Raw genomic sequence first — 56911 nt, 5'->3', positions numbered from 1 at the left:
CCCCGGGGCTGCCGACTTCTACGTGCCGCTCGACGCGCTGCGCGAGGCCCGGCTCGACAAGGGCATCGCCGGCAAGGTCCTCACCGAGGGCGGGCTGCTCGTCGTCACCTGGCAGCACGGCGACCGGCTGATCGACTCCGGCTTCCGCTCGGACCGCGCGGCCGAGCACAACGAGTGGGTCGACGTCATTAACTCCATGATCAACAAGAAGACGGAAACGGAAGGCGCACGATGACGACCTCCACGAAGGGGAACGCCTCGCAGAGGAAAGAGGTGCTTCCCGCGGTACTCGTCCTGGAGGACGGCCGGATCTTCCGGGGCCGTTCCTACGGGGCCGTGGGGGAGACCTTCGGCGAAGCGGTGTTCTCCACCGGCATGACCGGCTACCAGGAGACCCTCACCGACCCGTCGTACGACCGCCAGATCGTCGTCGCGACCGCGCCGCAGATCGGCAACACCGGCTGGAACGACGAGGACGACGAATCGTCCCGCATCTGGGTCTCCGGCTACGTCGTGCGCGACCCCGCGCGCGTGCCGTCCAACTGGCGCGCCAAGCGGTCCCTGGACGACGAGCTGGTCGCGCAGTCCGTCGTCGGCATCTCCGGCGTCGACACCCGCGCCCTCACCCGCCACCTGCGCGAGCGCGGCTCCATGCGGGCCGGCGTCTTCTCCGGCACGGCGATCGCCCCCGACGACGAACTGCTCGCCCGGGTGCAGGCCCAGCCGCAGATGAAGGGCGCCTCCCTCTACGAGGAGGTCGCCACCAAGGAGACGTACGTCGTCCCCGCCGTCGGCGAGAAGCGGTTCACCGTCGCCGCGATCGACCTCGGCATCAAGGGCATGACCCCGCGCCGGATGGCCGAACGCGGCATCGAGGTGCACGTGCTCCCGGCCACGGCCACCGCCGAGGACGTCTACGCCCTCGAGCCCGACGGGGTGTTCTTCTCCAACGGCCCCGGCGACCCCGCCACCGCCGACGGTCCCGTCGCCCTGATGACCGCCGTCCTGGAGCGCAGGACGCCCCTGTTCGGCATCTGCTTCGGCAACCAGATCCTCGGCCGCGCCCTCGGGTTCGGCACGTACAAGCTGAAGTACGGCCACCGCGGCATCAACCAGCCCGTCCAGGACCGTACGACCGGCAAGGTCGAGGTCACCGCGCACAACCACGGGTTCGCCGTGGACGCGCCGCTCGACCGGGTCAGCGAGACGAAGTTCGGCCGCGCCGAGGTCTCCCACGTCTGCCTGAACGACGACGTGGTGGAGGGCCTCCAGCTCCTCGACCAGCCCGCCTTCAGCGTCCAGTACCACCCCGAAGCGGCAGCGGGCCCGCACGACGCCGCCTACCTCTTCGACCGCTTTGTATCCCTGATGGAGGGCCAGCGTGCCTAAGCGCACCGATATCCAGTCCGTCCTGGTCATCGGCTCCGGCCCGATCGTCATCGGCCAGGCCGCCGAGTTCGACTACTCCGGCACCCAGGCGTGCCGCATCCTGCGCGCCGAGGGCATCCGCGTCATCCTGGTCAACTCCAACCCGGCGACGATCATGACCGACCCGGAGATCGCCGACGCCACCTACGTCGAGCCGATCACCCCCGAGTTCGTCGAGAAGATCATCGCCAAGGAGCGCCCCGACGCCCTGCTGCCCACCCTGGGCGGCCAGACGGCCCTCAACACGGCCATCTCGCTGCACGAGGCGGGCACGCTGGAGAAGTACGGCGTCGAGCTCATCGGCGCCAACGTCGAGGCCATCAACAAGGGCGAGGACCGCGATCTCTTCAAGGGCGTCGTCGAGGAGGTCCGCAAGAAGATCGGCCACGGCGAGTCCGCCCGCTCGGTCATCTGCCACTCCATGGACGACGTCCTCGCGGGCGTCGACACCCTCGGCGGCTACCCCGTCGTCGTCCGCCCCTCCTTCACCATGGGCGGCGCCGGCTCCGGCTTCGCGCACGACGAGGAGGAGCTGCGCCGCATCGCCGGACAGGGCCTCACGCTCTCCCCGACCACCGAGGTGCTCCTGGAGGAGTCCATCCTCGGCTGGAAGGAGTACGAGCTGGAGCTGATGCGCGACAAGAACGACAACGTCGTGGTCGTCTGCTCCATCGAGAACTTCGACCCCATGGGCGTGCACACCGGCGACTCGATCACCGTCGCGCCCGCCATGACGCTGACCGACCGTGAGTACCAGCGCCTGCGCGACGTCGGCATCGCGATCATCCGCGAGGTCGGCGTCGACACCGGCGGCTGCAACATCCAGTTCGCGATCGACCCCGCGGACGGCCGGGTCATCGTCATCGAGATGAACCCGCGCGTCTCGCGGTCCTCGGCGCTCGCCTCCAAGGCGACCGGTTTCCCGATCGCCAAGATCGCCGCCAAGCTCGCCGTCGGCTACACCCTCGACGAGATCCCGAACGACATCACGCGCGAGACGCCGGCCTCCTTCGAGCCGACCCTCGACTACGTCGTCGTCAAGGCCCCGCGGTTCGCCTTCGAGAAGTTCCCGCAGGCCGACTCCACCCTCACCACCACCATGAAGTCGGTCGGCGAGGCCATGGCCATCGGCCGCAACTTCACGGAGGCCTTCCAGAAGGCGCTGCGCTCCCTGGAGAAGAAGGGCAGCCAGTTCACCTTCGTCGGCGAGCCCGGCGACAAGTTGGCCCTCCTGGAGGAGGCGGTCAGGCCGACGGACGGCCGGATCAACGCCGTCATGCAGGCCATCCGCGCGGGCGCCACCCCGGAGGAGGTCTTCGAGCACACGAAGATCGACCCCTGGTTCGTCGACCAGCTCTTCCTGATCAAGGAGATCGCCGACGAGCTGGCCGCCGCCGAGCGCCTGGACGCCGACCTGCTCGCCGAGGCCAAGCGGCACGGCTTCTCCGACCAGCAGATCGCCGAGATCCGCGGCCTGCGCGAGGACGTCGTCCGCGAGGTCCGGCACGCGCTGGGCGTCCGCCCCGTCTACAAGACGGTCGACACCTGCGCCGCCGAGTTCGCCGCGAAGACGCCGTACTTCTACTCCTCCTACGACGAGGAGACCGAGGTCGCGCCCCGCGAGAAGCCGGCCGTCATCATCCTCGGCTCCGGCCCCAACCGCATCGGCCAGGGCATCGAGTTCGACTACTCCTGCGTCCACGCCTCCTTCGCGCTCAGCGAGGCCGGCTACGAGACCGTGATGGTCAACTGCAACCCGGAGACCGTCTCCACCGACTACGACACCTCCGACCGCCTGTACTTCGAGCCGCTCACGCTCGAGGACGTGCTGGAGATCGTCCACGCCGAGTCCCTCGCGGGCCCGATCGCCGGTGTCGTCGTCCAGCTCGGCGGCCAGACCCCGCTGGGCCTCGCACAGGCGCTCAAGGACAACGGCGTGCCGATCGTGGGCACCTCGCCCGAGGCGATCCACGCCGCCGAGGACCGCGGCGCCTTCGGCCAGGTCCTCGCCGAGGCCGGCCTGCCGGCCCCCAAGCACGGCACCGCGACCACCTTCGCCGGCGCCAAGGCCATCGCCGACGAGATCGGCTACCCGGTCCTGGTGCGCCCCTCGTACGTCCTCGGCGGACGCGGCATGGAGATCGTCTACGACGAGACCCGCCTGGAGTCCTACATCGCCGAGTCGACCGAGATCAGCCCCTCGCGGCCGGTCCTCGTCGACCGCTTCCTCGACGACGCCATCGAGATCGATGTCGACGCGCTCTACGACGGCGAGGAGCTCTACCTCGGCGGCGTCATGGAGCACATCGAGGAGGCCGGCATCCACTCCGGCGACTCGGCGTGCGCCCTGCCCCCGATCACGCTCGGCGGCCACGACATCAAGCGGCTGCGCGCCTCCACGGAGGCCATCGCCAAGGGCGTCGGCGTCCGCGGCCTGATCAACATCCAGTTCGCGATGGCCGGCGACATCCTCTACGTCCTGGAGGCCAACCCGCGCGCGTCCCGCACCGTCCCCTTCACCTCGAAGGCGACCGCGGTACCGCTGGCCAAGGCCGCCGCCCGGATCTCGCTCGGCGCGACCGTCGCCGAACTGCGCGCTGAAGGGCTGCTCCCGGCCAACGGCGACGGCGGCGAGCTGCCGCTGGACGCCCCGATCTCCGTCAAGGAGGCCGTCATGCCGTGGTCGCGCTTCCGCGACATCCACGGCCGCGGCGTCGACACGGTCCTCGGCCCGGAGATGCGCTCCACCGGCGAGGTCATGGGCATCGACTCCGTCTTCGGCACGGCCTACGCCAAGTCGCAGGCCGGCGCCTACGGCCCGCTGCCCACCAAGGGCCGCGCGTTCATCTCCGTCGCCAACCGCGACAAGCGCTCGATGATCTTCCCGGCGCGCGAACTCGTCGCCCACGGCTTCGAGCTGCTCGCCACCTCCGGCACCGCCGAGGTCCTCAAGCGCAACGGCATCAACGCCACCGTCGTGCGCAAGCAGTCCGAGGGCACCGGTCCCAACGGCGAGAAGACCATCGTCCAGTACATCCATGACGGCGAGGTCGACCTCATCGTCAACACCCCGTACGGCACGGGTGGCCGCCTCGACGGCTACGAGATCCGTACGGCGGCCGTCGCCCGGTCGGTGCCGTGCCTGACGACGGTCCAGGCGCTCGCCGCGGCCGTCCAGGGCATCGACGCACTCAACCACGGCGACGTGGGCGTCCGCTCGCTCCAGGAACACGCGGAACACCTGACCGCGGCCCGCGACTAGCAGCCCTGAGGGGGACACCGGAAACGGTGTCCCCCTCTTCGTGAGGACACCATGTACAAGATCTTCTTCCAGCTCGTCTTCCGGCGCATGGACCCGGAGCGGGCGCACCACCTCGCCTTCCGCTGGATCCGGCTCGCCGCCCGCGTCCCCGTGCTGCGCACTTTCGTCGCCGCCGCGCTCGCACCGCGCCACGAGGAGCTGCGCACCGAGGCCTTCGGGCTGCGCATGCACGGCCCCTTCGGGCTCGCCGCGGGCTTCGACAAGAACGCGGTCGCGATCGACGGCATGTCGATGCTGGGCTTCGACCACGTCGAGATCGGCACGGTCACCGGGGAGGCCCAGCCCGGCAATCCCAGGCAGCGGCTGTTCCGGCTGGTGAAGGACCGTGCGCTGATCAACCGCATGGGCTTCAACAACGAGGGCTCGCTCGCCGTCGCGGCGCGTCTGGCGTCCCGTGAGGCGGTCTTCCGGACCGTCGTGGGCGTCAACATCGGCAAGACCAAGGTCGTCCCCGAGGACGAGGCCGCCGCCGACTACGTGAAGTCGACCGAGCGGCTCGCCCCGTACGCCGACTACCTCGTCGTGAACGTGTCGTCGCCCAACACGCCCGGTCTGCGCAACCTCCAGGCGACCGAGGCGCTGCGCCCGCTGCTCGCCGCCGTCCGCGAGGCCGCCGACGCCACGGTGACGACCCGCCGGGTGCCGCTCCTCGTGAAGATCGCGCCGGACCTGGCGGACGACGACGTCGACGCGGTCGCCGACCTCGCCGTCGAGCTCGGTCTGGACGGGATCATCGCCACGAACACCACCATCGCGCGCGAGGGCCTCGGCCTGCGCTCCGAGCCCTCGCTGGTGAAGGAGACGGGCGGGTTGTCCGGGGCGCCGCTCAAGGCGCGCTCCCTGGAGGTCCTCAGGCGCCTCTACGCGCGCGTGGGCGACCGCATCACGCTCGTGGGCGTCGGCGGCATCGAGAACGCCGAGGACGCCTGGCAGCGCATCCTCGCCGGTGCCACGCTCGTCCAGGGCTACAGCGCGTTCATCTACGAGGGGCCCTTCTGGGGCCGGGCCATCCACAAGGGGCTCGCCGCACGCCTGCGCACGAGCCCGTACGCCACGCTCGCCGACGCGGTCGGCGCCGACGTGAGGGAGACGGCATGACCGAGGCATTCGGCGCCCGCCTGCGCCACTCCATGGACGAGCGGGGCCCGCTGTGCGTGGGCATCGACCCGCACGCCTCCCTGCTCGCCGAGTGGGGCCTGAACGACGACGTGGCCGGTCTGGAGCGGTTCAGCCGCACGGTCGTCGAGGCGCTGGCGGAGCGGGTCGCGGTCCTCAAGCCGCAGGCCGCGTTCTTCGAGCGCTTCGGCTCGCGCGGGGTCGCGGTCCTGGAGCGGTCCGTCGAGGAGGCCCGCGCGGCCGGCGCCCTGGTCGTCATGGACGCCAAGCGCGGTGACATCGGCTCGACCATGGCCGCGTACGCCGAGGCGTTCCTGCGCAAGGACTCCCCGCTGTTCTCGGACGCGCTGACCGTCTCGCCGTACCTCGGCTACGGCTCGCTGGCTCCCGCGATCGCGCTCGCGCGCGAGAACGGCGCCGGGCTGTTCGTGCTCGCGCTGACCTCCAACCCCGAGGGCGGCGAGGTGCAGCACGCGGTGCGCGCCGACGGACGCACCGTCGGGGCGACGATGCTCGCACACCTCGCCGCCGAGAACACGGGGGAGGAGCCCCTCGGCTCCTTCGGGGCGGTCGTCGGCGCCACGCTCGGTGATCTGTCCTCCTACGACCTGGACGTCAACGGACCGCTCCTCGCGCCCGGCATCGGCGCCCAGGGGGCCACCGCGGCCGACCTTCCGTCGGTGTTCGGCTCCGCGACGCGCAATGTCGTCCCCAACGTCAGCCGAGGTGTTCTGCGTCACGGTCCCGACGTGAACGCGCTGCGCGCGTCGGCCGAGCGGTTCGCGGAGGAGATCCGGACCGCCGTGGCGCTCGTATGACAGTCGTCTGACGGTCGTCCGAGGCGTTCGAGAGGTCCCGGGGAGACCTCCGATGAGTGCTTCCCGGACTGCTTGAGTCTGAATACATCCTCAAATCCGGGGCGGTATGTCTGAAATGTCTGGCCTGACGGAGGCTGACCAGGACTTTTCCGCTGTTCTCGCTGACTCTGGCGGACTTGGCCGCTAGTCTCCGAGCAGAGTCAAAGGGCAAGCGTGTTGCTCGTGGCTCCCCAGGTGTGGGGCGACTAGGTTCCTCACCGGTCCGTATCCGACAGTTCGACATCCGAGGTGACGTAGGCGTGGCTCTTCCGCCCCTTACCCCCGAACAGCGCGCAGCCGCGCTCGAAAAGGCCGCCGCGGCTCGCCGGGAGCGGGCCGAGGTCAAGAATCGACTGAAGCACTCCGGCGCCTCCCTTCACGAGGTCATCAAGCAGGGCCAGGAGAACGACGTCATCGGCAAGATGAAGGTCTCCGCCCTCCTGGAGTCCCTGCCGGGCGTGGGCAAGGTCCGCGCCAAGCAGATCATGGAGCGTCTGGGCATCTCCGAGAGCCGCCGCGTGCGCGGTCTCGGCTCGAACCAGATCGCTTCCCTGGAGCGTGAGTTCGGCAGCACCGGCTCCTGAGTCCGGCCCGCGCCGGACCGGGAGTCCCGGGCACTCCGGGATTGCTGGAATAATCGCTGCATGGCTGCAACATTCCGGGGGACGACCCCCGAGCCCCCGGACGTACGTCCGCGGCTGACCGTGCTCTCCGGCCCCTCAGGGGTCGGCAAGAGCACGGTCGTCGCCCATATGCGCAAGGAACACCCCGAGGTCTGGCTCTCGGTGTCGGCGACGACCCGCAAGCCCCGGCCCGGCGAGAAGCACGGGGTCCACTACTTCTTCGTCAGCGACGAGGAGATGGACAAGCTGATCGCCAACGGTGAGCTGCTGGAGTGGGCCGAGTTCGCGGGCAACCGCTACGGCACACCGCGCGACGCCGTGCTGAACCGCCTGGAGTCGGGTGAGCCCGTGCTCCTGGAGATCGACCTCCAGGGTGCCCGGCAGGTCCGCGAGTCCATGCCGGAGGCCCAGCTGGTCTTCCTGGCTCCGCCCTCCTGGGAGGAGCTCGTGCGCAGACTCACCGGACGCGGCACCGAACCGCCCGAGGTGATCGAGCGCCGGCTGGACGCGGCGAAGATCGAGCTGGCGGCCGAGCCCGAGTTCGACGAGACCCTGGTCAACACCTCCGTCGAGGACGTAGCGCGTGAGCTGCTAGCCTTGACGAACGTTGTGTGATCGTTTCTTAGATCTCATCCCAACTTTCGGAAGGCAGAGCGTGTCCTCTTCCATCACCGCTCCCGAGGGCATCATCAACCCTCCGATCGACGAGCTCCTCGAGGCCACCGACTCGAAGTACAGCCTCGTGATCTACGCGGCCAAGCGCGCCCGTCAGATCAACGCGTACTACTCGCAGCTCGGCGAGGGCCTCCTCGAGTACGTCGGTCCGCTCGTCGACACCCACGTGCACGAGAAGCCGCTCTCGATCTCGCTCCGTGAGATCAACGCGGGTCTGCTGACGTCCGAGGCCATCGAGGGCCCCGCGCAGTAGCACGCATCTCTCGCGGTTGACTTGTCCACAGGCCCGGCAGCACGACTGCCGGGCCTGTGGTCTGCTCAGGGGGTGCGGGGCCCGCTCCCCGCGCCGTGATGCAGCATGGAGCCGTTCGTTTCGATGTGGGGAGGTCCGGTGGGCAAGCCGAAGGTCGTGCTGGGGGTCAGCGGCGGGATCGCCGCGTACAAGGCGTGCGAGCTGCTGCGCAGACTGACCGAGTCCGGACACGACGTGCGCGTGGTCCCCACCGGCTCCGCCCTGCACTTCGTCGGAGCGGCCACCTGGTCGGCGCTCTCCGGCCACCCCGTCTCCACCGAGGTCTGGGACGACGTCCACGAGGTGCCGCACGTCCGCATCGGCCAGCACGCCGACCTGGTCGTGGTCGCCCCCGCCACCGCCGACATGCTGGCCAAGGCGGCCCACGGCCTCGCCGACGACCTCCTGACGAACACCCTCCTCACCGCCCGCTGCCCCGTCGTCTTCGCCCCCGCCATGCACACCGAGATGTGGGAGCACCCGGCCACCCAGGAGAACGTGGCGACCCTGCGCCGCCGGGGCGCCGTCGTCATCGAACCCGCCGTGGGCCGTCTCACCGGCGTCGACACCGGCAAGGGCCGGCTGCCCGACCCGACGGAGATCTTCGAGGTCTGCCGGCGCGTCCTGGCCCGCGGGGCGGGACAGGCGGACCTCGCCGGACGCCATGTCGTCGTCAGCGCCGGCGGCACCCGCGAGCCCCTCGACCCGGTCCGGTTCCTCGGCAACCGCTCCTCCGGCAAACAGGGGTACGCCCTCGCCCGCACCGCCGCCGCGCGGGGCGCCCGGGTCACCCTGGTCGCCGCGAACACGGGGCTGCCGGACCCGGCGGGCGTGGATGTCGTGGCCGTCGGCACCGCCGTGCAGATGCGCGAGGCGGTGCTGAAGGCCGCGGCCGACGCCGACGCGGTCGTGATGGCGGCGGCTGTCGCCGACTTCCGCCCCGAGACCTACGCCGCCGGGAAGATCAAGAAGAAGGACGGCCAGGAGCCCGAGCCCATCGTCCTGGTGCGAAATCCGGACATTCTCGCCGAGATCTCGGCCGAGCGCGCCCGGCCCGCCCAGGTGGTCGTCGGCTTCGCCGCGGAGACGGACGACGTCCTGGCCAACGGGCGCACCAAGCTCGCCCGCAAAGGGTGCGACCTCCTCGTCGTCAACGAGGTGGGAGAGCGTAAGACCTTCGGGGCGGAGGAGAACGAGGCCGTGGTGCTCGGCGCCGACGGCAGCGAGACGGCCGTCCCGCACGGGCCCAAGGAAGCACTGGCCGAAATCGTGTGGGACCTGGTGGTCCGGCGCCTGAGCTGAATGTTTCATTCGCTTCACGGCACCCCCACACCTCTGTAATTCGGGTGTGGCGGCCCTGGTCAAGCGGACCCGGGATTGGGCAGAATGCCCGTGCCGCAGGTCACAGCGCTTCCGCGTGGCGAGACAGGTGGGCCCGTGGCCGAGCGCGACCGATAAACTGTTCTCGGACGATGCCGGGCGCAGCCCCCGTCCCGTCCGCCCATGATCAGCCAGCAGCCGCTGCAACCCCAGGGAGCGTTGTGTCCCGTCGTTTGTTCACCTCGGAGTCCGTGACCGAGGGTCACCCCGACAAGATCGCTGACCAGATCAGTGACACCATTCTCGACGCGCTTCTGCGCGAGGACCCGACCTCCCGGGTCGCGGTCGAGACCCTGATCACGACCGGTCTGGTGCACGTGGCCGGTGAGGTCACCACCAAGGCGTACGCGCCGATCCCGCAGCTCGTGCGGGAGAAGATCCTCCAGATCGGCTACGACTCCTCCAAGAAGGGCTTCGACGGCGCCTCCTGCGGCGTCTCGGTGTCCATCGGCTCCCAGTCCCCCGACATCGCGCAGGGCGTCGACACCGCCTACGAGAAGCGGGTCGAGGGTGCCTCCCGGAGGGAAGAGGAGGACGAGCTGGACAAGCAGGGCGCGGGCGACCAGGGCCTGATGTTCGGCTACGCGACGGACGAGACGCCGACGCTGATGCCGCTCCCGATCTTCCTCGCGCACCGCCTGTCGAGCCGCCTCTCCGAGGTCCGCAAGAACGGCACCATCCCCTACCTGCGCCCCGACGGCAAGACGCAGGTCACCATCGAGTACGACGGCGACAAGGCCGTCCGTCTCGACACCGTGGTCGTCTCCTCGCAGCACGCGAGCGACATCGACCTGGAGTCGCTCCTCGCGCCCGACATCCGCGAGTTCGTGGTCGAGCCGGAGCTGAAGGCGCTGCTCGACGACGGCATCAAGCTCGACACCGAGAACTACCGCCTCCTGGTGAACCCCACCGGCCGTTTCGAGATCGGCGGCCCGATGGGCGACGCCGGCCTCACCGGCCGCAAGATCATCATCGACACCTACGGCGGCATGGCCCGGCACGGCGGCGGCGCCTTCTCCGGCAAGGACCCGTCGAAGGTGGACCGTTCGGCCGCGTACGCGATGCGCTGGGTCGCCAAGAACGTCGTCGCCGCTGGCCTCGCCTCCCGCTGCGAGGTCCAGGTCGCGTACGCGATCGGCAAGGCCGAGCCCGTCGGCCTCTTCGTCGAGACCTTCGGCACCCACAAGGTCGAGACCGAGAAGATCGAGAAGGCCATCGACGACGTCTTCGACCTGCGTCCGGCCGCGATCATCCGCGACCTCGACCTGCTGCGCCCGATCTACGCCCAGACGGCGGCCTACGGCCACTTCGGCCGTGAGCTCCCCGACTTCACCTGGGAGAGGACGGACCGCGTGGACGCGCTCCGCAAGGCGGCGGGTCTGTAAGGAACGCACAGTGGTACCGCCGCGAGCGGTACGGCTGAGGCCATAGGCGGTACGGCACTTCACCGGGGCCCGGTGTCCATGGGACGCCGGGCCCCGGTGCGTCCGGGGGCCGGTCGTTGTCGGTCGCGTTTGGTAAGAATGCAGGGTGAGCAGCGAGAACGGGCCGGGGGACCAAGGCGGGGGAGAGGGTGCCCCGCCCGAGCAGCTCGCCCTGATCCGGGAGAGTGTGCGCAAGGCCAAGGTGCCGAGGGCGAAGCCCCGGACCTGGCGGGGAGCCGCGCTGGCGGAGGAACTCCCGGTCGCGCGGGTGCTGGTGGACAAGGGCGTGCTGCACCTCGACCGGTACTTCGACTACGCGGTGCCCGCCGAACTGGACGCCGACGCGCAGCCGGGGGTGCGCGTGCGGGTGCGGTTCGGGGCCGGGCGGCACCGGGTGCGGGACGGACGCCGTGAGGGCGGAGGACTGATCGACGGCTTCCTCGTCGAGAGGCTCGCCGAGAGCGACTACTCCGGGCCGCTCGCCGCGCTCGCCCAGGTCGTCTCGCCCGAGCCCGTACTGAGCGCCGAACTGCTGGCGCTCGCACGCGGTGTCGCCGACCGGTACGCCGGGAGCCTCGCCGATGTGCTCCAGCTCGCCGTGCCGCCGCGCAGCGCCCGCGCCGAACAACGGCCCTCACCGCAACCGCTGCCGCCGCCCGCCGCGCCCGAGGCCGGCTCCTGGGCGCGCTACGAGCAGGGCATGGCGTTCGTGGAGGCGCTCGCGGCGGGCGGCGCGCCACGTGCCGTGTGGAACGCCCTGCCCGGACCCGAGTGGGCCGACGAGGTGGCGCGGGCCGTCGTGGCCACCCTCGCCTCCGGACGCGGGGCCCTGGTCGTCGTGCCCGACGGGCGGGTGGTCGCCCGGGTCGACGCCGCGCTGACCTCGCTCATGGGGGAGGGACGGCACGCCGTGCTCACCGCCGACGCCGGGCCGGAGAAGCGGTACCGGCAGTGGCTGGCCGTGCGGCGCGGCGCCGTACGGGCCGTGGTGGGCACCCGGGCCGCCATGTTCGCCCCGGTGCGGGACCTCGGGCTGGTCGTCCTCTGGGACGACGGCGACGACAGCCACAGCGAGCCGCACGCCCCGCAACCCCACGCGCGCGAGGTGCTGTTGCTGCGGGCCGCGCAGGACAGATGCGGGTTCCTGCTCGGGAGCTGGAGCTGCACGGTGGAGGCCGCGCAGCTCGTCGAGAGCGGCTGGGCGCGGCCCCTCGTCGCCGCCCGCGAACAGGTGCGGGGTGCCGCGCCGCTGGTACGGACCGTGGGGGACGGGGATCTCGCGCGCGACGAGGCGGCGCGGGCGGCCCGGCTGCCGACGCTCGCCTGGCAGGCCGTCCGGGAGGGGCTGAAGCAGGGGCCGGTGCTCGTCCAGGTGCCCCGGCGCGGGTACGTGCCGCGGATGGCGTGCGCCAACTGCCGGGCGCCCGCGCGGTGCCGGCACTGCTCCGGGCCGCTGGAGGCGCGGGAGGGCGGCGCCGATCTGCGGTGCGGGTGGTGCGGGAAGGACGAGGGCGCCTGGCACTGCGCGGAGTGCGGCGGCTTCCGGCTGCGCGCGCAGGTCGTGGGCGCGCGGCGGACCGCCGAGGAACTGGGGCGGGCGTTTCCCGCCGTGCCCGTGCGGACCTCGGGGCGCGAGCATGTGCTGGACACCGTGCCGGGGGCGCCCGCGCTGGTGGTCAGCACGCCGGGTGCCGAACCCGTCGCCGAGGGCGGCTACGCGGCGGCGCTGCTGCTCGACGGCTGGGCCATGCTCGGCCGGCCCGACCTGCGCGCCGGGGAGGACGCGCTGCGCCGCTGGATCGCCGCCGCCGGGCTGGTACGGCCGCAGGGCGCCGGGGGCACCGTGGTCGTCGTCGCCGAGCCCACGCTGCGGCCGGTGCAGGCGCTGGTGCGCTGGGACCCCGTCGGGCACGCGGTGCGGGAGCTCTCCGAGCGGGCCGAGCTGGGCTTCCCCCCGGTGTCACGGATGGCGGCCGTGTCCGGCCCCCCCGCGCTCGTCGCCGAGTTCCTCGGTGCCGTGGAACTCCCCGGCGAGGCCGAGGTGCTGGGCCCCATCCCTCTCCCCGTGACCGGCGAACGCGGCCCCCGCCGGGTGGGCGCGCCGCCCGCGGGCGAGCAGTGGGAACGGGCGCTGATCCGGGTGCCCCCGGGGAAGGGCGCCGCGATGGCGGCCGCTCTCAAGGCGGCTCAGGCGGCCAGGACGGCGCGCGGGAGCGCGGAGACAGGGGTTCGGCTGCGGATCGATCCACCCGACATCGGGTGACGGGGTGTTGGGTCGGCCGGGGAGTGCTGGGCGGCGCCGGACTTCGGGGTGCTGTGTGGGGCCCTCGGTGCAGGCAGGAGGGCGTACGACGGGCGGAAAGGGGCGGTGGATTCGGTGACGCGTGACCTCGGCGACCGTCGGATCGGCACGTTTCGTTTCGGCGGAGGATGAGTTCGCGGGGCCCGGGGCTCTTGGGACTCTGTCTCCTGGCGCGCATGGCTTCCGGCGATGCGGCCTTCGGTGCGTGCCGGATGTGGCGTGGCGTCGGCCATGGCAGGCGCCGAACACGGCAGTGCGTCGGCGAGGGGGGGCGCCGCGTAGCGGGAGGGCCGTGCATCGGGAGCGTGAGCGCGTCGAAGGAGCTCCCTCGAAGGACCTGGGTCAGACGTACTTGTCCCTGGCGAGTCCCGGCGTCGTCCCCGGCGTTCCGCCGAACACGTCCGCCCTCCCGAGGGCGTCCCGGGAGGGCGGTGGGGGAAAGGCGGCTCAGCCGTTGCGGGGGCCGGGGAACGCCGTGGGCCTGGGGTCCTCGCGCAGGGCCGGGCTGCCCGCCGTGGGCTGGGTCGGCATCGAGCGGGCGGCGGGGACCGTCGGCATGGCGGGCATCACGGGCATGCCGGTGTTGACGCTGACCGTACGGGTGCCCGACGGCTCGGTGGTGCGTTCGGCGTCGGCCGCCGCCTGGGCCGCGGCCCGGCGCGCGCCGTAACGCCGGTGCACCGCCTGCTTGGTGACCCCGAGCGCGGAGCCCACCGCGTCCCACGAGAAGCCCAGTGAACGGTCGAAGTCGACCGCGGCCGTGACGAGGGTCTCGACGCTGTCGCGCAGCTCCTGCGCGAGCCGGACCGTCGGCGCGGGAGCCCGGCCGTAGACGACGAAGCCCGTGGAGGGGCCGGAGCGGCGCGGACGGTAGACGTTGCCCAGCTGGGCGGTGAGCGTGCGCAACGCGTCCACCTGCCGGCGGACCCGCTCGATGTCCCGCACCAGCAAGTGCAGGCTGGCCCGAGCCTGGGCGTCGTGGGTTGCGTGGTCGGCCATGAAGAAGCCTCTCGAACCAGGTCGAAGAAAAGGATCGGGCCGTGCTGAAGCGGCCCGTGGGGTCAACTCTTTCTTGACCAACGCGTGGACGCTCCGCTGGTCACGCAGAGGGGGCGTACCGGCATATGCGTGCGCCCGCGGGACGGGGTTCGCGCCTCGCTCCGGCGGGAGCAGGCTCCGTCGGCGGTCGTCGGCCCGCGGTCATAGACTTGGGGCCGCCCGCCCGCCACCCCGCCCGAGAGGCCCCAACCCACCCATGAAGCTGGTCTTCGCCGGTACCCCCGAGGTCGCTGTTCCCGCACTCGACGCCCTGATCGCCTCCGGGCGGCACGAGGTGGCCGCTGTCGTCACGCGGCCCGACGCGCCGGCCGGGCGGGGACGCAGGCTCGTCGCGAGTCCGGTCGCGGAGCGGGCGGTGGAGGCGGGCATCGAGGTGCTGAAGCCCGTCAAGCCGCGGGACCCGGAGTTCCTGGAGCGGCTGCGGGCCATCGCCCCCGACTGCTGCCCGGTCGTCGCGTACGGCGCGCTCCTGCCGCGCGTCGCCCTCGACGTGCCCGCGCGGGGCTGGGTCAATCTGCACTTCTCGCTGCTGCCCGCCTGGCGCGGCGCCGCCCCCGTCCAGCACTCGATCATGAGCGGGGACGAGATCACCGGCGCGTCCACCTTCCTCATCGAGGAGGGCCTCGACTCCGGTCCCGTCTACGGCACCGTCACCGAGGAGATCCGGACCACCGACACCAGCGGCGACCTCCTGACCCGGCTCGCCTTCGCCGGTGCCGGGCTGCTCGCCGCGACCATGGACGGCATCGAGGACGGCACCCTGAAGGCCGTACCGCAGCCCGGCGACGGCATCACGCTCGCCCCGAAGATCACCGTCGAGGACGCGCGGGTCGAGTGGGCCGCGCCCGCGCTGCGGGTCGACCGGGTCGTGCGCGGGTGCACCCCCGCCCCCGGTGCCTGGACCGTCTTCCGGGACGAGCGGCTCAAGCTGATCCAGGTCGTGCCGGTGCCCGACCGGACCGACCTCGCGCCGGGGCAGCTCGCCGTCGGCAAGAACAGCGTCCACGTCGGCACCGGCTCCTACGCCGTCGAGCTGCTGTGGGTGCAGGCGCAGGGCAAGAAGCCCATGAAGGCCGCCGACTGGGCGCGCGGGGTCCGCATCGGCGACGGCGAGACCCTCGGCGCCTAGCACCGGGGCGGGACGTACCCTTGGGGCGTATCCCTTCATCACATCCGGAGCACCTTTTTCGTGAGCGACCAGTCCCCTCGGCCCCGTACGTCCGGCAAGCCCTACCGCCGGCCCAAGAAGGACCCCGTCCGCATGCTCGCCTTCGAGGCGCTGCGGGCGGTCGACGAGCGGGACGCCTACGCGAACCTCGTCCTGCCGCCGCTGCTGCGCAAGGCGCGGGAGAAGGAGGGGCCGGAGAAGTTCGACGGACGGGACGCCGCCCTCGCCACCGAGCTGGTGTACGGCACGCTGCGGCGGCAGGGCACCTACGACGCCGTCATCGCCGCCTGCATCGACCGGCCGCTGCGCGAGGTCGACCCGCCGGTGCTGGACGTGCTGAGCCTCGGCGTGCACCAGCTCCTCGGGACGCGCATCCCCACGCACGCCGCCGTCTCCGCCTCCGTGGAGCTGGCCCGGGTGGTGCTCGGCGACGGGCGGGCCAAGTTCGTCAACGCCGTGCTGCGCAAGGTCGCCCAGGACGACCTGGACGGCTGGGTCGCCAAGGTCGCCCCGCCCTACGAGGACGACCCCGAAGAGCATCTCGCCGTCGTGCACTCGCATCCCCGGTGGGTCGTCTCCGCCCTGTGGGACTCGCTCGGCGGCGGACGGGCCGGCATCGAGGCGCTGCTCGCGGCCGACAACGAACGGCCCGAGGTCACCCTCGTCGCCCGGCCGGGCCGCGCCACGACCGGGGAGCTGCTCACGGAGGAGTCCGCCGTGCCCGGGCGCTGGTCGCCGTACGCCGTGCGGCTGGCCGAGGGCGGCGAGCCCGGGGCCATCGAGGCCGTGCGGACGGGCCGTGCGGGCGTGCAGGACGAGGGCAGCCAGCTCGTCGCGACCGCCCTCGCCAACGCGCCCCTGGACGGACCCGACGAGCGGTGGCTCGACGGATGCGCCGGACCCGGCGGCAAGGCCGCGCTCCTCGCCGCGCTCGCCGCCGAGCGGGGGGCCGCGCTGCTCGCCTCCGAGAAGCAGCCGCACCGGGCCGGACTCGTGGCCAAGGCGCTGGCCGGGAACCCGGGGCCGTACCAGGTCATCGCCGCGGACGGCACCCGCCCGCCGTGGCGGGCCGGGTCCTTCGACCGGGTCCTGATGGACGTGCCCTGCACCGGACTCGGCGCGCTGCGCCGCAGGCCCGAGGCACGGTGGCGGCGGCGCCCCGAGGACCTGGAGGGCTTCGGGCCGCTCCAGCGCGAACTGTTCCTCACGGCGCTCGACTCCGTGCGGGTCGGCGGGGTCGTCGGCTACGCCACCTGCTCGCCGCATCTCGCCGAGACGCGGGCCGTGGTCGCCGACGTGCTCAAGCAGCGGCCCGACAGCGAACTCGTCGACGCGCGCCCGCTGCTGCCCGGCGTGCCCGATCTGGGCGAGGGGCCGGACGTCCAGCTGTGGCCGCATCTGCACGGCACGGACGCCATGTACCTGGCGATCGTCCGGCGCACGGGCTGAGCTACTCCGGCGCTCGGCCGGCCGGCTCCGCCTCGGTCGGCACGGGCGCGTTCCCGTCCTCCCGGGACAGCCGGTCCGGCCACCACACCTTCGGGCCGACGTCCAGGAACAGGGACGTCACCAGCACCGAGCGCACCACGAACGTGTCCAGCAGCACGCCCAGCGCCACCGCGAACCCGATCTCGGCGAAGGCCACCATGGGCAGCGTGCCGAGGGCGGCGAAGGTGCCGGCGAGGACCAGGCCCGCGGAGGTGATGACCGCGCCCGTCGCGGCGAGGCCGGTCACCACCCCGGTACGGGTCCCCTGGCGGGCCGCCTCCTCGCGGATACGGGTCGTCAGGAAGATGTTGTAGTCGATGCCCAGGGCCACCAGGAAGACGAAGACGAACAGCGGGAAGTCCGTCGACTCGCCCGCGTAGTCGAAGACGTACCGGAAGAACAGCGCGCTGATGCCGAGCGCCGCCGTGAACGACAGGATCACCGTCCCGATCAGCAGCACCGGTGCGACCAGGGCGCGCAGCAGGAAGCCCAGGATCAGCAGCACCACGACCAGCACCAGCGGGATGATCAGCTTGTTGTCGTGCGCGGTGGCCCGGTCCATGTCCAGCAGGGCTGCCGTACCGCCGCCCACCAGGGCGTCCGCGTCGGGCACCGCGTGCACGGCGTCCCGCACCCGGTCGACGGTCTGCTTCGCCGCCTCGCTGTCGGCGGGGTCGGTCATCGTCGCCTCGAAGAGCACCTGGCCCTCGTGCACCGGTTTCGTGCCCGGCGGCACACCGAGCGAGTCGGGCACGACGCCCTCGGTGGCGGCGACGGCCGCGCCGACCTCGCGGGCCCGGGCCTCGTCGCTGATGATGACGAGCGGGTCGCCGCTGCCCGCCGGGAAGTACGTCTCGGAGACCTCCTGGCCGGCGATCGAGTCCGGCTTCCCGGTGAACGCGTCCGCGTTGCTGATGCCCTCGGCCTTGAGCTGGATCAGCCCCAGCGAGCAGATCGCCAGGACCACCGCGGTGACGGCCCAGGTCAGGCGCGGGCGGCGGGCGATACGGCGGCCCAGCCGGGCCCAGATGCCGCTGTCGGTGGGGTCGGACGAGCCGAGGTGCGGGACGGCCGGCCAGAAGATCCACCGGCCGCAGATCACCAGCAGCGCCGGGAACAGGGTCATCATCGCCAGCAGCGCCACCGCCACGCCGATCGCGGCCACCGGACCGAGCCCGCGCGTGGAGTTCATCTCCGCCACCAGCAGCACCAGCATGCTCAGGACGACGGTCGCGCCGGAGGCGATCACCGCCGGGCCCGCGCGGTGCAGGGCGAGCGCCATCGCCTCGTGCCGGTCGTCGTGCCGGCGCAGCTCCTCCCGGTAGCGGGCGACCAGCAACAGGGCGTAGTCCGTCCCCGCGCCGAACACGAGCACCGTCAGGATGCCCGCGCTCTGGCCGTTGACGGTGAGGCCCGCGTGCTCCGCGAGGAGGTAGATGAAGGCCTGCGCGGTGAACAGGGCGACGATCACCGAGAGCAGGGGCACCAGGAGCAGGGTGGGGCTGCGATAGGTGATCAGCAGCATCACGATCACCACGGCCATCGCCGACAGCAGCAGCGTCGAGTCGATCCCCTCGAACGCCTCGGAGAAGTCCGCGGAGGTTCCGCCGGGGCCGGTGATGTGCACGGCGAACCCGGCGCTTCCCGTGCCGACGATCTCCCGGATCGAGTCGACCGCGGGCGCGATCTCGTCCCAGCCCTTCTCGTCCATGGTGATCGGGACATAGACCTGCGCCGCGCGCGGGTCCGTCTCCCGGTCGTACGTCGGACCGCGCGTCTCGGCGCCCCGTACGCCGTGGGCGCGGAGCTGCTCGATCTGCCGGACGTCGTCCTCGATGCGGGCCCGGTCGGCCGCGGTGAGGCCGCTCTCGCGGGCGTACACGACCACCGCGGGAATCTGCTCGGGCCTGAAGTCCTTGGAGATCTCCAGGACTTGGGTGGACTCCGCCGAGCCCGGCAGCCAGGACGCGGCGTCGTTGTCCTGGGCGTCGGTGAGCTTCGCCGCGAAGGGTGCCGTCAGGAAGAGCACCGCCAGCCACAGGAACAGCACCACCCACTTGGCCCGGCGTCCGCAGACGAGATGCGCGATGCCCCGGCCCCTGCCCCCGTCCTCGCCCGGGACCACGTCTCGGTCGTTCGTCATGGCCACCCCCGCAGCCGTTCGCCCGCACGCTCGGCGGCCCAATATGTCACGCGGGGCCCGTTCCCGGCATCCGGTGAACGGCTCAGGTCCGGACCGGGGCGAACACAAGTGCCCGGACGTGGGAGGCTTGGGGCATGGCCGCGCAGATCAACCCCAGCATCCTGTCCGCAGACTTCGCCCGCCTCGCGGACGAGGCGAAGGCGGTGGAGGGAGCCGACTGGCTCCACGTCGACGTCATGGACAACCATTTCGTCCCGAACCTCACGCTCGGTGTGCCGGTCGTAGAGTCCCTGGCCCGGGCGACGGACACTCCGCTGGACTGCCATCTGATGATCGAGGCCCCCGATCGGTGGGCACCTCAGTACGTCGAGGCGGGGGCCGGTTCGGTCACCTTCCACGTCGAGGCCGCCGCCGCCCCGGTCCGGCTCGCCCGGGAGATCCGCGCCAAGGGCGCCCGCGCCTCCATGGCGCTGAAGCCGGCGACGCCGATCGAGCCGTACGAGGACCTGCTCCCCGAGCTCGACATGCTGCTGATCATGACCGTGGAGCCGGGCTTCGGCGGGCAGGCCTTCCTCGACATCATGCTCCCGAAGATTCGCCGCACCCGCGAGTTGATCAGCAAGCACGGACTCGAACTGTGGCTCCAGGTCGACGGCGGAGTCTCCGCCTCGACCATCGAGCGGTGCGCCGACGCGGGCGCCGACGTCTTCGTCGCCGGTTCGGCGGTGTACAACGCGTCCGACCCGGCCGAGGCGGTCCGCGCGCTGCGCGGCCAGGCGGAATCCGCCACGGCGAAGGCCTCCTGGGCATGCGGACACTGAACCAAGAGAACGTGAACGGCTCCGATCAGGGCTGATCAAGTCCGCCGGATCTGCAAGGATGAACGGCGAATCCAGAGTGTGAACAGCAGTGAGGAGATGGCCGTGTCGGGTATGTCGGCGGGCCGGTCAGCCATGCGGATGGGACCCGCTGAGCTGGTGCAGGCGGCGGCCATGGCCCGCCGCTTCTATCTTGAGGGCAAGTCCAAGATCCAGATCGCCGAGGAGTTCGGCGTGAGCCGCTTCAAGGTGGCGCGGGTCCTGGAGACCGCTCTCGAGAGGGATCTCGTGCGGATCGAGATCCGCGTCCCGGCCGAGCTGGACGCCGAGCGCTCGGACGCGCTGCGCGCCCGGTACGGCCTCAGGCACGCGGTCGTCGTGGAGTCCCCGGCCGACGCCGAGGAGTCGCCCGACCCGGAGAATCTCGGCGAGGTGGCCGCCGACCTGCTCGGTGAGCTGGTCGACGAGGGCGATGTGCTGGGCCTGGCCTGGGGCCGGTCCACCATCCACATGGCCGCCGCCCTCGACCGGCTGCCGCCCTGCACGGTCGTGCAGCTGACCGGTGTCTACGACGCCGGGACCGCCGAGCGCGGCTCCGTGGAGGCGGTACGGCGCGCCGCGCAGGTGTCGGGCGGCGACGCCCACCCCATCTACGCGCCGATGCTGCTGCCCGACGCGGCCACCGCGGCGGCGCTGCGCCACCAGACGGGGATCGCGCGGGCCTTCGAGTACTTCGACAAGGTCACCGTCGCGTGTGTCTCCATCGGCTCCTGGGAGCCCGGGATCTCGACGGTCCACGACATGCTCAGCGACGACGAGCGGTCGCACTACGCGTCCCTCGGGGTCGCCGCCGAGATGTCCGCGCACCTCTTCGACGCCCAGGGGCGCCGGGTGGGCCGGGACCTCGGCGAGCGGTGCATCACCGTCAAGGCCGACCAGCTGCGCCGCATCCCCGAGGTCGTGGCGATCGCGGGCGGGGCGCGCAAGGCGATGGCGATCGACGCGGTGCTGCGGTCGGGGCTCGTCACCAGCCTCGTCACCGACACGTCGGCGGCCGACGTGCTGATGGCGGCGGGGCCGACGCCGAAGCCCGCGCTCAACCGGACCGACCCGGACGGTCTCTGACGGAAGGTCGTCGGGGGCGGGCCGTGGCAGCGTGGGGGACATGCTGCTGCGGTTCGTCTCCCGGGTGCTGCTGTGCGTGCTGGTGCTGGCCGGCTGCGCCCCGACCGACGCCGGTGCCCCCGCGTGGGCCAGCGACCTGGCCACCGTCCGGGAGTCCCGGCTGCCCGTCCAGGCGCGGGAGACGCTGCGGCTCATCGACGCGGGCGGGCCGTTCCCGTACCGCAAGGACGGCAGTGTCTTCGGGAACTTCGAGAAGCTGCTGCCCGCCCGACAGCGCGGTTACTACCACGAATACACCGTTCCCACGCCGGGCTCGCGCGATCGCGGAGCCCGGCGCATTGTCACCGGGCGGGGCGACGAGATCTACTACACCGATGATCACTACGACTCGTTCAGGGCGGTGCTGAGATGACGGAGGCCGTCGTCACGCTGGACCTCGCCGGCGTCGGGGACAAGGCGGACCTCATGGACCGCTGCGCCCGGGATCTGTCGCTGCCGGACTGGTTCGGCCGCAACTGGGACGCGCTGGCCGACGTCCTCCGCGACCCGGGATTCTGGCCGGAGGCGGCCGTCGAGGCGGGGATCGTCGTCGTCGTACGGAACTGGGAGCGGTACGCCGGGGCGCGGCCCGAGCAGTGGGCGGTGGCCCGCGAGGTGTTCTCCGAGGCCTCCGCGGTCACGGTGGCGCTCGCCCTTGGAGGAACCTCCGAATGATCCTCTGACCTGCTTGGACGATGTGACCGGGCATCGCATTCCGGTCGGCGTGGGAGAATGAAGTACGTGCTCTTCCCCCTTGGCTGACCTGTCCGGGGGCGACCTCTGATCGACTGGGATGTGCAGCACGTGCGTTTCCTCAACGACATCCAGCCCCCGTACGACCTCACCTACGACGACGTCTTCATGGTCCCGAGCCGCAGCGCCGTCGGCTCGCGGCAGGGCGTGGATCTCAGCTCCCCGGACGGCTCGGGCACCACGATCCCGCTGGTCGTCGCCAACATGACGGCCATCGCCGGACGCCGGATGGCCGAGACGATGGCCCGGCGCGGCGGCCTGGTCGTCATCCCGCAGGACATCCCGATCGACGTCGTCACCGATGTCATCTCCTGGGTCAAGAGCCGCCACCACGTCCTGGACACCCCGATCGTGCTGGCCCCGCACCAGACCGTCGCCGACGCGCTGGCCCTGCTGCCCAAGCGCGCGCACAACGCCGGGGTCGTCGTCGACGAGGACCGCCGTCCCGTGGGTGTCGTCACCGACCAGGACCTGACCGGCGTCGACCGCTTCACGCAGCTCGGCGAGGTCATGTCGCGCGACCTGCTGCTGGTCGACGCGGACATCGACCCGCGCGAGGCCTTCCACCGCCTCGACACCGCCAACCGGCGCTACGCCCCCGCCGTCGACGCGGAGGGCCGTCTCGCCGGCATCCTGACCCGCAAGGGCGCCCTGCGCGCCACGTTGTACTCGCCCGCCGTCGACGCGGACGGCAAGCTGCGGGTCGCCGCCGCAGTCGGCATCAACGGCGACGTCGCGGGCAAGGCCAAGCAGCTTCTGGACGCGGGCGTCGACACGCTCGTCATCGACACGGCGCATGGCCACCAGGAGTCGATGATCAGCGCGATCAAGGTCGTCCGGGCGCTCGACCCGCACGTCCCGATCGTGGCCGGGAACATCGTCGCCGCCGAGGGCGTGCGCGACCTGATCGAGGCGGGCGCGGACATCATCAAGGTCGGAGTGGGCCCCGGCGCCATGTGCACCACCCGCATGATGACCGGCGTCGGCCGACCTCAGTTCTCCGCGGTCCTGGAGTGCGCGGCCGAGGCGAAGAAGTACGGCAAGCACGTGTGGGCCGACGGCGGTGTCCGCCACCCGCGCGACGTCGCCATGGCGCTCGCCGCCGGCGCGTCCAACGTGATGATCGGCTCCTGGTTCGCGGGGACCTACGAGTCCCCGGGCGATCTCCAGCAGGACGCCGGCGGGCGTCTGTACAAGGAGTCCTTCGGCATGGCCTCGGCGCGCGCGGTCCGCAACCGCACCTCCGACGAGTCGTCCTACGACCGGGCCCGCAAGGCGCTGTTCGAGGAGGGCATCTCCACCTCCCGCATGTTCCTCGACCCGGCCCGCCCGGGTGTCGAGGACCTGATCGACTCGATCATCGCGGGCGTCCGCTCCTCCTGCACCTACGCCGGCGCGGGCTCCCTGGAGGAGTTCGCCGCGAAGGCCGTCGTCGGCATCCAGAGCGCCGCCGGGTACGCCGAGGGCAAGCCGCTGCACGCCAGCTGGAGCTGAGGCGCGGCCGTGGCCCCCGGCGGAAAACCGGGGGCCGCCGGGGTCCCCCGGCCGTTACGGTCGGGCCATGGAGATCACCGTCTGCGGCCCCGGTGACGTCGAGCTGCTCGACCGGCACATCGGCTCGCCCGGAACCCTGTCGTTCCACGCCCGCCGGTTCGCACGGCAGGAGCGGGGCGAGAGCACCTATCTCGTCGCCTGGCTCGGCCGGCGGCCCGTCGGCCATGCCGAGGTGCGGTGGAACGGCTGCGAGGCCGCCGAGGTCACCGTGCGGTGCCCGGAGATCAACGCCCTGGGCGTCCGGCCCGAGGAGCTGCGCTCGCGCGGCATCGGCACCGCCCTGATCCGCGCCGCCGAGGACCTCGTCGCGCGGCGGGGCATCGCTACCGTCGGCATCGGCGTCGGGAAGGACAACCCGCGCGCGGCGGCGCTGTACGCCCGGCTCGGCTACGAGCCGCTCGTCGCCTACCACGACCGTTGGTCCTACGAGGGCGACGACGGGCAGCCGCACGAGAGCGTCGACGCCTGCGTGTTCCTCACCCGGGACGTGTGCTGAACGCTCCCGGTCAGGGGCCGGACGGCGGCCCGGCTCGTGGTCTACTTCGTGTACGGCCGTCACCGCTTTTGTCCGGCGGCGTCCGCACCCTCGTCACCCGCACCGTCTGAGAAGTGATCGACCCACCGTGCTGAACGATCTCGACGAACGCATCGTGCACGCCCTCGCCGAGGACGCCCGCCGGTCCTTCGCGGACATCGGGCAACTCGTCGGCCTGTCCGCGCCCGCCGTGAAGCGGCGCGTGGACCGGCTGCGGGCGACCGGCGCCATCACCGGCTTCACCGTCCGGGTGGACCCCTCGGCCCTGGGCTGGGAGACCGAGGGGTTCGTCGAGATCTACTGCCGGCACAACACCTCCCCGGACACCATCCGCAAGGGTCTCGAGCGCTACCAGGAGGTCGTCGCCGCCTCCACGGTCACCGGGGACGCGGACGCGGTCGTCCAGGTCTTCGCCTCCGACATGCGGCACTTCGAGCGGGTCCTGGAGCGGATCGCGGGGGAGCCGTTCGTGGAACGCACCAAGTCGGTGCTGGTGCTGTCGCCCCTGCTGCGCCGCTTCTCCTCGGGCTCGCCGGCCTGAGCCGCGCCGCGCGGGCCGTCAGCCGGCCGTCTTGCGGGCCAGCGCGTTGTTGCCGATCGAGTTGTGCACGCTGAAGCTCACCGCGTCCGAACGGTAGCGGTCGTCGGACCACTCGACCGGGCGGCCCTCGCGGGTGGTGGTCACCCGGCGGACCCGCAGCAGCGGGCTGGTGCGGCGGACCGCGAGGAGCTCGGCGTCCTGGGCGCCCGCCGCGACCGCGTCGATGACGTGCTCGCCGTACGCGAAGACCAACCCCGTGTCGTCGTACAGGCGTTGGGTGACCGAGGGGCAGTCGGGTTCGACGGCCTCGACGGTGGGGGAGATCCAGTCGGCGTACACCGTGCGCTCCAGCAGCACCGGTTCGCCGTCCAGGCCGCGGACCCGCAGGACGTGCAGCACCGGTGTGCCGGACGTCAGTTGGAGGCGGATCGCGTCCTCGGCGGTGGCCGGGCGGTACTCCTGGGCCACGACGTGCCCGGTCGCCGCGCGGCCCATCGCCCTCGCCCACTGCGCGAAGCTGCGCAGTTCGGCGAAGCTCTGACTGCGGCGGCTCGCGAGGACCACGCGGCGGGCGCCCTGGCGGGAGCCGATGAGCCCCTCCGCGGTCAGCGCGGCGACCGCCTGACGGACCGTGCCGCGCGAGACCCCGTAGCGCCCGGCGAGTTCCGTCTCGGCGGGCAGCAGGCTGCCGACCGTGTACTCCTCGCGGTCGATCGCCCGGCGCAGTTCGTCGGCGATCTCCTCGTGTCGCGCCCCCATGCTTCCCCTCTGAGTGGCCGGCAGTGCACAGCGTGACCAGGGTAATCGACCCCGGACGGTGACTCGTGGCGGATGGCAATGTCCGGAAAACAGGGGGTCAGGGTTTCGGCAGTGTTTACGAACAGGACACCATCGGCGGCCTTACTGGGGCCAACTTGTTCAGACAAGTTCTGGAGGCCGGTCCTCAGACGGGTCCGGACGAGTCTCCTGCTGCTGGCTCCTGCACACCCTCGCGCGTCCCCTGGAGAAGCCGTGACCGTGTCCCTGCCGAGAACCGCCGCCCTCGGCGTCCTCGCCGCCCTCGCCCTCAGTGCCTGCGGCGCCGCCCCCGAGAACTCCTCGACCACCGCCGACGGCAAGAACGCCGCCACCGCCACCTCCGCCGCCGACTTCGGCGGCATGGCCGCCCTAGTGACGGCGGCCAAGAAGGAGGGCAGGCTCAACGCCATCGCGCTGCCCCGCGACTGGGCCAACTACGGCGCTCTGATCGACGGCTTCCAGAAGAAGTACGGCATCAAGATCTCCGTCGAGAACCCCGACGCGGCCAGCCAGGACGAGATCAACGCCGTGACCTCCCGCAAGGGCCAGGACCGCGCGCCCGACGTCCTCGACCTCGGCAGCTCCTTCGCGATCAGCGCCGCCCAGCAGGACCTCCTCGCCCCTTACAAGGTCGAGGCCTACGACGACATCCCCGAGGGCCAGAAGGACGCGCAGGCCCGCTGGTACAACGACTACGGCGGCTATGTCTCCATCGGCTGCGACGCCAAGCGCGTGAAGACCTGCCCGACCACCTTCGCCGACCTGCTCAAGCCGCAGTACAAGGGCCAGGTCGCCCTCAACGGCAACCCCACCAAGTCCGGCTCGGCCTTCGCCGGCGTCTGGGCGGCCTCCCTCGCGAGCGGCGGCTCCTTCGACGACATCCGGCCCGGCCTCGACTTCTTCGCCGAGCTGAAGAAGAACGGCAACTACACGCCCGTCGAGTCGACCCCGGCCACCGTCGAGAAGGGCGAGACGCCCATCAGCATCGACTGGGACTACCTCAACGCCGGGTACGCCGAGGAGTTCGCCTCCAAGGGCCTCGACTGGAAGGTCTCCGTCCCCTCCGACGGCCAGTACGCCCAGTACTACTCCCAGGCCGTCAACAAGGACGCCCCGCACCCCGCCGCCGCCCGTCTGTGGCAGGAGTACCTCTACAGCGCCGAGGGCCAGAACCTCTGGCTCAAGGGCTACGCCCGCCCCGTCCTGATGCCCGCCCTGGACCAGGCCGGCACCCTCGACGCGACGGCCGCCGCCAAGCTGCCCGAGGTCACCGGAACGCCCACCTTCCCCAGCGAGGACCAGCAGAACAAGGCCAAGACGGCGCTCGCCGAGGGCTGGGCGAAGGCCGTCTCCGGATGACGGCCACCCTCCCGCGGGCCGGTACGGCGCCCGCCGCTCACCTGAAGCGGCGGCGCCGGCCGCTCGGCTGGCTCGCCGTCGTCCCGCTCCTCTCCTTCACCGCCGTGGCCTTCGGGATCCCCGCCTGGGCCGTCCTCAGCGGCGCCTTCACCGACAAGGCCACGGGCGCCTACAGCACGGCCAACCTCACCACCTCCCTGGGCGGCGCCTACCTCACCGCCCTGGCCGGCAGCGTCAAGCTGTCCGTGGTCTCCGCGGGCCTCGCGACCCTGCTCGGGCTGCCGCTCGCGCAGGCCGTCGTCACCTCCCCGCACCGCGCGCTGCGCGAGGGCGTCCTCACCGCCTCCGGGGTCCTCGCCAACTTCGGCGGCGTCCCCCTCGCCTTCGCCTTCGTCGCCACCCTCGGCAACGCGGGCGTGCTGACCCGGCGCCTCGGCCTCACGGACAAGGGCTGGGACCTCTACAGCTTCTGGGGACTGGTCATCGTCTACCTCTACTTCCTGATCCCGCTGATGGTCCTCACCATCACCCCCGCCCTGGAGGGCCTGCGCACCCAGTGGCGCGAGGCCGCCCTCAACAACGGGGCGACCCCCGCGCGGTACTGGCTGCACGTGGCCCTGCCCGTGCTGCTGCCCACCCTCCTCGGCGGGTTCGTGCTGCTCTTCGGCACCGCCTTCGCCGCGTACGCCACCGCCGCCGCGATCATGGGCAGCTCCTTCCCGCTGATCACCCTCCAGATCGCCGACGCCCTCTCCGGCAACGTCCTCGTGGGCCAGGAGAACGTGGCCCTCGCGCTCAGCCTCGACATGGTCCTGATCGCCGGGCTGGTCATGGCCGTGTACCTGCCCCTCCAGCGCAGGAGTGCCCGATGGCTCGCCTGAACCTGTGGCGGTGGGGCGTCCTCGCCCTCGCCGGCCTCTACTTCCTGGTGCCGCTGGCCGCGTCGGTCGTCTTCACGGTCGACGTGCCGGGACAGGGCCTCACCCTCGACGCCTACACGCAGATCTTCTCCACCGAGGGCTTCGTCTCCAGCCTGCTGCTCTCGCTGGAACTCGCCGTCGTCACCATCGTCCTCGTCCTGCTGCTGACGGTCCCCGCCCTGGTCGCGCTCCGGCTCGGCTCGCCCCGGCTGCGGCCCGTGGTCGAGGTGGTGTGCTCGCTGCCGCTCGTCGTCCCGCCGATCGCGTTCGTCGCCGGGATCATCACGGTCCTGAAGTGGGGGCCCGAACACCTCTCGCGCACCCCGCTGTTCCAGACCTTCGTGGCGCTCCAGAACCCCGACTTCCCGTTCGTGCTCGTCCTCGCCTACGTCGTGATGGCGCTGCCGTTCGTGTACCGGGCGCTCGACGCGGGGCTGCGTGCCGTCGACGTCCGCACCCTCGTCGAGGCCGCCCGCAGCTGCGGCGCGAACTGGCCGCAGGCGCTCGTCGGGGCCGTGCTGCCCAACCTGCGCGGCGCGCTCCTCAACGCCTCCTTCCTCACCCTGGCCCTGGTGCTCGGCGAGTACACCGTGGCCCAGCTGCTCGGCTTCCAGCCCTTCGCCGTCTGGATCGTCAACACCAGCGGCTCGCAGGCCCAGATGTCCGTCGCGGTGTCCGTACTGAGCCTGCTCGTGACCTGGGTGCTCCTCCTCGTCCTGGCCGGCTTCGGCGGACGCACCCCCGACGGCCGGCGCACCGGCCGACGGACCCGTACTAGCTCCCGGGAAGGCGCATGAACACGACCGAGAACGCGGCCACCGTCGAATTCCGCGGGCTGCGGCGGGAGTTCGGCTCCACCGTCGCCCTCGACGGGCTCGACCTGACCGTGCGGCCCGGTGAACTCGTCGCGCTGCTCGGCCCCTCCGGCTGCGGCAAGACGACCGCCCTGCGCATGCTCGCCGGGTTCGAACAGCCCGACTCCGGCGAGGTGCTGGTGGACGGCGAGGACGTCACCCGGGTCCCGGCGCACCGCCGTGACGCCGGCATGGTCTTCCAGTCGTACAGCCTCTTCCCGCATCTCGACGCCGTCGACAATGTGGCGTTCGGACTGCGGATGCGGAAGGTCCGCACGGCCGAACGGCGTTCCCGCGCCGCCGAGTTGCTGGAGCTGGTCGGCCTCGCCGACAAGGGCGGGCGCTTCCCCCACCAGCTCTCCGGCGGCCAGCAGCAGCGGGTCGCGCTGGCCCGCGCGCTCGCCCTGCGCCCCCGGGTGCTCCTCCTGGACGAACCGCTGTCGGCGCTCGACGCCAAGGTACGGCTCAGCCTCCGCGAGGAGATCCGGCGGCTCCAGCAGGAGCTGGGGATCACCACCCTGTTCGTCACCCACGACCAGGAGGAGGCCCTGTCCGTGGCGGACCGGGTCGCCGTGATGCACGCCGGGAAGCTCGAACAGTGCGCGGAACCGGCCGAGTTGTACGGCCGCCCGGCGACCCCCTTCGTCGCCGAGTTCGTCGGCACGATGAGCCGTGTCCCCGGGCGCGTCACCGACGGCGTCGCCGATGTCCTCGGACAGCGGCTCCCGGTCGACGGGCCCGTCCCGGCCACGGCCGAGGTCGACGTGCTCGTACGGCCCGAGGCGGTGCGCGTGAACGCCGCCGAGGACGGCAAGGCGCGGGTGCTGGCCACGTCCTTCCTGGGCGCGGCCGTACGCGTCACCGTCCGGCTCGCCGACGGCACCGAGGTCAAGGCCGACCTGCCCGCGCACGAGGCCGGGGACCTGACGGCCGGGGCGCCGGTGGACGTGTCCCTGCCCGAGCGGCCCGTGCTGGTCGCGGAACGCACCGCCTGACCCACGCCCACGACGGAACCAGGTGCGCGTGAACCCCGTAGGAAAGAGGCTGACATGACCCGACTCCCGCTCCGGGCCGTCCTGTTCGACATGGACGGCACGCTCGTCGACACCGAGCGCCTGTGGTGGGAGGCGGTGGAACGGGTCGCCGGACGGCCCCTGACCGAGGCGGACCGGCCCGACGTGCTCGGCCGCCCCGTCGAGCACACCGCGGCATGGCTCGCCGCCGCCACCGCGACGCCGGCCGGGGACCTCGCCGACGTCCTGCACCGCGAGTTCGCCGACCGCGTCCGCACCGGGGTCGTCCCCCGCCCCGGCGCGCTCGCCCTGCTCGACGCCCTCGCCCGCGACGGCGTACCGACCGCCCTGGTCACCGCCTCGCCCCGGTCGGTCGCCGCCACCGTGCTCGACGTGCTCGGCGCCGGACGCTTCGCCGTCTCCGTCACCGCCGACGACACCGACCGCACCAAGCCCGCCCCCGACCCCTACCTCGCCGCCTGCCGCGCCCTCGGCGTCGAGCCCGCGCACTGCGTCGCCGTCGAGGACACCGAGACCGGCGTCGCCTCCGCCGAGGCCGCGGGCTGCGCCGTGCTCGCCGTCCCGTCCCTCGCCCCCATCGAGCCGGCGCCGGGACGGACCGTCCGGCCCAGCCTGGAGGACGTCACCCCGGCCACTCTGCGCTCCCTGCTGCCGGGCCGCCTGCGCGTCATGACCTGGAACCTCTGGTACGGCGGCACCAAGGTCCGCGACCACCGGGCCAAGCAGCTCCAGGTCGTCGCCGAGACCGGGGCGGACGTGATCGGACTCCAGGAGACGTACGGCAGCGCGGCCGGGGAACTCGCCGAGGCGCTCGGCTGGCACCACCACCGGGCCGGCAAGAACCTCGGCGTCATCAGCCGCCACCCGATCACGGCCGTCCTCGGCGACCCCGACGTCGGCTTCTACGGCGCCGCCGGGGTCCGCGTCGACACGGGGTGCGGGGAGGTCGACGTCTGGACGGTCCACCTTGACTACGAGGACTACGGGCCGTACGTCACCGACGGCGACCCGACCGCGCACGAGGGGGTGCGGCTCGCGCAGATGCGGGACACGCTCGCCAGGATCGACGCCACCGCCACCGCGGACGTCCCCGTGGTGCTCGTCGGCGACTTCAACTGCCCCTCCCACCTGGACCGGCCGGACACCCCCTGGCCGGTCACCAGGGCCGCCGAGGAGGCGGGCTTCGCGGACTCCTACCGCGAGGCGCACCCGGATCCGGTGCGCGACCCCGGCCACACCTGGTCGCCGGTGCACGACGAGCACGAGGACGGCGGCCGGCCCGAGCCCCAGGACCGCATCGACTTCGTGCTGCACCGGGGGCTGCGCGTGCTGGACTCCCGGACCCACGTCAGCGGCACCCCGCGGAACTGGCCCGACGTCGAGGACAACGCCTGGCCGTCCGACCACGCCGCCGTGATCACCGCATTCTCACTGGGCAGCGGCGCCGGGAGTGTCTAGCATCGGTGTCATGACCTGGCGACATTGATCCACCGGCAGTACCCCCGGTACGCGCGGGACCCCTAGGTCCCGCAGGACCCGCAGGACCCGTGGAGCCTCCCGAGGGCCGCCTCGGACGCCGTTGCGCAGACGACGTCCGAACCGCCCTTCCGGGAAGGCCCCATGACACTCACACCCGCGCGCGTCCCCGCGACGGGAGCCGCCGTCCGCCGTCTGACGCGGACCCTGTACGGCTACTCGTTCCTCGACGACTTCGTGCTGCTCTACCCCGTGTACGCGCTGCTGTTCGCGGACACGGGGATGTCGCTCTGGCAGATCTCCTCGCTGTTCGCCCTGTGGTCGGTCACGGCCGTCGTGCTGGAGGTCCCCTCCGGCGCGCTCGCCGACGCCGTCTCCCGGCGGCTGCTGCTGTGGACCGGCCCCCTGTTCAACGCCGCCGGCTTCGCGCTGTGGGTCCTCGTGCCCTCCTACGCGGCCTTCGCCGCCGGGTTCGTCCTGTGGGGTGTCGGCGGCGCCCTGTGCTCCGGCTCCCTGGAGGCGCTGGCCTACGACGAACTGGACCGGCTCGGGTCCGCCGGCCGGTACGCGCGCGTCATGGGCCGGGTCCGGGCGGCGCGCCTGGTCGCCACCATGGCGTCGATCGGGCTCGCCGGACCGGTGTTCGCGCTCGGCGGCCACCGGGCCGTGGGCGCGGCGAGCGTCGCCGCCTGCGTGCTGGCCGCCGTCGTGGCGACCCGGCTCCCGGAGCACCGGGGGCGCCGGGAGAGCGGGGGAGCGGGCTGGTGGGCGACCCTGCGCGGCGGACTGGCCGAGGTCCGCGGGAACCGCTCCGTGCGCGGGGCGCTCCTGCTGGTCCCGGCCGTCGCCGCCGTATGGGGCGCGCTCGACGAGTACACGCCCCTGCTGGCCCGTGACACCGGGGTGGCGGAGGCGACGGTGCCGTATCTGATCCTTGTCGTGTGGACGCTCGTCACGGCGGCGAGCCTGCTGGCCGGGTCCGCCGAGCGCCTCGGCACCACCGGCCTGGCCCGGCTGCTCGCGGGCTCCGCCGTCGCCCTGGCCGTCGGCGCCGCGACCGGCACGCCGGCCGGCATCGCCCTGGTCGGCCTGGCCTTCGGCGGCTTCCAGCTGGCGGAGGTCGTCGCCGACGTCCGCCTCCAGCACCGCATCGACGACACCCGCCGGGCCACCCTCACCTCGGTGGCGGGGCTGGGCACCGAACTGGTGACGGTGGTGACCTTCGCGGCGTACGCGCTGCTCGGCCGCGCGGCCTCCCACGGCACGGTCTTCGCGATCCTCGCGGTGCCGTACCTGGCGGTCGCGGTGGTCCTGGGGCGCCGGCGCAACGAATCGCCGCCGGGGCGCCCGGACACGCAATGAACCGCTGGACGGCACGCAACGGGTCCTTCTTGTCCGGCCTGGTCAGCCGCCCGTACCGTCTAGGAGGCCCTCTCCAGTGGCCCCCGCGACCGTCTCTTCCGCCCCGGTGAGGATCACCCATGCGCACCGCCCTGCTCCAGAGCTCCGGCCGCCCCGGTTCGGTCCTCGGGAACCTCAAGGTCCTCGACGAGGCCGCGGAGCGGGCCGCCGCGGCGGGCGCCGGGCTGCTGGCGGCACCGGAGATGTTCCTCACCGGGTACGCGATCGGCGACGACATCGCCCGGCTCGCCGAGCCCGCCGACGGCGACAGCGCCGACGCCGTCGCGGAGATCGCCGGGCGGCACGGGATCGCGATCGCGTACGGATACCCCGAGCGCGACGGGGACGCCGTGTTCAACTCCGCGCAGCTCGTCTCCGCCGAGGGCGCCCGTCTCGCCAACTACCGCAAGACCCACCTCTTCGGCTGCCTGGAGCGCGAGCACTTCACCCCGGGCGGGCGCCAGGTCGTCCAGGCCGAGCTGAACGGCCTCCGCGTCGGCCTGCTGATCTGTTACGACGTCGAGTTCCCGGAGAACGTCCGGGCGCACGCCGTCGCCGGCACGGACCTGCTGATCGTCCCCACGGCGCAGATGCACCCGTTCCAGTTCGTCGCCGAGTCGATGATCCCGGTGCGCGCCTTCGAGAACCAGATGTACGTCGCCTACGTCAACCGGGTCGGCCGGGAGGGGGAGTTCGAGTTCGTCGGGCTGTCCGTCCTGGCCGGACCCGACGGGGTGGCGCGGGCCCGGGCCGGACGCGCGGAGCAACTGGTGTCCGCCGACGCCGATCCCGTGCTCCTGGCCGCTTCCCGCGAGGCCAACCCGTATCTGCTCGACCGGCGTCCCGAGCTCTACGTCTGAACATCCCGCCCCGCGCAGCCCCCAGCAGCTCTCGCAGCAGTCGCAAGGAGTCCCCACCCCATGACGTCCATGGTGCCCAACGCCGTCCAGCACGCCGACGAGCAGCAGCCGCCGATCACCATGTTCGGGCCGGACTTCCCCTACGCGTACGACGACTTCCTCGCCCACCCGGCGGGCCTCGGCCAGATACCGGCGACCGAGCACGGCACCGAGGTCGCGGTCGTCGGCGGCGGGCTCTCCGGGATCGTGGCGGCGTACGAGCTGATGAAGATGGGCCTGAAGCCGGTCGTGTACGAGGCCGACCGGATCGGCGGGCGGCTGCGGACCGTCGGGTTCGACGGCTGCGACAGCTCGCTCACGGCCGAGATGGGCGCCATGCGCTTCCCGCCCTCCTCCACCGCCCTCCAGCACTACATCGACCTGGTGGGCCTGGAGACGCGGCCCTTCCCCAACCCCCTCGCGGAATCCACCCCTTCGACGGTCGTCGACCTCAAGGGCGAGTCGCACTACGCGGAGACGGTCGACGACCTCCCGCAGGTGTACCGCGATGTCGCCGCGGCGTGGAACACGTGCCTCGAAGAGGGCGCCGACTTCTCCGACATGAACCAGGCCATGCGCGAGCGGGACGTCCCGCGCATCCGGGAGATCTGGGCGAGGCTCGTCGAGAAGCTCGACAACCAGACCTTCTACGGCTTCCTCTGCGACTCCGAGGCGTTCAGGTCCTTCCGGCACCGCGAGATCTTCGGCCAGGTCGGCTTCGGCACGGGCGGCTGGGACACCGACTTCCCCAACTCCATCCTGGAGATCCTCCGCGTCGTCTACAGCGAGGCCGACGACCACCACCGCGGGATCGTCGGCGGCAGCCAGCAACTGCCGCTGCGGCTGTGGGAGCGCGAGCCCGAGAAGATCGTCCACTGGGCGTACGGCACCTCGCTGGCGAGCCTGCACGAGGGCGGCGCACCCCGCCCCGCCGTGACCCGCATGCACCGCACGGCCGGCGACCGGATCACCGTGACGGACGCGGACGGCGGCATCCGCACCTACCGGGCGGCGATCTTCACCGCCCAGTCCTGGATGCTCCTTTCGAAGATCGCCTGCGACGACTCGCTCTTCCCGATCGACCACTGGACGGCGATCGAGCGCACCCACTACATGGAGTCCTCGAAGCTCTTCGTGCCCGTCGACCGGCCCTTCTGGCTGGACAAGGCCGTCGACGACAGGGGCAATCCGACGGGCCGGGACGTCATGTCGATGACCCTCACCGACCGTATGACCCGCGGGACCTACCTCCTGGACGACGGCCCGGACCGGCCCGCCGTCATCTGCCTCTCCTACACCTGGTGCGACGACAGCCTGAAGTGGCTGCCGCTGTCCGCGAACGAGCGGATGGAGGTCATGCTGAAGTCGCTCGGCGAGATCTACCCGAAGGTCGACATCAGGAAGCACGTCATCGGCAGCCCGGTGACCGTGTCCTGGGAGAACGAGCCCTACTTCATGGGCGCGTTCAAGGCCAACCTGCCCGGCCACTACCGCTACCAGCGGCGCCTGTTCACCCACTTCATGCAGGACCGGCTGCCCGCCGACAAGCGCGGCATCTTCCTCGCCGGCGACGACATCTCCTGGACCGCCGGCTGGGCCGAGGGCGCCGTCCAGACCGCGCTCAACGCCGTCTGGGGCGTCATGCGCCACTTCGACGGCGCGACCGACCCGACCAACCCGGGCCCGGGTGACGTGTACGACGAGATCGCCCCGGTCGAACTCCCGGAGGACTAGCGGGCGTTCGCCCGGAGGCCCTAGTCGGGCAGGGGTGTGAGCAGCATGCGGCTCGCGAAGCCGACGGCCGTGTCCAGGCGTTCCCTGAACTCCTCGGCCACGTCCGGCAGTCCGCGCAGGGCCCACAGGGCGCGGGCCGCGGTCCAGGTGGCGTCGCGGGCGCGGTCCAGGCTCCACGCGCCGAGGAGATGGGTGAGCGGGTCGGCGATCTGGAGGAGGTCGGGACCCGGCATCAGATCTTCGCGGATGCGCTCCTCCAGCGAGACGAGCAGATCGCCCACGCGGTCGAACTCGTCCTCCAGATCGACGGGTTCGCAGTCGAGCGTACGACAGGTGTCCACGAGGGCGAGCGCGAGATCGTGCCCGATGTGCGCGTTGATGCCCGCGAGCGCGAACTGCAGCGGACGTACGCCCGGGTGGCGGCGGTACTGGAACAGGGGGCGCCAGCAGGCGGGCGGACGCCGGTCGTCGGCCACCGCCCCGACGGCCGCCAGGTACCGCTCCGCGAACCGCACGTCCAGCGTGATCGCGGCTCGGGCGTCCGCGAACCGGCCCGCGGTGACGTACCGGTCCAGGGCCTCGGTGACGGCGAGGTAGACGCGGTTGAAGACCGCGACGCCGTCCCGCTCGGGGAGGGTCCCGTCCAGGACACGCATGCGGTCGATCACCCGGTCGACGGGAGTGGTGAAGTGCTCCAACTGCGCCATGCACGCAGGGTCCCAGTCCTACGCTGGCCGAAGTGGCGGCGGGCCGGAGGCTTCCCCAGAACGGGGGAACGCGGTCGCCGCGGGGGAGGGGAAGCACAGGTGGCTGGCTTACGTGCCCACCGGCTCGCGGAGCGCAGGACCGCCCGCAGGCGGGCCGCGCGGCGGGGCGGCATGGCCGCGGTGGCGTCCGTGGTGGTCGCCGTCGGGACCGTGAGCGGGCTGGTGTCGGCGCTGGACGAGGACGACCGCGGCGCGGACGAGGCCCGGCCCGAGGTGACCCGGCCGGTCAGCTTCGCGCCCCTGCCTGCCGAGTCGTCGCCCACGCCCTCGGCGACGAGGACGGCCTCCGCCTCGGCGTCCCCGAAGAGGAAGGCGAGCCCCACCGCGACACCCACGCCGACCAGGGCCGCGTCGCAGAGCGCCGCCGCCTCCACCCGTCTGTACCGCCATCCCGAGTCCCAGGTCCTCGACTGGGTCCGCGACCACTCCGGCGACCCGCGCCAGGCGCTCATCAAGTCCCGGATCGCCGACCAGCCCGCGGCCGTCTGGTTCGCCGAGTACGCGCCCGGCACCATCACCGCCCGGGTGCGCGCGGTCACCGGGGGCGGCGCGGCGTCGGGCCGGGTGCCCGTCGTGGTGGCGTACGCGATCCCGGGCCGGGACTGCGGCGGCGCCTCCGAGGGCGGGGCGCCCGACCTCGACGCGTACGACGCCTGGATCGACCGGTTCGCCGCCGGGCTCGGCTCGGGCGAGGTCGTGGTGATACTGGAGCCCGACTCGATCGCCCAGGCCGACTGCCTGTCCAGCGGTCAACGCGCGGGCCGCTTCGCCTCGTTGGCCCGCGCGGGCCGCGTCCTGAAGGCCGCCAACCCGAGGGCGCGGGTGTATTACGACGCCGGTCACTCGGGCTGGAACCCGGCGGCCAAGCAGGCGGACCTGCTCCGCCAGGCCGGTGCCGGGTCGGCCGCGTCCTCCGACGGCGTCTTCAGCAACGTCTCCAACTTCCACCGCACCGCCGACGAGGCCGCCTACGACCGCCAGGTCCTCGCCGCCCTCGGTGGTCCGTCGAGCCTCGGCGCCATCATCGACACCAGCCGCAACGGCAACGGCGCCCCGGCCGACGGCGAGTGGTGCGACCCCGACGGCCGCAGCCTGGGCCGCACCCCGACCCTCGACACCGGCGAGCCGCGCATCGACGGCTACCTCTGGGTGAAGCTCCCCGGCGAGTCCGACGGCTGCAAGGGCTCACCGGGGACGTTCACCCCGTCCTACGCCTACGACTTGGCGTCGTCGTAGCTCGACGTGCCCTCGTCCAGGAGGGGCTTCTGGTCCTTCAGGTGGGGCGGGGCGAAGGCGCGCAGGGCGTGGTAGCCGGTGATGACGACCAGCGTGCCGAGGGCGATGCCGCTCAGCGAGAACGTGTCCGTGAACTTCATCGTCACGTCGCCGACGCCGATGATGATGCCCGCGGCGGCCGGGACCAGATTCAGCGGATTGCGCAGATCCACCCCGGCGTTGATCCAGATCTGCGCGCCGAGCAGGCCGATCATGCCGTACAGGATGACGGTGATCCCGCCGAGCACCCCGCCGGGGATCGCGGCCACGACCGCGCCGAACTTGGGGCACAGGCCGAAGAGGAGGGCGAACCCCGCGGCGGCCCAGTACGCGGCCGTCGAGTAGACCCGGGTCGCCGCCATCACGCCGATGTTCTCGGAGTACGTGGTGTTGGGCGGGCCGCCGAGCGCGGTCGACAGCATCGAGCCGACGCCGTCCGCCGAGATCGCCGTACCGAGCCGGTCGTCCAGGTTGTCGCCGGTCATCTCGCCGACGGCCTTGACATGTCCGGCGTTCTCCGCGACCAGCGCGATGACGACCGGCAGGGCCACCAGGATCGCCGACCACTGGAAGCTCGGGCCGTGGAAGTCCGGCAGTCCGATCCAGTCGGCGCGGCCGACACCGGACAGGTCGAGCCGCCAGTGGTCGGTGACCTGGCCGCTCGCGTCGGCCGCGTGGATACGGCCGAAGATCCGGTCGAACGCCCACGAGACGCCGTACCCGAAGACCAGGCCGAGGAAGATCGCGATCCGGGACCAGAAACCACGCAGACAGACGACCGCCAGACCGGTGAAGAGCATCACCAGCAGGGCCGTCCACTGGTCCTGGGGCCAGTACGTCGACGCGGTCACCGGAGCGAGGTTGAAGCCGATCAGCATGACCACCGCGCCCGTGACGATCGGAGGCATCGCGGCATGGATGATCCGCGCCCCGAACCGCTGCACGGCGAGCCCCACGAGGAACAGCGCGGCCCCGACCACGAACACCGCGCCGGTCACCGTCGCGCTCGTGCCGCCCTGCGCGCGGATCACGGCCGCGACGCCCACGAAGGAGAGCGAACAGCCGAGGTAGCTGGGCACCCGGCCGCGCGTGGCCAGCAGGAAGATGACCGTCGCGACGCCGGACATCATGATCGCGAGGTTCGGGTCCAGACCCATCAGGACCGGGGCGACGAAGGACGCGCCGAACATCGCCACCACGTGCTGCGCGCCGAGCCCGGCCGTGCGCGGCCACGACAGCCGCTCGTCGGGGCGGACCACCGCCCCGGGCGCGGGGGTGCGTCCGTCGCCGTGCAGTTTCCAGCGGACGCCAAGATCCATGGTGCGGTTTCGCTTTCCTCGTACGAGCGGCTGTCCGGATCATTGTCAGGGAGATCCGCGCAGGTCACCGACCCGGGGGTGAACGGCTACTGAGCGCCCGCTTAGCATGGACGGGTCCCGCCGTACGTCCTTGGAGCACCAGCCGTGACCGCCGAAGCCCCGACTGCCCCCGCCCTGACCCCTGGCCGGCTGATGCCCGTCACCGTCCACTTCGACGACCTGGACGCGCTCGGGCTGCTGCACAACGCCCGCTACCCGCTCAAGGTCGAACAGGCCTGGACCGAGCTGTGGCAGGAGCACGGCATCCGCTTCGAGGGCGACTGGGCCGCGGCCGGCGACGCCTGCAACGCGGTCAGGGAACTGCGCATCTCCTACGAGGCGCCCGTGACGAAGGCCGGCGTCTACGCCGTGCACCTGTGGCTGGAACGGCTCGGCACCACCGGACTGACGTACGGCTTCCGGTTCTGCTCGCGGGACGGGGCCACGACCTACGCGCGGGGCGCCCGCGTCCTGGTCCGGCTGGACTCCGCGACGCTGCGCCCCACGCCGTGGAGCGACCGGTTCAGGGCCGCCGGTCGGGAACTGCTGCGGCCGGCGGAACACTGACCTTCGGCCGGTCCCGGTCACCGCCGCGCAGCACGCCCGCGAACGCCACCAGACCGCCCGCCAACACGGTCACCAGCGTGAACGACACCACCAGGCTCGTCGCCTGGGCGATGGTGCCGATCGCGCTCGGGGCGATCAGACCCGAGGTGTACGTGATCGTCGCGACGCCCGCGATGGCCAGGCTCGGGTTGGAGCCGCTGCGCCCCGCCGCGGCGAAGCAGAGCGGCACGACCACGGCGATGCCCAGCCCCATCAGCGCGAACCCGGCCATCGCCGTCGCGGGGTTCGGCGCCACGACGATCATCAGCCCGCCCAGCACGGCGAGGACACCGCTGGCCCGGACCGTGCGCACCGAGCCGTAGCGGTCCACGATCCGGTCGCCCGCGATCCGCGCGACGGCCATGGTGAGCGTGAAGCCCGTCGTGCACGCGGCGGCGAGCCCCGCCGAGGTCTCCAGCTGGTCGCGCAGATAGACCGCCGACCAGTCCAGGCTCGCGCCCTCCGCGAACACCGCGCAGAACCCGACGGCGCCGATGAGCAGCGCCGACTTCGGCGGCAGCGCGAAGCGGGGCGGCGGCTCCTCGTCCTCGGCGGGCTGGATGTCCAGCACCCAGCGGCACGCCACGATCCCGAGCACGGTGAGCGTGGCCGCCGCCAGGGCGTGGTGGACACGCGCGTCCGAGCCCAGATGGGCGGCGAGCGTGCCGGCCGCCGAGCCGATCAGGGCGCCCGCGCTCCACATCCCGTGCAGCCCGGACATGATCGACCTGCCGAGCCGGTTCTCCACCTCGACGCCGAGCGCGTTCATCGCCACGTCCGCCATCCCGGCCGAGGCGCCGTACACGAACAGCGCGAGGCACAGCGTCGGCAGGTTCGGCGAGAGCGCGGGCAGGACCAGCGACAGCGTCCACAGGGACATGAGCAGCCGCAGGGCGTTCCGCGCGCCGAGGCGATGGCTGATCCGGCCCGCCAGCGGCATGGCCAGGGAGGCGCCCAGCGCGGGGAAGGCGAGGGCGAGGCCCAGCTGGCCCGCGCTCACCGAGGCGTGGTCCTGGATCCACGGCACCCGGGTCGCGAACGATCCGGTCACGGCGCCGTGCACGGTGAAGGCGGCGGCCACGGCGTACCGTGCGCGCTTCACCTGCCGCTGGTCGTACAGCACTTCACTCATGCTCTCCCGCCCCTTCGCGGCCTGTGGACCCCACGGTCGCGTAAACTATCAGGGACCCTGCCTGATAGATAGTGGGTTCCAGGGCGGGGCACGGGTCGGGGCGGAGGCCGTCCGGCCGCGCCGATCTGGAAGGATCCCCGGCATGCCCGCATCCCCCAGCACCGCCCGGGCCATCAACGACCGACTCGCCCTGCGCCTGCTCCAGCAGGAAGGGCCGTTGACGGCAGGGCAGTTGAAGCAGCTCACCGGACTGTCCCGGCCCACGGTCGCCGACCTCGTCGAGCGGCTCGCCGCGTCCGGGCTGATCGAGGTCGTCGGGGAATCGGGGGAGCAGCGGCGCGGCCCGAACGCGCGGCTCTACGGGATCGTCGCCGACCGTGCCCACCTGGCCGCGCTCGACGTCCGCATGGAGGGCGTCTCGGTCGTCGTCTCCGACCTGCTCGGCCGGGCCCTCGCCCACTCCTCGGTGCCCATCGGCGACGACACGGGCACCGGGCCCGCCGTCGAGCAGGCCGTCGCGCTCGTCGAACGCGTCGCGAAGGAGGCGGGCGCCGACCGTCTGCACACCCTCGTCATCGGCGCTCCCGGGCTCATCGACCCCGCTACGGGGGAGCTGCGCGACTCGACCGGGCTGCCCGCGTGGCACCGCCGGCTCGTCGCCACCCTCCAGGAACGCCTTCCCGAGGCACGGGTCCGGGTCGAGAACGAGACGAACCTCGCGGCCGTCGCCGAACAGCGCGAGGGCGCGGCGCGGGACCGGGACACGTTCGTCCTGCTCTGGCTCGGGCACGGCACCGGCGCGGCGGTCGTCCTGGACGGCACCCTGCGGCGCGGCGCGTCCGGCGGGACCGGCGAGATCGGCTTCCTGCCCGTGCCGGGGACGGCCGGGCTGCCCTCCGCGACCGCCTGCGACGGAGGCTTCCACTCGCTGGCCGGGTCCGCGGCGATCACCGAACTGGCCCGGGAGCACGGGCTGTCGGCCGGGTCGACCGGTCCGGAGCCCCCCGCCGCCGCGCTCGTGCGGGCCGCGGTGGCGGACGGCGCCGACGCCTTCCTCGACATCCTCGCCGACCGGCTCGCCGTGGGCGTCTCCTCCGTCGTCGCGATCCTCGACCCCGGCTGCCTCGTCCTCGGCGGCGAGGTCGGCCAGGCGGGCGGCGCAGCCCTCGCGACCCGTGTGGCCCACCGCGTCCGCCGTATGTCCCCCCTGCCCACGGAGGTCCGCCCGAGCGGACTCGGCGGGACGGCGGTCCTGCGGGGGGCCCTGCTCACGGCCAGGGAACGGGCCCAGGAGGAGCTGTTCGCGCCGGCCGAGCAGTGACGGGGCCGAGGGCCCGGCGGTCGCCTGCCCCGTCCCGGGTCACCGGGAGCGGCGGGCCATGTACTCCTCGAACGTGCCCTTCCCCACCGCCAGTTCAGGGGTCAGGTGGCCGCCCGCGGTGAAGCCCCGGTACGCCTTGCCGCCCAGCGGCATGTTCGTCACACGGCGCTTGCGGCCCGTGGCCTTCAGATAGGCGTGGGCCAGGGACTCGAGCGTGCGGACCTCGGGGCCGCCCATGTCCTGCACCCGGCCCGCCGGTGCGCCCTGCGCCAGTTCGGCCAGGCGGTCGGCGACCTCGGCCACCTCGATCGGCTGGTCGGACACGCCGGCGGGCACCGGCATCACCGGCAGCTTGGACGAGGCGTCGAACAGCCGCGCGACCAGGTCGTGGAACTGGGTCGCCCGCAGGATGGTCCACGGCACGCCGGACCGCTCGATCTGCTTCTCGACGGCGAGCTTGACCCGGTAGTACGGGAAGTCCACCCGCTCGATCCCGACGATCGAGATGTGGACGAAGTGCCGCACCCCGGCCCAGCGTGCCGCCGCCAGGAGATGCGCCGCCGCCCGCTCGTCCCCGCCGGTCGGGGTGGTCGCGCAGTGCACGATCGTGTCCACGCCCTCGACGGCCCGGTCCAGCGCGTCACCGCCCTTGCGCAGATCGGCCGCGTACGGCTCGCTGTGCCGGCTGAGCACCCGGACCTCGTGCCCGTCCGCGCGCAGGCGCTCGGCGACGAGCCGGCCCAGGGTTCCCGTACCGCCGGTCACCAGGATCGTGGTCATGGTCTGGTCCCTTCGACTGAGTCCGATGAGTCCGAGGGACCGGGTGCCCCCGGTCCCTCACATCATGGCCCGGCGGCGGGCAAGGGCCGTCGTCACCGCCGCCGGACCGGTCGAGGGGGTGTCACGAACTGGAGCCTAGAAAGGACTAGACCAAAGCGTCAATAGGGATGGACGCAGGTCAAGCCCCGGGAGCGGCGGGGCGGTTGCGGCGGGGACTTCCTGCCACGGCGCGCGTGCGAAGTCCAGACGTGCCGTCTGTGAGCCACTCCACATCCTTCACCCGTATGGACGTCGATCAGCCGTGGCACACTGGCTGTGTACCTATAGCAGCGCACTCCGGGGTCGGTGAAAGTCCGAACCGGCGGTTACAGTCCGCGACCCGACCGCTTCCAGCGGCCGGTTGACCAGGTGAAATTCCTGGACCGACGGTTAAAGTCCGGATGGGAGGCAGTGCGCGGCGAGCGGGCATTCGTGCGCGCCGCCGAGAGACGCTCGTTCCTTGCGGACGGGTCTGTCCGGCGATCGCTCCCGGTGTCCCTGCTCGTACATTCTGTCGTCATCGACAGCCCCGGAGTCCGTGCCCGATCGTGGCAGGAGGACCCGGGAAGTGTTCACCGGAATCGTCGAAGAGCTGGGCGAGATCACCGCTGTCGAGACCCTCGACGACGCCTGTCGCTTCCGACTGCGCGGCCCCGTCGTCACCGAGGGCGCGAAGCACGGTGACTCCATCGCGGTCAACGGCGTGTGCCTCACCGTCGTCGAGCACGAGGGCGACGAGTTCACCGCCGACGTCATGGCCGAGAGCCTCAAGCGCTCCAGCCTCGGCGCCCTCACCGTCGGCTCCCGCGTCAATCTGGAGCGCCCCACCGCCGTGGGCGCCCGACTCGGCGGCCACATCGTGCAGGGGCACGTCGACGGCACCGGACAGGTGCTGGAGCGCAGGCCCTCCGAGCACTGGGAGATCGTCAAGGTCTCCCTCCCCGCCGACCTCGCGCGCTATGTCGTCGAGAAGGGCTCCATCACCGTCGACGGCATCAGCCTCACGGTCGTGGAGGCCGGCGCGGACCACTTCACCGTCAGCCTCATCCCCACCACCCTCGACCTGACCACGCTCGGCCTCAAGCAGCCCGGCGACCCGGTCAACCTCGAAGTGGACATCGTCGCCAAGTACGTCGAGCGGCTGCTCGCGGCGGGACAGGGAGCGGGCAGGTGAACTCCCTCAACTCCACCCTGAACTCCGAGGCGTTCACCGTCTTCGGCCAGCACATCCTCTGGTCGGACATGGTCGGCAACGTCCTCGGGCTGATCGGCCTCGCCCTCGGCTGGCGCCGCAACCTGTGGAGCTGGCCGGTGCAGTTCGCCTCCGGCCTCATCCTCTTCGGCGCCTTCTACGGCCACCTCACCGGCAGCGCCGGCAAGCAGGTCGTCGTCATGGCCGTCGCCCTGTACGGCTGGTGGCAGTGGAACCGCAGCAGGAGCGGGGCGGCCGACGGTCACATCGCCCCCCGCTTCGCCACCTGGCGCGAGCGCGGCGTCCTCGTCGCCGCCGCGGCCGTCGGCACCGTCGCCGTCGCGCTGTTCTTCGAGGCGTACCCGAACCTGTCCTGGGACCCCTGGCCCGACGCCTACATTTTCGTCGGCACCGTCGTCGCGATGTACGCCCAGGCCCGCGGCATGGTCGAGTTCTGGATCGCCTGGCTCCTGGTCGACCTGGTCGGCGTCCCCCTCAACTTCGCCAACGGCTACGCCTTCTCCGGCTTCGTCTACGTCATCTACGGCGCGCTCGTCCTGTGGGGCATGCGCGACTGGTGGCTGCGCTCCCGCGAGGCCGCGCGGCCCGCTCTGGAAGGAGCACCCGCATGACCACGGCACCCCTCCTCTACAGCACCGACGGCTTCGAGGACCTCTCCCTCGACCCCGTCGAGCGGGCCGTCGCCGACATCGCGGCGGGCCGCCCCATCGTCGTCGTCGACGACGAGGACCGGGAGAACGAGGGCGACCTCGTCGTCGCCGCCGAGAAGATCACGCCCGAGATCGTCGCCTTCATGATGAGCGAGTGCCGCGGTTTGATCTGCGCCCCCATGGAGGGCGAGGAGCTGGACCGGCTGCGGCTGCCGCAGATGGTCGACGACAACACCGAGCAGATGAAGACCGCGTTCACGGTCAGCGTCGACGCCTCCGCCGCGCACGGCGTGACCACCGGCATCTCCGCCGCCGACCGCGCCGCCACCCTGCGCCTCCTCGCGGGCGGCACCGCGGGCGCCGACGACTTCGTCCGGCCCGGCCACATCTTCCCGCTGCGCGCCCAGCCCGGCGGCGTCCTCACCCGCAACGGCCACACCGAGGCCGCCGTCGACCTCGCCCGGCTCGCGGGCCTGCGCCCGGCCGGCGCGATCGTCGAGATCGCCGGCGAGGACGGCCGGATGCTGCGCCTGCCCGAGCTGATCCCGTTCGCCCGCAAGCACGGCCTGACGATCATCTCCATCGAGGACCTGATCGCCTACCGCCGGGCCGCCGAACCCACCGTCCGCCGCGAGGCCGAGGTCCGGCTGCCCACCGCCCACGGCGAGTTCACGGCCTACGGCTACCGCTCCACCGTCGACGGCGTCGAGCACGTCGCGCTCGTCCACGGCGAGATCGGCGACGGCGAGGACGTCCTGGTCCGCGTCCACTCCGAGTGCCTCACCGGCGACATCTTCGCCTCCGCCCGCTGCGACTGCGGCCCCCAGCTCGACGCCTCCCTGGACCGCATCCAGGCCGAGGGCCGCGGCATCGTCGTCTATCTGCGCGGCCACGAGGGACGCGGCATCGGACTGCTGTCCAAGCTGCGCGCGTACGAACTCCAGGAGCGCGGCCGGGACACCCTCGACGCCAACCTCGAACTCGGCCTGCCCGCCGACGCCCGCGACTACGGCGCCGGCGCCCAGATCCTGGAGGACCTCGGCGTCCGCGGCGTCCGGCTGATGACCAACAACCCCGACAAGTCCGACGCTCTCCTGCGCCACGGACTCAAGGTCACCAGCCGGGAGCCGATGCCCGTACAGGCGGGCGAGCACAACCTCCGGTACCTGCGCACCAAGCGCGACCGGATGGGCCACGACCTGCCCTGGCTGGACGCGGCCCCCGTGTCCACCTGCAACAACCAGTAGCAGCACCTTACTTCGAGGAGCACAGAGAACGTGAGCGGCAAGGGCGCACCGGAACTGTCCGTACGCAACGTCGGCGACCTGCGGGTCGCCGTCATCGCGGCCCAGTGGCACGAGAAGGTGATGGACGGACTGGTGGACGGCGCCCTGCGCGCCCTGCACGACCTCGGCATCGACGAGCCGACCCTGCTGCGGGTCCCCGGCAGCTGGGAGCTCCCGGTCGTCGCCAAGGTCCTCGCGGGCCGCGGCTACGACGCGATCGTCGCCCTCGGGGTCGTCATCCGCGGCGGCACCCCGCACTTCGAGTACGTGTGCCAGGGCGTCACCCAGGGCCTGGCCCAGGTCTCCGTCGAGACCGGCGTCCCCATCGGCTTCGGCCTCCTCACCTGCGACACCGAGGAGCAGGCCCTCGACCGCGCGGGCATCGAGGGCTCCCACGAGGACAAGGGACACGAGGCGGTCACCGCCGCCGTCGCCACCGCGGCCACCCTCCGCTCAGTATCTGAACCATGGCACTGACGAATCCCGCGCGTGGCATAGGCTGAGCGTCACCATGTCCAATAAGACGTTCGAGGAGCTCTTCACCGAGCTCCAGCACAAGGCAGCCAACGGCGACCCCGCCACCTCCCGCACCGCGGAGCTGGTCGGCAAGGGGGTGCATGCCATCGGCAAGAAGGTCGTCGAAGAGGCCGCCGAGGTCTGGATGGCCGCCGAGTACGAGGGCAAGGAGGCAGCCGCCGAGGAGATCTCGCAGCTGCTCTACCACGTCCAGGTGATGATGGTCGCTCGCGGCATCTCGCTCGACGACGTCTACGCCCACCTCTGAACCACCCGCCGCACCACCACCCCGACACGATCAGAAGGAAGCCGACCTCATGCTGCGCATCGCCGTCCCCAACAAGGGTTCCCTCTCAGGACCTGCGGCGGAGATGCTGCATGAGGCCGGCTACCAGCAGCGCCGCGAGTCCAAGGAACTGCGGATCGTCGACCCGGTCAACGAGGTCGAGTTCTTCTACCTCCGCCCCCGCGACATCGCGATCTACGTCTCCTCCGGCCGCCTCGACATCGGCATCACCGGCCGCGACCTGCTGATCGACTCCGGCGCCAAGGCCGAGGAGATCCTCCCGCTCGGCTTCGCCCGCTCCACCTTCCGCTTCGCCGCCAAGCCGGGCACGGCGACCGGCATCACCGACCTCAAGGGCAAGACGGTCGCCACCTCCTACGAGGGCATCGTCGCCAGGCACCTCGCCGACCAGGGCGTCGACGCCTCCGTCGTCCACCTGGACGGCGCCGTCGAGACCGCCATCGAACTCGGTGTCGCCGAGGTCATCGCGGACGTCGTCGAGACCGGCACCTCGCTGCGCAACGCGGGCCTGGAGGTCTTCGGCGAGCCGATCATGAAGTCCGAGGCGATCGTGATCCGCCGCACCGGCGCGGAGCCCGACGAGGCCGAGCCCAAGGTGCAGCAGTTCCTGCGCCGCCTCCAGGGCGTCCTGGTCGCCCGGACCTACGTGATGATGGACTACGACTGCCGGGTCGAGCAGCTGGAGAAGGCCGTCGCCCTCACGCCCGGCCTGGAGTCCCCGACCGTCTCCCCGCTGCACAACGAGGGCTGGGTCGCCGTCCGCGCGATGGTCCCCGCCAAGGAGGCCCAGCGGATCATGGACGACCTGTACGACATCGGCGCGCGGGCCATCCTGACGACGGCCATCCACGCCTGCCGTCTCTGAGGGCGGTACCTGCCATGACCGACCTGCCCGCCCTTCCCGTCACCTTCCGCCCCGGCCGCACCCGTGCCGTGCTGCTCACCGCCGCCGCCGCGATCTTCGTCGTCATCACGGCGGTCGCGCTCCTGCTGGAGAAGCTCGGCCCGGGGGAGCGCCTGAGCTTCGTGTTCACGGCCGCCCTGCTCGCCGGAGTGCTCGCCCTGCTGGCCCGGGTGAAGGTCGTCGCCGACGACACCGGCGTCACCGTCGTGAACATCGCGACCCGGCGCCGCCTGGACTGGGCCGAGATCCTCGGCGTGAACCTGCGCCCCGGCGACCCGTGGGTCTTCCTCAACCTCAGCGACGGCACGAGCCTGCCCGCCCTCGGTATCCAGCCGGGTATCGCCAGGGAACGGGCCATCGCCGACGCGCGCGCCCTGCGCGGGCTCGTGGAAGCCCACACCACAGGGGATCTGCCGTAGAGCCCCCTGTCTTGATTAATCTGTTGGCGGAGGCGTTTTCACGACGCCTCCGCCGCTGATGTTCCCCCCGGTCCTCAGAGGCCCCACTGCTACCCGAGGAGTGATTCCCTCCAGCGATGGACGGATCGTCCTGTAGTACCTGCGCCGCCCCCTCCCGACCTGCATACGAGGCGGCGGCATCATGACCATCCCCCTGCTGCTCCTCGCAGCCGCCTTCCTCCTGATCCTCGCCAACGGCTTCTTCGTGGCGGCCGAGTTCGGCCTCGTCACGGTCGAACGGCCGGAGGCGGAGAAGGCCGCCGCCGAGGGCGACCGACGGGCCCGTACGGTCGTCGAGTCCCTCAAGGAGCTCTCCTTCCAGCTCTCCGGCACCCAGCTGGGCATCACCATCACCTCGCTCGTCGTCGGCATGCTCGCCGAACCGGCGCTCGCGGAGCTGCTGCACGGCCCCATCACGGCGATCGGCATCCCCGAGGGTGCCGTCTCCGGGGTCGCGGTCGTCGTCGGCATGCTGCTGGCCTCCGCCGTGCAGATGGTGATCGGCGAACTCGTGCCCAAGAACTGGGCGGTCTCCAAGCCCCTCCAGGTCGCACGGTTCGTCGCCGGCCCGCAGCACACCTTCGCGCGGCTGTTCCGGCCGGTCATCGCCGCGCTCAACGCGGTCGCCAACCGGCTCGTCCGGGCGCTCGGCGTCGAGCCCACCGAGGAACTGGCCTCCGCCCGCACCCCGGGCGAACTGGTGTCCCTGGCCCGGCACTCGGCGCAGGCCGGCGCCCTCGAACAGGACACGGCCGACCTGTTCGTCCGCACCCTCTCGCTGGCCGAACTGACCGCGCAGCACGTGATGACCCCGCGGGTGAAGGTCAGCGCGCTCCAGTCCTCGGCGACCGTCGAGGACGTGGTGAACCTGACCCGCGCCACCGGGCTCTCCCGCTTCCCCGTCTACCGGGAGAAGATCGACGAAATCGTCGGCATGGTCCATCTCAAGGACGCCCTCGGCGTTCCCGCCCAGGACCGGCTGCGCACCCCGGTCGGCCGGATCTCCCGCCCGGCCCTGCTCGTCCCCGAGACCCTGCCGGTGCAGCCGCTGCTCGGCCGGCTGCGCAGCGAACAGCCCATCGCCGTCGTCGTCGACGAGTACGGGGGCACGGCCGGTGTGGTCACCCTGGAGGACATCGTCGAGGAGATCGTCGGCGAGGTCCGTGACGAGCACGACGGCCAGGACCTGCCCGAACTGGCCGCCGCGCCACCGGAGGACGGCAGGCCCGCCTGGGACGCCGAGGGCAGCTGCCGCGTCGACGTCCTCCAGCGCATAGGCCTCGACGTGCCCGAGGGCCCCTACGAGACGGTCGCCGGACTCGTCGCCGACCTGCTCGGCCGCATCCCCGCCGCCGGGGACCGCGCCGACCTCCCGGGCTGGCGGCTCACCGTGCGCCGGGTCGGCCACTACCGTGCCGAACGGGTACGGCTGGTCCGCACCGGTCCTGTCGTGGAGGTCGCCCGATGACCGCGCACCGAACCCCGCTGCCGGGGGTGGCCCGATGAGCGTGCTCCAACTCCTGTTCGCCGGGCTGCTCGTGCTCGCCAACGGCTTCTTCGTCGGCGCCGAGTTCGCGCTCGTCTCCGTACGCCGCAGCCAGATCGAGCCCCTCGGCACGGCCCGCGCCCGCCAGGTCCTGCACGGCCTGGAGCGGCTTCCGCAGATGATGGCCGCCGCGCAGTTCGGCATCACCGTCTGCTCGCTGACCCTGGGCGCGGTCGCCGAACCCACCGTCGCGCACCTGCTGGAACCGGTCTTCGAGTGGATGCACCTGCCGCACGGCATGATCCATCCGCTCGGTTACATCATCGCGCTCGCGGCGGTGGTCTTCTTCCACCTCGTGATCGGCGAGATGGTCCCGAAGAACCTCGCCATGGCCGCCCCGGAGAAGGCCGCGCTGTGGCTGGCCCCGGGCCTGGTCGCCTTCGCCCGTGTCTGCCGGCCGATCACGGTCGCCCTCGGCGCGGTCGCCCAGGGCATCCTGCGGCTCTTCCGCGTCGAGCCCAAGGACGAGGTCGAGGCCGTCTTCACCAGCGAGCAGCTCAACCGGCTGGTGGAGGACTCGGGACAGGCCGGTCTCCTCGACCCCGAGGAGCAGGAACGCCTGGAGGACGCGCTGGAGCTGGGCTCCCGCCCGGTCACGGACGTCCTCCTCGACAACGACTCCCTGGTCACGGTGCCCCCGTCGGTCACCCCGGGCCAGATCGTCGACCTGACCGCCCGCACGGGCTACTCCCGGTTCCCGGTCGCGGGGACGGGCGGCGCCTTCATGGGCTACCTGCACGTCAAGGACGTCCTCGACCTGGAGGACTCCGAGCGGGCCGTCCCCCAGCAGATCTGGCGGCCCATGACCACCCTCACCTCCGAACTCCCCCTGGACGACGCCCTCACGGTCATGCGCCGGGCGGCCACCCACCTGGCCCAGGTGGCGGACGCCTCCGGCAAGGTCCTCGGCCTCGTCGCCCTGGAGGACGTCCTGGAGCTCCTGGTGGGAGAGGTCACGGACCCGGCCCACCGAGAAACCCCACCGCACCCGAGAACCCCGGAACCGACAGAAGCGACGGTCGGCTGACCCTCCACACCGGTTCCCCGCGCCCGTTCTACCCTTCGAACGGCGCGGGGAACGGTTCTTTGAGGGACACGGGGAACGGTTCCTTGAGGGGCGGGACGCGGGGAACGGTTCTTGGAACGGCGCGGGGAACGGTTCTTTGAGGGGCGCGGGCAGCCGCGCGACAGACGACAACGCATCCGATGTGTTCAGGGGCGCGGGGAACTGCGCGACAAGCCACAACGCACCCGCGGCCGGTCTGCTTTTGGGGGCGCGGGGAACTGCGCGACAGACCACGACGCACCCGCAACTCAACAGATCCGGCCGAGCTCTACGGCGCAGCTCAGCTCAGCGCAGCGCACCGCACCGAATCGCAGCGCCGACGCACCGCCCCGCACATCACGCCGCAGACGGATCCTGCGGCCCCCGCCCGGACAGAACCTCCCCATACGCCTGCATCAGATCAGGCAACCGCAAGGTGGACAGATCGTCGCGCGTCAACATCCCGGGATACGTGGACAACCGCAAGTCCCGATAAGCGCAGCTCTTCTCGTACAGCGTCCGCAGGAACCGCCCGTTCCCCAGCTCGTCGATCCACCCCTGCTCCACCACATGACCGGCGATCGAGCGCAGCTCGTCCAGCGCCTCCTCGTCCCACACGTCCCCGTTCTCCGCGGCCAGCACCTCGCCGATGGAGGTGAGTTCGAGCGGCCGGTACGAGGGGAAGTCCACCCGCGTGGTGAAGCGGGACGACAGCCCGGGGTTGGCGGTCAGCAGCCGGTCCATGCCCTCGGGGTAACCGGCGAGGATGACGACCAGATGGTCCCGGTTGTCCTCCGCCCGCTTCAGCAGCACCTGGAGCGCCTCGTCGCCGTACGCGTCGCCCTTGCCGTAACCGGAGTTGGACAGGGAGTACGCCTCGTCGACGAAGAGCACCCCGCCGATCGCGGAGTCGATGAGCTCGTTGGCCTTCACCGCGGTCTGCCCGAGGTACTCGCCGACGAGGTCGGCGCGCTGGGCCTCGACGAGATGGTCGCCGCCGAGCAGGCCGAGGGCGTAGAAGACCCGGCCGAGGATTCTCGCCACGGTGGTCTTGCCGGTGCCCGAGGGGCCGGAGAAGACGAAGTGCCGTTTGGGCGGCTGGACGGGCAGACCCTGCCCGGCACGCAGCCGCGCCATGTTCAACTGTGCGGAGAGCGCCTTGACTTGGCGCTTCACCGGTTCCAGGCCGACCATGCGCTCCAGTTCCGCGAGCGCTTCCTCCAGTAACACGGGGTCGGTGGGTCCGGCGGGCAGCGGGGGCGCGGTGGCCGTCCGTTCGCGGACCACCGGGTCGGTGACCGAGGGCAGGGGGCCGGTCGGGAGATCGGGGTCGGAGAGCTTGAGGTCCCGGCCCTCCATGCCGAACAGCGGGTCGAGCCCGTCGGGTCCCTCCAGGATGTCCGCGCCGCCGGAGAGCGCCATGGCCGCGAGGTCGGTCGCGTCGTCGTACCCGTCGGACTCGGCGATCGCCGCGAGCCGGGCCGAGGTGTCCATGAAGGCGGCGTCGACGCGGTGCACCGCGCGGTACAGGGGGAGGGCGGCGGCGGAGCGGCCGGTGCCCTCGTGGGCGCGGGCGAGCCAGTAGCGCAGCTCCTTGCGCTGGGGCTGTTCGCTGCGACAGCGCATCAGGGCCGCAGACAGCAGGGGCTCGGCCTGCCCGTACATCTCCAGGCGCACCCGGGCCATCCCGCCGAACAGTCCGGCCTCGATGCCGAGGAGCGCGTCGTCGATCAACGGGTCGGTGTGCCGGACCAGTTGATCCCAGTCCTTGACCAGATAGGAGCGGCACGCGTGCAGGAAGCGCACCTGGGAGTCGGTGTCCACGGGCGGCAGGCCGGCGAGGGCCCGGTCCAGCTCCGGGACATGGCGTCCGTCCAGCCAGTGCGAGGCGTGCGCGAGCAGCAGGTCGCGCGGGCTCTCCAGCACCGGTTGCACCCACCAGCCCAGCCAGTACCAGGAGTTGAGGGTCCGCCGGTGGCGGGCGCGCTGTTCTCCGAAGCGCTCGCGGTGCCGGAACATCCGCAGCAGCGCGGTCGTCGTGTCGACGCGCAGCGCGTGCAGGCCGAGCCAGGCGTCGGCCATTCCCGGGTCCATCCGGACCGCGGTGCGGAACTCCTCCTCCGCCTGCGGATACGCCCCCATCGTGTAGGCGTCCACACCTCGCAGCCAGGCGAGGTCGGCCGGGGCCTCGGGGCCCCGCGTGCCGAAATCCATCACGTCCCCCACAAACCGTGCCCCCGTTTTGGTTCGCCGGCGGGCCGGCGCCCGTCGACCACCTTGATCGAACCGCCTTGCCGCGGACCGGAGTTGCAACGGTGCGCAGAGCAGCCGTTCCTGAGGTCGCACCGAAGGCATCGTACCTGCGGGGGCGGGGCCCGCCGAAGGGTGCCGCACAGGCCGTTTGACGAGGTGGGAGCAGACGGGACGCATGGCGTCCGGTGACCCAGGGTGAGCGAATCGGGGCTCGGGGCGCCCGGAAAACGGGGTGAAGGCAGAACGAAGCCCCCGATCACGGGGGAACAACCGGGGGCTTCGCGTCTGCGGGCGGCCTCGAACGGCCGCGCATTGAGAACGTAAGTCCTGTACGGCCCCTCGGTCAAGCGGAGTTGAGGGACTCAAGAGGTTCGGCTTCGGCGGTCTTCACGAGTTCAGCACATTGCCGATGGGTCGTCACCGTGAGTGATGTCCCGGCTCGGCTCAGCCGTCCCAGCAGGCCCGGGAAGCACCTCGTATCCCGGCTGAAACGGTGTCCCGGGGCCGGTTCCGCGCTGCCGGATCAGCAGATCGGCGTACGGCCGGGAGGGGTCGTCGGCGAAGTGCTCGGCCTCCGCCAGGACCCATCCGGCCCAGAAGTCCCGCTGCTCCGCCCCGTCCCGGGCGCGCCCCCGTGCCCAGGACTCCTCACGTGGCAACTCCATCCACAGGAGCCGGGCGAGATGCGGGCGCAGCGCCCGGCGGCCCGCGCCGACCCCCTCGACGAGCACGACCGGGGCCGCGGGCAGGGCGCGGGCGGGACCGAAGCGGCGCGCGTGCCAGTCGTAGGGCCCGTAGTGCGCGGTGGCGCCCCGCGTGAACGGTTCGACGACCTGGGTCAGCAGCCGCCCGGTCCAGCCGAACAGTTCGTCGTGGCTCGCGATGTCGTCCAGCCGCAGCACCGGCGCGCCGCCCAGTTCGGCCGCCAGCAGCCCGGCGAACGTGGACTTCCCGGACCCGGCGTGCCCGTCGACACCGACCAGCCGGACCGGACCGCAGGACGGGGGGAGCCGGCGGAGCCGGTCGGCGAGGTGCTGGATGACGGTTCCTGGGGTGCGGGGGAGCGGGCGGTACGCCGCCGGAGTCTAGCCCCGCCCGTCCGTGCCAGTGGTCGAGGCCAATATTCGTGCGCGTGGCATGCCCTTAAGTGCTGGCAGGAGCCTGTCGATTGTGGTCATAGTTGGCGCACAGACTTGCAGTGGACCTGCCCATTCTCGGACAACTTGGGGGTCATTCCGCCCATGAGCAGAGCCGAACAGCCGTCCCGGCGAACCGTCCTGGCCGCCGCGGTCGCCGCCGCGGTGGCGGGCGGTGCCGGCCCCGCCCGCGCCGCCGGCACCGGGCAACCCGAGGGAGCCCCGGCCCGCCTCGTCGACAACCGCTTCTGGACCACCTACGCCGACTGGCGCGCCGGCACCGCCAAGGGCGTCAGGGCCGTCGCGGGCGCCCGCCCCGGGGTGGTGATCGGGGGCGCCGCCGGCACCGTCGACTACACCGACCCGCACACCGGCACGACCGCCGCCTGGGAGTACGCCACCTGGACCTCGCCCGTCCACCGGCTCGCCGTCCCCTCCACCGAGGCCATCGCGTCCTGGAACGCCCACACCCCGGCCGGCACCTGGCTCCAGGTCGAGCTGAAGGGCACGTACTCCGACGGCACGGACACCCCCTGGTACGTCATGGGCCGCTGGGCCGCGGGCGACCAGGACATCAAGCGGACCTCGGTCGACGACCAGACCGACGACAAGAGCAGCATCTGGACGGACACCTTCGCGATCGACGACCCGGCCACCGGGCTGCGCCTCACGTCGTACCGGCTGCGGCTGACGCTCTACCGCCGGCCGGGCACCCGGACGACCCCGACCGTGTGGCGGCTGGGCGCGATGGGCTCCGACGTCCCGGACCGCTTCACCGTCCCGGCCTCCACGCCCGGTCTCGCCCAGGAACTGATCGTCCCGCGCTACTCGCAGGAGATCCACGCCGGTCAGTACCCCGAGTACGACAACGGCGGCGAGGCCTGGTGCAGCCCCACCTCCTCGCAGATGATCATCGAGTACTGGGGCGGCCGGCTCACCCCGGAGCAGCTCGCCTGGGTCGACCCGACCTACGCGGACCCGCAGGTGTGCCACGCGGCTCGCCACACCTACGACCACCAGTACGCGGGCTGCGGCAACTGGCCCTTCAACGCGGCCTACGCGGCCACCTTCGACGGCCTCCAGGGCGTGGTCACCCGGCTCGGCTCGCTGGCCGACCTGGAGACGCTGATCGCGGCCGGTGTCCCCGCCATAACGTCCCAGTCCTTCCTCGAGGAGGAGCTGACCGGCGCGGGGTACGGCACCTCGGGGCACCTGATGACCGTGATCGGCTTCACCGCCGAGGGCGACGTGATCGCCAACGACCCCGCCTCGCCCGGCGACGACGCCGTGCGGCGCGTCTACAAGCGGCGCGAGTGGGAGAACATCTGGCTCAGGACCAAGCGGTACAACGCCAGTGGCAAGGTCGTCTCCGGTACCGGCGGCGTCTGCTACCTGTACTTCCCGGCGCGGCCGAGCGCCCGGCAGTGCAAGGCGCTCGAGGCGGTCGGGGTGCGCTGATCCAGGGCCGCGGCCGAGAGCGGGTCCGGAGGGCTGTGACCAAGCTCTCGGCCGCAAAAGCCCTGATCGATGGCAAGGTGGGACACATGCCCAGGGGGGGTTCAGCCAGTCCTACGTCAGTGAGAAGCCATGACCGCGAACGCAGCCACCGCCTCCCGGGCCGCCTCCCGTGTCCGCACCGGCGGCCCCCGGGAAGACGGCCCCAAGATCCTTGAGCACGTCATGGGCTGGACCCTCGTCGCGGTCGTCGCGATGCTCGTGACCCAACTCGGTCTGCTGTGACCTGAGTCATCCTTGACCTGACATACTGCGGGAGTCCCGCCGCCCGTTGAGACCAGGGTCGAAATTGCATATCAGTCGACAGCGCGACGCCGCACGTCCCAAGGCGCGTGTCACCGAGCGCTCGGTGGCGCGCCGTGCCGAACTCATCGCCATCGGGCGGAGGTTGTTCGCCGACACGTCGTACGACGCGCTCTCCATGGACGACATCGCCCGCCAGGCGCATGTCGCCAAGGGACTGATCTACTACTACTTCCAGTCCAAGCGCGGCTACTACCTGGCGATCATCCAGGACTCCGTCGCCGACCTGGTCACCTTCGCCGCCGGCGGCGTCCGGCTTCCCCAGCTCGACCGGGTCCAGCGCACGATGGAGAGCTATCTGCGCTACGCCGAGCACAACCAGGCCGCGTTCCGCACCATCGTCAGCGGCGGCGTCGGCTTCGACACCGAGGTGCACGCGATCCGGGACTCGGTGCGCGCGGCGATCGTCACGACCATCGCCGAGGGCGCGTACGGCCGTACCGACATCGACCAGCTGGCCCGGATGGGCCTGCTGGCCTGGGTGTGCAGCGTCGAGGGCGCCACCCTCGACTGGATCGACCACCCCGAGCTGCCCCGCGAGACCATGCGCGAACTCCTGGTGAAGACCCTCGGCGGCACCCTGCGGGCCATCGAGGAGCTCGACCCCGCCTACCGGGCCCCGCAGCCCGCCCGCCGCGACGCCTGACCGGTCCCGGTCCCGGTTCCGGTCCACGGGTGAGGGGCGGAGGCCCGTCGAGCCCCCGCCCCGAGTGTCCCGCGTCCGCGGTCAGTTGATCGCCTTGATCAGTTCACCGCTCGTCGTGTCCCCGCTCAGTTCCCAGAAGAACGTGCCGCCCAGGCCCTGCTGGTTCTTGTAGGTCATCTTGGTGGCGATGGTCGACGGGGTGTCGTAACTCCACCAGTCGCTCCCGCACTTGGCGTACGCGGTGCCCGCCACGGTGCCGGTCGCCGGGCACTTGGTCTTGAGCACCTTGTAGTCGTCGATGCCCTGCTCGTACGTGCCCGCCGCCGGTCCGGTCGCCGTGCCGCCGGGCGCGGCCTGGGTGACGCCGGTCCAGCCGCGGCCGTAGAACCCGATGCCGAGCAGCAGCTTGGCGGCGGGGACGCCGAGGCCCTTGAGCTTGGCGATGGTCGCCGAGGTGTAGTAGTTCGCCGTGGGGATGCCCGCGTAGGAGTTCAGCGGCGAGTGCGGGGCCGTCGGGCCGGTCGTGGCCCAGGCGCCGAAGAAGTCGTACGTCATCGGGTTGTACCAGTCGACGTACTGGGCGGCGCCCGCGTAGTTCGCCGCGTCGATCTTGCCGCCGGAGGTGGCGTCGGCGGTGATGGCCGCGGTGACCAGGTTGCCGGTGCCGAACTTCGCGCGCAGCGCCGACATCAGGTTCTTGAAGGCCTCCCGGCCGCTGGTGTCGCAGGTGTTGCCGCA

At 72.0% G+C, this 56911-nt stretch carries 53 protein-coding genes and 1 riboswitch (2 of these 54 only partly in view); of the genes, 43 read left to right on the top strand and 10 right to left on the bottom strand.

Translation table 11 applies throughout. From position 1 onward, the window contains the following. The 11 genes from ACIPSE_RS35015 to ACIPSE_RS34965 form a co-directional block, all read left to right on the top strand. On the top strand, positions 1-235 hold the 3' portion of the coding sequence (locus tag ACIPSE_RS35015) for a hypothetical protein (protein ID WP_401670828.1). Its footprint begins 335 nt before the window's first position; the window shows 235 of its 570 coding nt (coding positions 336-570); the start codon falls outside the window, past its left edge; its stop codon occupies positions 233-235. Continuing rightward, entirely contained in the window at positions 232-1389 is a 1158-nt protein-coding gene (gene carA / locus ACIPSE_RS35010; RefSeq protein ID WP_401670826.1) for a glutamine-hydrolyzing carbamoyl-phosphate synthase small subunit, read from the top strand. Before ACIPSE_RS35015 ends, carA begins: the two co-directional genes overlap by 4 nt. Next, positions 1382-4690 (top strand): carbamoyl-phosphate synthase large subunit, encoded by a 3309-nt coding sequence (carB, locus tag ACIPSE_RS35005; protein WP_401670824.1) that lies wholly within the window; start codon positions 1382-1384, stop codon positions 4688-4690. The genes carA and carB overlap by 8 nt, the downstream gene beginning before the upstream one ends. 51 nt (positions 4691-4741) lie before the next feature. Further along, positions 4742-5848 carry a quinone-dependent dihydroorotate dehydrogenase gene (locus ACIPSE_RS35000; protein ID WP_401670821.1) on the top strand — a complete coding sequence of 369 codons (1107 nt, stop codon included), beginning with the start codon at positions 4742-4744 and terminating at the stop codon, positions 5846-5848. Continuing rightward, the gene (pyrF, locus tag ACIPSE_RS34995; RefSeq protein WP_401670819.1) at positions 5845-6684 is read left to right on the top strand and encodes an orotidine-5'-phosphate decarboxylase; all 840 of its coding nucleotides are present in this window, start codon (positions 5845-5847) and stop codon (positions 6682-6684) included. Before ACIPSE_RS35000 ends, pyrF begins: the two co-directional genes overlap by 4 nt. Before the next feature lie 299 nt (positions 6685-6983). Further along, positions 6984-7307: an integration host factor gene (locus ACIPSE_RS34990; protein WP_003977346.1), complete on the top strand. Its 324-nt coding sequence runs from the start codon at positions 6984-6986 to the stop codon at positions 7305-7307. Positions 7308-7367: 60 nt separating this feature from the next. Further along, positions 7368-7961, top strand: a complete 594-nt coding sequence (gene gmk, locus ACIPSE_RS34985; RefSeq protein WP_401670817.1) for a guanylate kinase — start codon at positions 7368-7370, stop codon at positions 7959-7961. A 40-nt stretch (positions 7962-8001) separates the two neighbouring features. Beyond that, positions 8002-8274 (top strand): DNA-directed RNA polymerase subunit omega, encoded by a 273-nt coding sequence (gene rpoZ / locus ACIPSE_RS34980; RefSeq protein WP_039649019.1) that lies wholly within the window; start codon positions 8002-8004, stop codon positions 8272-8274. A gap of 138 nt (positions 8275-8412) precedes the next feature. Then, entirely contained in the window at positions 8413-9615 is a 1203-nt protein-coding gene (gene coaBC / locus ACIPSE_RS34975) for a bifunctional phosphopantothenoylcysteine decarboxylase/phosphopantothenate--cysteine ligase CoaBC (protein ID WP_401670814.1), read from the top strand. A 239-nt stretch (positions 9616-9854) separates the two neighbouring features. Further along, positions 9855-11078: a methionine adenosyltransferase gene (gene metK / locus ACIPSE_RS34970; RefSeq protein WP_401670812.1), complete on the top strand. Its 1224-nt coding sequence runs from the start codon at positions 9855-9857 to the stop codon at positions 11076-11078. Between the two features lie 145 nt (positions 11079-11223). Continuing rightward, a complete protein-coding gene (locus ACIPSE_RS34965) occupies positions 11224-13380 on the top strand; it encodes a primosomal protein N' (RefSeq protein ID WP_401670809.1) in 2157 nt (718 codons plus the stop codon). Positions 13381-13866: 486 nt separating this feature from the next. Here ACIPSE_RS34965 and ACIPSE_RS34960 read toward each other — a convergent pair whose 3' ends face one another. Next, the gene (locus tag ACIPSE_RS34960; RefSeq protein WP_401670806.1) at positions 13867-14418 is read right to left on the bottom strand and encodes a hypothetical protein; all 552 of its coding nucleotides are present in this window, start codon (positions 14416-14418) and stop codon (positions 13867-13869) included. Between the two features lie 256 nt (positions 14419-14674). On the opposite strand from ACIPSE_RS34960, the gene fmt reads away from it, so the two are divergent. Together fmt and ACIPSE_RS34950 are read left to right on the top strand one after the other, a co-directional pair. Next, entirely contained in the window at positions 14675-15607 is a 933-nt protein-coding gene (gene fmt / locus ACIPSE_RS34955; RefSeq protein ID WP_401670803.1) for a methionyl-tRNA formyltransferase, read from the top strand. A 60-nt stretch (positions 15608-15667) separates the two neighbouring features. Continuing rightward, positions 15668-17095: an RsmB/NOP family class I SAM-dependent RNA methyltransferase gene (locus ACIPSE_RS34950; protein WP_401670800.1), complete on the top strand. Its 1428-nt coding sequence runs from the start codon at positions 15668-15670 to the stop codon at positions 17093-17095. A gap of 1 nt (position 17096) precedes the next feature. Here ACIPSE_RS34950 and ACIPSE_RS34945 read toward each other — a convergent pair whose 3' ends face one another. Beyond that, positions 17097-19277 carry an MMPL family transporter gene (locus ACIPSE_RS34945; protein WP_401670797.1) on the bottom strand — a complete coding sequence of 727 codons (2181 nt, stop codon included), beginning with the start codon at positions 19275-19277 and terminating at the stop codon, positions 17097-17099. A gap of 134 nt (positions 19278-19411) precedes the next feature. On the opposite strand from ACIPSE_RS34945, the gene rpe reads away from it, so the two are divergent. The 7 genes from rpe (at position 19412) to ACIPSE_RS34910 (ending at position 24642) form a co-directional block, all read left to right on the top strand. Beyond that, positions 19412-20098, top strand: a complete 687-nt coding sequence (rpe, locus tag ACIPSE_RS34940; RefSeq protein WP_401670794.1) for a ribulose-phosphate 3-epimerase — start codon at positions 19412-19414, stop codon at positions 20096-20098. Positions 20099-20176: 78 nt separating this feature from the next. Further along, positions 20177-21220: a sugar-binding transcriptional regulator gene (locus ACIPSE_RS34935; RefSeq protein ID WP_401670791.1), complete on the top strand. Its 1044-nt coding sequence runs from the start codon at positions 20177-20179 to the stop codon at positions 21218-21220. Between the two features lie 40 nt (positions 21221-21260). Continuing rightward, the gene (locus ACIPSE_RS34930; protein ID WP_401670788.1) at positions 21261-21632 is read left to right on the top strand and encodes a ribonuclease domain-containing protein; all 372 of its coding nucleotides are present in this window, start codon (positions 21261-21263) and stop codon (positions 21630-21632) included. Beyond that, positions 21629-21934, top strand: a complete 306-nt coding sequence (locus tag ACIPSE_RS34925) for a barstar family protein (RefSeq protein ID WP_401670785.1) — start codon at positions 21629-21631, stop codon at positions 21932-21934. The genes ACIPSE_RS34930 and ACIPSE_RS34925 overlap by 4 nt, the downstream gene beginning before the upstream one ends. Positions 21935-22063: 129 nt before the next feature. Next, positions 22064-23506, top strand: a complete 1443-nt coding sequence (locus tag ACIPSE_RS34920) for a GuaB1 family IMP dehydrogenase-related protein (protein ID WP_401671304.1) — start codon at positions 22064-22066, stop codon at positions 23504-23506. A 67-nt stretch (positions 23507-23573) separates the two neighbouring features. Beyond that, positions 23574-24062 (top strand): GNAT family N-acetyltransferase, encoded by a 489-nt coding sequence (locus ACIPSE_RS34915; RefSeq protein ID WP_401670782.1) that lies wholly within the window; start codon positions 23574-23576, stop codon positions 24060-24062. A gap of 127 nt (positions 24063-24189) precedes the next feature. Beyond that, positions 24190-24642 (top strand): Lrp/AsnC family transcriptional regulator, encoded by a 453-nt coding sequence (locus tag ACIPSE_RS34910; protein WP_401670779.1) that lies wholly within the window; start codon positions 24190-24192, stop codon positions 24640-24642. 18 nt (positions 24643-24660) lie between these two features. On the opposite strand, the gene ACIPSE_RS34905 is transcribed toward ACIPSE_RS34910, so the two are convergent. Then, positions 24661-25401 (bottom strand): GntR family transcriptional regulator, encoded by a 741-nt coding sequence (locus ACIPSE_RS34905; RefSeq protein ID WP_401670776.1) that lies wholly within the window; start codon positions 25399-25401, stop codon positions 24661-24663. Positions 25402-25653: 252 nt separating this feature from the next. Here ACIPSE_RS34905 and ACIPSE_RS34900 point away from each other — a divergent pair, with 252 nt between their 5' ends. From ACIPSE_RS34900 to ACIPSE_RS34865, 8 genes are all read left to right on the top strand, one after another. After that, positions 25654-26799, top strand: a complete 1146-nt coding sequence (locus ACIPSE_RS34900; RefSeq protein WP_401670774.1) for an ABC transporter substrate-binding protein — start codon at positions 25654-25656, stop codon at positions 26797-26799. Continuing rightward, positions 26796-27680 carry an ABC transporter permease gene (locus ACIPSE_RS34895; protein ID WP_401670771.1) on the top strand — a complete coding sequence of 295 codons (885 nt, stop codon included), beginning with the start codon at positions 26796-26798 and terminating at the stop codon, positions 27678-27680. The genes ACIPSE_RS34900 and ACIPSE_RS34895 overlap by 4 nt, the downstream gene beginning before the upstream one ends. Next, positions 27668-28516 carry an ABC transporter permease gene (locus tag ACIPSE_RS34890; protein ID WP_401670769.1) on the top strand — a complete coding sequence of 283 codons (849 nt, stop codon included), beginning with the start codon at positions 27668-27670 and terminating at the stop codon, positions 28514-28516. Before ACIPSE_RS34895 ends, ACIPSE_RS34890 begins: the two co-directional genes overlap by 13 nt. Then, a complete protein-coding gene (locus ACIPSE_RS34885; protein ID WP_401670766.1) occupies positions 28513-29568 on the top strand; it encodes an ABC transporter ATP-binding protein in 1056 nt (351 codons plus the stop codon). Before ACIPSE_RS34890 ends, ACIPSE_RS34885 begins: the two co-directional genes overlap by 4 nt. 54 nt (positions 29569-29622) lie before the next feature. After that, the gene (locus tag ACIPSE_RS34880; protein WP_401670764.1) at positions 29623-31065 is read left to right on the top strand and encodes an HAD-IA family hydrolase; all 1443 of its coding nucleotides are present in this window, start codon (positions 29623-29625) and stop codon (positions 31063-31065) included. Between the two features lie 162 nt (positions 31066-31227). Further along, on the top strand, positions 31228-32445 hold the full coding sequence (locus tag ACIPSE_RS34875) for an MFS transporter (protein WP_401670762.1): 1218 nt from the start codon (positions 31228-31230) through the stop codon (positions 32443-32445). Between the two features lie 119 nt (positions 32446-32564). Further along, positions 32565-33344, top strand: coding sequence for a carbon-nitrogen hydrolase family protein (locus tag ACIPSE_RS34870; RefSeq protein ID WP_401670759.1), 780 nt, complete (start codon positions 32565-32567; stop codon positions 33342-33344). A 60-nt stretch (positions 33345-33404) separates the two neighbouring features. Next, complete coding sequence (locus ACIPSE_RS34865; protein ID WP_401670757.1) at positions 33405-35117, top strand: flavin monoamine oxidase family protein; 1713 nt, start codon at positions 33405-33407, stop codon at positions 35115-35117. Between the two features lie 20 nt (positions 35118-35137). Here the strand turns inward: ACIPSE_RS34865 and ACIPSE_RS34860 are convergent, their stop codons facing one another. Next, entirely contained in the window at positions 35138-35824 is a 687-nt protein-coding gene (locus ACIPSE_RS34860) for a DUF5995 family protein (RefSeq protein WP_401670754.1), read from the bottom strand. Between the two features lie 171 nt (positions 35825-35995). On the opposite strand from ACIPSE_RS34860, the gene ACIPSE_RS34855 reads away from it, so the two are divergent. Next, on the top strand, positions 35996-37120 hold the full coding sequence (locus tag ACIPSE_RS34855) for a glycoside hydrolase family 6 protein (protein ID WP_401671302.1): 1125 nt from the start codon (positions 35996-35998) through the stop codon (positions 37118-37120). On the opposite strand, the gene ACIPSE_RS34850 is transcribed toward ACIPSE_RS34855, so the two are convergent. After that, complete coding sequence (locus ACIPSE_RS34850; protein ID WP_401670752.1) at positions 37099-38478, bottom strand: uracil-xanthine permease family protein; 1380 nt, start codon at positions 38476-38478, stop codon at positions 37099-37101. The two genes, ACIPSE_RS34855 and ACIPSE_RS34850, sit on opposite strands and share 22 nt — an antisense overlap. A gap of 144 nt (positions 38479-38622) precedes the next feature. On the opposite strand from ACIPSE_RS34850, the gene ACIPSE_RS34845 reads away from it, so the two are divergent. Continuing rightward, positions 38623-39084, top strand: coding sequence for an acyl-CoA thioesterase (locus tag ACIPSE_RS34845; protein ID WP_401670749.1), 462 nt, complete (start codon positions 38623-38625; stop codon positions 39082-39084). On the opposite strand, the gene ACIPSE_RS34840 is transcribed toward ACIPSE_RS34845, so the two are convergent. Then, a complete protein-coding gene (locus ACIPSE_RS34840; RefSeq protein WP_401670746.1) occupies positions 39041-40255 on the bottom strand; it encodes an MFS transporter in 1215 nt (404 codons plus the stop codon). The two genes, ACIPSE_RS34845 and ACIPSE_RS34840, sit on opposite strands and share 44 nt — an antisense overlap. Before the next feature lie 142 nt (positions 40256-40397). Between ACIPSE_RS34840 and ACIPSE_RS34835 the strand changes: the two genes are divergently transcribed. Next, complete coding sequence (locus ACIPSE_RS34835; protein ID WP_401670744.1) at positions 40398-41576, top strand: ROK family transcriptional regulator; 1179 nt, start codon at positions 40398-40400, stop codon at positions 41574-41576. Positions 41577-41615: 39 nt separating this feature from the next. Here the strand turns inward: ACIPSE_RS34835 and ACIPSE_RS34830 are convergent, their stop codons facing one another. Further along, entirely contained in the window at positions 41616-42356 is a 741-nt protein-coding gene (locus tag ACIPSE_RS34830; protein ID WP_401670741.1) for an SDR family oxidoreductase, read from the bottom strand. Positions 42357-42683: 327 nt separating this feature from the next. Then, a riboswitch (FMN riboswitch) is annotated at positions 42684-42814 on the top strand. 149 nt (positions 42815-42963) lie between these two features. On the opposite strand from ACIPSE_RS34830, the gene ACIPSE_RS34825 reads away from it, so the two are divergent. The 9 genes from ACIPSE_RS34825 to ACIPSE_RS34785 all read left to right on the top strand — a co-directional run bounded on the left by ACIPSE_RS34825 (position 42964) and on the right by ACIPSE_RS34785 (position 50302). Continuing rightward, positions 42964-43569: a riboflavin synthase gene (locus ACIPSE_RS34825; RefSeq protein WP_401670739.1), complete on the top strand. Its 606-nt coding sequence runs from the start codon at positions 42964-42966 to the stop codon at positions 43567-43569. 68 nt (positions 43570-43637) lie between these two features. Next, the gene (pnuC, locus tag ACIPSE_RS34820) at positions 43638-44219 is read left to right on the top strand and encodes a nicotinamide riboside transporter PnuC (protein WP_401671300.1); all 582 of its coding nucleotides are present in this window, start codon (positions 43638-43640) and stop codon (positions 44217-44219) included. After that, entirely contained in the window at positions 44216-45505 is a 1290-nt protein-coding gene (locus ACIPSE_RS34815; protein ID WP_401670737.1) for a bifunctional 3,4-dihydroxy-2-butanone-4-phosphate synthase/GTP cyclohydrolase II, read from the top strand. Before pnuC ends, ACIPSE_RS34815 begins: the two co-directional genes overlap by 4 nt. Before the next feature lie 30 nt (positions 45506-45535). Then, positions 45536-46021 (top strand): 6,7-dimethyl-8-ribityllumazine synthase, encoded by a 486-nt coding sequence (gene ribH, locus ACIPSE_RS34810; RefSeq protein WP_401670735.1) that lies wholly within the window; start codon positions 45536-45538, stop codon positions 46019-46021. A gap of 34 nt (positions 46022-46055) precedes the next feature. After that, the gene (locus tag ACIPSE_RS34805) at positions 46056-46328 is read left to right on the top strand and encodes a phosphoribosyl-ATP diphosphatase (protein ID WP_020117406.1); all 273 of its coding nucleotides are present in this window, start codon (positions 46056-46058) and stop codon (positions 46326-46328) included. Between the two features lie 49 nt (positions 46329-46377). Then, positions 46378-47232 carry an ATP phosphoribosyltransferase gene (gene hisG, locus ACIPSE_RS34800; RefSeq protein ID WP_401670731.1) on the top strand — a complete coding sequence of 285 codons (855 nt, stop codon included), beginning with the start codon at positions 46378-46380 and terminating at the stop codon, positions 47230-47232. Between the two features lie 14 nt (positions 47233-47246). Beyond that, positions 47247-47690, top strand: coding sequence for a PH domain-containing protein (locus tag ACIPSE_RS34795; protein WP_401670728.1), 444 nt, complete (start codon positions 47247-47249; stop codon positions 47688-47690). A 181-nt stretch (positions 47691-47871) separates the two neighbouring features. Then, complete coding sequence (locus ACIPSE_RS34790; RefSeq protein ID WP_401670726.1) at positions 47872-49197, top strand: hemolysin family protein; 1326 nt, start codon at positions 47872-47874, stop codon at positions 49195-49197. A gap of 34 nt (positions 49198-49231) precedes the next feature. Further along, entirely contained in the window at positions 49232-50302 is a 1071-nt protein-coding gene (locus ACIPSE_RS34785; protein ID WP_401670723.1) for a hemolysin family protein, read from the top strand. Positions 50303-50677: 375 nt separating this feature from the next. Here the strand turns inward: ACIPSE_RS34785 and ACIPSE_RS34780 are convergent, their stop codons facing one another. Together ACIPSE_RS34780 and ACIPSE_RS34775 are read right to left on the bottom strand one after the other, a co-directional pair. Next, on the bottom strand, positions 50678-52534 hold the full coding sequence (locus ACIPSE_RS34780) for an AAA family ATPase (protein ID WP_401670721.1): 1857 nt from the start codon (positions 52532-52534) through the stop codon (positions 50678-50680). 434 nt (positions 52535-52968) lie between these two features. After that, entirely contained in the window at positions 52969-53613 is a 645-nt protein-coding gene (locus ACIPSE_RS34775) for a uridine kinase (RefSeq protein ID WP_401671298.1), read from the bottom strand. Positions 53614-53814: 201 nt separating this feature from the next. Here ACIPSE_RS34775 and ACIPSE_RS34770 point away from each other — a divergent pair, with 201 nt between their 5' ends. From ACIPSE_RS34770 to ACIPSE_RS34760, 3 genes are all read left to right on the top strand, one after another. Next, on the top strand, positions 53815-55167 hold the full coding sequence (locus ACIPSE_RS34770) for a peptidase C39 family protein (RefSeq protein ID WP_401670719.1): 1353 nt from the start codon (positions 53815-53817) through the stop codon (positions 55165-55167). 129 nt (positions 55168-55296) lie between these two features. Further along, positions 55297-55449, top strand: a complete 153-nt coding sequence (locus tag ACIPSE_RS34765; RefSeq protein ID WP_401670717.1) for an SCO1431 family membrane protein — start codon at positions 55297-55299, stop codon at positions 55447-55449. A gap of 64 nt (positions 55450-55513) precedes the next feature. Further along, positions 55514-56173, top strand: coding sequence for a TetR/AcrR family transcriptional regulator (locus tag ACIPSE_RS34760; RefSeq protein WP_401670714.1), 660 nt, complete (start codon positions 55514-55516; stop codon positions 56171-56173). Positions 56174-56254: 81 nt separating this feature from the next. Here ACIPSE_RS34760 and ACIPSE_RS34755 read toward each other — a convergent pair whose 3' ends face one another. Further along, positions 56255-56911 carry the 3' portion of a glycoside hydrolase family 18 protein gene (locus ACIPSE_RS34755; RefSeq protein WP_401670711.1) on the bottom strand. 609 nt of this gene lie beyond the right edge of the window, so the window shows 657 of its 1266 coding nt (coding positions 610-1266); its start codon lies off the right edge, out of view; its stop codon occupies positions 56255-56257.

This window comes from Streptomyces sp. NPDC090106 (assembly GCF_044747265.1).
In the GTDB taxonomy this organism is placed as follows: Bacteria; Actinomycetota; Actinomycetes; order Streptomycetales; family Streptomycetaceae; genus Streptomyces.
This window is presented reverse-complemented; position numbering and strand designations above follow the sequence as displayed.

Coding starts and splice junctions, on each gene's coding strand:
- ACIPSE_RS34865 (WP_401670757.1), top strand. CDS start 33,405: ATGACGTCCATGGTGCCCAACGCCGTCCAGCACGCCGACGAGCAGCAG.
- ACIPSE_RS34890 (WP_401670769.1), top strand. CDS start 27,668: ATGGCTCGCCTGAACCTGTGGCGGTGGGGCGTCCTCGCCCTCGCCGGC.
- carA (WP_401670826.1), top strand. CDS start 232: ATGACGACCTCCACGAAGGGGAACGCCTCGCAGAGGAAAGAGGTGCTT.
- ACIPSE_RS34895 (WP_401670771.1), top strand. CDS start 26,796: ATGACGGCCACCCTCCCGCGGGCCGGTACGGCGCCCGCCGCTCACCTG.
- ACIPSE_RS34780 (WP_401670721.1), bottom strand. CDS start 52,534: ATGGATTTCGGCACGCGGGGCCCCGAGGCCCCGGCCGACCTCGCCTGG.
- ACIPSE_RS34945 (WP_401670797.1), bottom strand. CDS start 19,277: ATGACGAACGACCGAGACGTGGTCCCGGGCGAGGACGGGGGCAGGGGC.
- ACIPSE_RS34925 (WP_401670785.1), top strand. CDS start 21,629: ATGACGGAGGCCGTCGTCACGCTGGACCTCGCCGGCGTCGGGGACAAG.
- fmt (WP_401670803.1), top strand. CDS start 14,675: ATGAAGCTGGTCTTCGCCGGTACCCCCGAGGTCGCTGTTCCCGCACTC.
- hisG (WP_401670731.1), top strand. CDS start 46,378: ATGCTGCGCATCGCCGTCCCCAACAAGGGTTCCCTCTCAGGACCTGCG.
- ACIPSE_RS34870 (WP_401670759.1), top strand. CDS start 32,565: ATGCGCACCGCCCTGCTCCAGAGCTCCGGCCGCCCCGGTTCGGTCCTC.
- gmk (WP_401670817.1), top strand. CDS start 7,368: ATGGCTGCAACATTCCGGGGGACGACCCCCGAGCCCCCGGACGTACGT.
- ACIPSE_RS34835 (WP_401670744.1), top strand. CDS start 40,398: ATGCCCGCATCCCCCAGCACCGCCCGGGCCATCAACGACCGACTCGCC.
- ACIPSE_RS34795 (WP_401670728.1), top strand. CDS start 47,247: ATGACCGACCTGCCCGCCCTTCCCGTCACCTTCCGCCCCGGCCGCACC.
- ACIPSE_RS34850 (WP_401670752.1), bottom strand. CDS start 38,478: ATGGATCTTGGCGTCCGCTGGAAACTGCACGGCGACGGACGCACCCCC.
- pnuC (WP_401671300.1), top strand. CDS start 43,638: ATGGTCGGCAACGTCCTCGGGCTGATCGGCCTCGCCCTCGGCTGGCGC.
- ACIPSE_RS34915 (WP_401670782.1), top strand. CDS start 23,574: ATGGAGATCACCGTCTGCGGCCCCGGTGACGTCGAGCTGCTCGACCGG.
- ACIPSE_RS34930 (WP_401670788.1), top strand. CDS start 21,261: ATGCTGCTGCGGTTCGTCTCCCGGGTGCTGCTGTGCGTGCTGGTGCTG.
- ACIPSE_RS34905 (WP_401670776.1), bottom strand. CDS start 25,401: ATGGGGGCGCGACACGAGGAGATCGCCGACGAACTGCGCCGGGCGATC.
- ACIPSE_RS34790 (WP_401670726.1), top strand. CDS start 47,872: ATGACCATCCCCCTGCTGCTCCTCGCAGCCGCCTTCCTCCTGATCCTC.
- ACIPSE_RS34860 (WP_401670754.1), bottom strand. CDS start 35,824: ATGGCGCAGTTGGAGCACTTCACCACTCCCGTCGACCGGGTGATCGAC.
- ACIPSE_RS34765 (WP_401670717.1), top strand. CDS start 55,297: ATGACCGCGAACGCAGCCACCGCCTCCCGGGCCGCCTCCCGTGTCCGC.
- ACIPSE_RS34855 (WP_401671302.1), top strand. CDS start 35,996: ATGGCCGCGGTGGCGTCCGTGGTGGTCGCCGTCGGGACCGTGAGCGGG.
- ACIPSE_RS34840 (WP_401670746.1), bottom strand. CDS start 40,255: ATGAGTGAAGTGCTGTACGACCAGCGGCAGGTGAAGCGCGCACGGTAC.
- ACIPSE_RS34805 (WP_020117406.1), top strand. CDS start 46,056: ATGTCCAATAAGACGTTCGAGGAGCTCTTCACCGAGCTCCAGCACAAG.
- ACIPSE_RS34815 (WP_401670737.1), top strand. CDS start 44,216: ATGACCACGGCACCCCTCCTCTACAGCACCGACGGCTTCGAGGACCTC.
- ACIPSE_RS34770 (WP_401670719.1), top strand. CDS start 53,815: ATGAGCAGAGCCGAACAGCCGTCCCGGCGAACCGTCCTGGCCGCCGCG.
- ACIPSE_RS34830 (WP_401670741.1), bottom strand. CDS start 42,356: ATGACCACGATCCTGGTGACCGGCGGTACGGGAACCCTGGGCCGGCTC.
- pyrF (WP_401670819.1), top strand. CDS start 5,845: ATGACCGAGGCATTCGGCGCCCGCCTGCGCCACTCCATGGACGAGCGG.
- ACIPSE_RS34875 (WP_401670762.1), top strand. CDS start 31,228: ATGACACTCACACCCGCGCGCGTCCCCGCGACGGGAGCCGCCGTCCGC.
- ACIPSE_RS34960 (WP_401670806.1), bottom strand. CDS start 14,418: ATGGCCGACCACGCAACCCACGACGCCCAGGCTCGGGCCAGCCTGCAC.
- rpe (WP_401670794.1), top strand. CDS start 19,412: ATGGCCGCGCAGATCAACCCCAGCATCCTGTCCGCAGACTTCGCCCGC.
- ACIPSE_RS34885 (WP_401670766.1), top strand. CDS start 28,513: ATGAACACGACCGAGAACGCGGCCACCGTCGAATTCCGCGGGCTGCGG.
- ACIPSE_RS35000 (WP_401670821.1), top strand. CDS start 4,742: ATGTACAAGATCTTCTTCCAGCTCGTCTTCCGGCGCATGGACCCGGAG.
- ACIPSE_RS34880 (WP_401670764.1), top strand. CDS start 29,623: ATGACCCGACTCCCGCTCCGGGCCGTCCTGTTCGACATGGACGGCACG.
- ACIPSE_RS34785 (WP_401670723.1), top strand. CDS start 49,232: ATGAGCGTGCTCCAACTCCTGTTCGCCGGGCTGCTCGTGCTCGCCAAC.